Source organism: Streptomyces sp. NPDC024555 (assembly GCF_055559335.1).
In genome coordinates, this window is sequence record NZ_JBVHKV010000014.1 from 169,988 (window position 1) to 226,758 (window position 56,771).

A 56,771-nucleotide genomic window follows, 5' to 3' on the forward strand; every position below is an offset into this window, starting at 1 on the left:
TGTGGGCATCACCGGGCCTTTCGTTATCTTCTCCTTTCCGAACAGTTCTGATCTAGATGTGGTCGTTCTTGACCATCTGACGAGTAGCCTCTATCTGGAGCGGAAAGAAGACCTTGAGGCGTACAGCTCGGCCTTCCGCACCCTGCAGGCGCACGCGCTGTCGCCGGAGCACTCGTTGGACCTGATCGCCTCCATCGACCGCGACGGTCGGTGACCCCCACAGCCCGAGAGGGACGACATGTCTGATTGCCCTGCACAGCACGCGTTGCGGTGGCGCCGCAGCAGCCGCAGCACGGGAATGAACAACTGCGTGGAGACCGCCCCGTTCGGCCGGAGGCGCCTGGCCGTCCGCGACTCCAAGGACACCGGCGGGCCGCATCTGCGGTTCTCGGCGGAGGCCTGGACCACCTTCGTCACCGCGTTGAGCGTGGGGCCGCACACGACGGTCCGCTGACGCGGGAACGGTGCCGGCGGTCCGCTCAGCCGGCCGGAGCCGTCCGGCGCACCGTCTCCACCGCACGCGCGATCTGCTCCCCCGTCAGATCGGCACGCGCGGTGAGGCGCAGCCGGGAGATCCCGTCGGGCACGGACGGCGGCCGGAAGCAGCCGACCGCCACACCGGCGGCACGGCAGTCGGCCGCCCACCGGACGGCCGAGTCCGCCGAGGGCGCGCGCACCGACACCACCGCCGCGTCCGGGCGGACCGCCGTGAGCCCGGCCGCCGTCAGCCCGTCGTACAGGGCGGCGGCGACCGCGCCGGCCCGCGCGGCGCGTTCCGGTTCCCGGCGCAGCAGTCGCAGCGCGCCGAGCGCGGCTCCGGCGGCGGCGGGGGCGAGCCCGGTGTCGAAGATGAACGTCCGGGCGGTGTTGACCAGATGGCCGATGACCCGGGCCGGGCCGAGCACCGCACCGCCCTGGCTGCCCAGGGACTTGGACAGCGTGACGGTGGTGACGACGTCCTCCGCTCCGGCCAGACCCGCGGCGGCGGGGGCGCCGCGTCCGCCCGCGCCGAGGACTCCGAGGCCGTGGGCGTCGTCGACCATGAGGGCGGCGCCCTCCGCGCGGCAGACCCCGGCCAGTTCCGCCAGCGGCGCGGCGTCGCCGTCGACCGAGAACACCGAGTCCGTGACCACCAGCGCCCGTCCGCCGTGCGCCCGCAGCGTCTTGTGCACGGCCTCGGGGTCGGCGTGCGGGACCACGGCCGTCTCGGCCCGCGCGAGCCGGCAGCCGTCGACGATCGAGGCGTGGTTGCCCGCGTCCGACACGATGAGGGAGCCGCGCCCGGTCAGCGCGGTGAGCGCGGCGAGGTTGGCCGCGTAGCCCGAGGACAGCACCAGGGCGGCCTCGAAACCGCAGAAGGCGGCCAGTTCCTCCTCCAGCGCGGCGTGCAGCGTCGTGGAGCCGGTGACCAGCCGCGAGCCGGTGGCGCCGCCGCCCCAGCGCAGCGCCGCGTCGGCCGCCGCGCCCGTCACCTCGGGATGACGGGTCAGTCCCAGGTAGTCGTTGCTCGCCAGGTCCAGCAGGTCCGTCTCGGCGGGGCGGGGCCGCAGCGTACGGACGAGTCCGGCGTCCGCGCGGCGGCGCGCCTCCGCGTCGGTCCAGTCGAACGGGGTGGAGGACATGGGCGGGTCCCTTTTGTAGGCAGCTCACAGACCCTAACCGGGGACGTGCCCGGACATGGTGTGGCCATGCACACACCCGCATCGGGCTCTGTTGTCCGGTTCCTCCTTGGCTCCGGGCGGTGCCGTACGCCAGGATCAACGCCATGGACCTCCTGAACACGCTGGTGGACAAGGGGCTGCGGCGCGAGCTGCCGACCCGTGAAGAAGCGCTCGCCGTACTGGCGACCCCGGACGACGAACTGCTCGATGTGGTGGCCGCGGCCGGAAAGGTGCGCCGCCAGTGGTTCGGGCGGCGGGTGAAGCTCAACTACCTGGTCAATCTGAAGTCCGGGCTCTGTCCCGAGGACTGCTCGTACTGCTCCCAGCGGCTGGGGTCGACGGCCGGGATCCTCAAGTACACCTGGCTGAAGCCGGACGAGGCGTCGAAGGCGGCCGCGGCGGGCGTGGCCGGCGGCGCCAAGCGCGTCTGCCTGGTCGCCAGCGGCCGGGGCCCGACCGACCGTGACGTCGACCGGGTCTCGGAGACCATCGGGGCCATCAAGGAGCAGAACGAGGGCGTCGAGGTGTGCGCCTGCCTCGGGCTGCTCTCCGACGGCCAGGCCGAGCGGCTGCGGTCGGCGGGCGCCGACGCGTACAACCACAACCTCAACACGTCCGAGGGGACGTACGGGGAGATCACGACGACGCACACCTACCAGGACCGGGTGGACACCGTCCACCAGGCGCAGGCCGCCGGGCTCTCGGCCTGCTCGGGGCTGATCGCCGGCATGGGCGAGAGCGACGCCGATCTCGTGGACGTCGTCTTCTCGCTGCGCGCTCTCGACCCCGACTCGGTGCCGGTCAACTTCCTGATCCCGTTCGAGGGCACGCCGCTCGCCAAGGAGTGGAACCTGACGCCGCAGCGCTGTCTGCGGATCCTCGCGATGGTGCGGTTCGTCTGCCCCGACGTGGAGGTGCGGCTGGCCGGGGGCCGCGAGGTGCATCTGCGCTCGATGCAGCCGCTCGCCCTGCACCTGGTCAACTCGATCTTCCTGGGTGACTACCTGACCAGTGAGGGCCAGGCGGGCCAGGCCGACCTCGACATGATCGCGGACGCCGGCTTCGAGGTGGAGGGGGCGGGCACCACGACGCTTCCCGCGCACCGCGCCGACGCGGCGGCGGGGTGCGGCGGGCACTCCGGCGGCGGCTGCGCGCCGTGCGGGGACGCGGAGCCGGCCGGCGAGGAGACCGCTGCCCCGGACCGGTCCGAGGTGCCCGGGGCCCGCACCGATCTGGTGGCGGTCCGTCGCCGCGGCGCGGGGACGGACCTCGCTCCCAATGCCTGAGCCGCTCTCCCCCGCCGCGCTGCGGGAGCTGGACCGCTCCCATGTGTGGCATCCGTACGGTCCGATGCCCGGACGGCAGGAGCCGCTCGTCGTGGAGTCCGCGTCCGGGGTACGGCTCCGGCTCGCGGAGCCCGCGCACGGGCGGCACGAGCTGATCGACGGCATGTCGTCCTGGTGGTCGGCCGTGCACGGCTACAACCATCCCGCGCTCAACGAGGCCGCACGCGGTCAGCTGGACCGGATGAGTCATGTGATGTTCGGCGGGCTCACGCACGAGCCCGCCGTGCGGCTGGCCGCCCGGCTCGTCGAGATCACCCCGGAGCCGCTGCGCCACGTCTTCCTCGCCGACTCCGGTTCGGTCTCCGTCGAGGTGGCCGTCAAGATGTGCCTCCAGTACTGGCGCTCGGCCGGCCGGCCGGCCAAGAGGCGGCTGCTGACCTGGCGCGGCGGCTACCACGGGGACACCTGGCAGCCGATGTCGGTGTGCGATCCCGAGGGCGGGATGCACGAGTTGTGGTCCGGGGCGCTGCCCCGGCAGATCTTCGCTGACGAGCCCCCGGCGGGCTTCGACGCGGAACCGGATCCCTCGTACGAGGCGCATCTGCGGGAACTGATCGCGCGTCATGCCCATGAGGTGGCGGCGGTCGTCGTGGAGCCGGTGGTCCAGGGCGCGGGCGGGATGCGGTTCCACTCCCCCGCCTATCTGAGGGTGCTGCGCGAGGCGTGCGACGCCCACGGGGTCCTGCTGGTGTTCGACGAGATCGCGACGGGCTTCGGGCGGACGGGCACCCTGTTCGCCGCCGGGCACGCCGGGGTCTCCCCCGATGTGATGTGTGTCGGCAAGGCGCTGACCGGCGGCTATCTCACGATGGCGGCGACCCTGTGCACGAGCGAGGTGGCCGAGGGCATCTCGCGCGGAGAGGTGCCGGTCCTGGCCCACGGTCCGACGTTCATGGGGAACCCGCTCGCGGCGGCGGTCGCCTGCGCGTCCGTCGATCTGCTGCTCGGCCAGGACTGGGAGCGGGAGGTCAAGCGCATCGGTGCCGGTCTGCGCGACGGTCTGGCACCGGCGGCCGGGCTGCCCGGGGTGCGCGACGTCCGGGTGCTGGGCGCCATCGGTGTCGTCCAGCTCGACCACGAGGTGGACATGGAGGCCGCCACGCGGGCGGCGGTGCGCGAGGGCGTGTGGCTGCGGCCGTTCCGCGATCTCGTGTACACCATGCCGCCCTATGTGACGGGCGACGACGACCTGGCGACGATCGGCCGCGCCGTGTGCGCCGCGGCCCGGGAGGGCTGAGATGAACCTGCTCGTGGTGACGGGCACCGGCACCGAGATCGGCAAGACGATCGTGACGGCGGCCGTGGCGGCCGCCTCGGCGGGCCGCCGGGTGGCGGTGCTCAAACCGGCCCAGACGGGCCTGGCACCGGGTGAGCCCGGAGACGCGGCCGAGGTGGCGCGACTGGCCGGTGCCCATGTCACCCCCGTCGAACTGGCCCGCTTCCCTGAGCCGTTGGCCCCGGCCACGGCGGCCCGGCGCGCGGCGATGCGTCCGGTCCGCCCGTACGAGGTGGCCGAGGCGGCCGAGAAACTGGCGACCGATCACGATCTGGTGCTGATCGAGGGCGCGGGCGGGCTGCTGGTGCGGTTCGACGACGAGGGCGCCACGCTCGCGGACGCCGCCCGGCTGCTGAAGGCGCCCGTGCTGGTAGTGGCCCCGGCCGGCCTCGGCACCCTCAACTCCACGGCGCTGACGGCGGAGGCGCTGCGCGCGCGGGCGCTGGACTGCGCCGGTGTGGTCATCGGCAGCATGCCCGGGGCACCCGGTCTGGCGGAGCGCTGCAATGTGGCCGACCTCCCGGTGGCCGCGGGAGCGCCGCTGCTGGGCGCGGTGCCGGCCGGTGCGGGCGCGCTGGACCCGGCGGACTTCCGTGACCGGGCACCGAGTTGGCTGGACGCGCGGCTGGGCGGGAGCCGCGTCCCGGAGTAGGAGGGGAGCGGGGGGTGCGCGGCGCAGGACGCGGCCGTCCGGACGGGGCAGAATCGAGGTAGCCGAACCTTTCCGGCCGTACGGGGCGCGCGGCGCGCACCACGCCGCCCGGCCCGCCCGACCGGTGCCCGTCGAGGAGGTCCGTCATGCGACTGCGCAGCACGAAGATTCCGAAGGACGCGGTGCACCATCCCGTGTTCGCCCGCTGCTACGCCCGGCTGAGCGTGGCGGCGGAGTCCGCCGCGGGCCTGGCCGCCCTCCGCTCCGAGCTGCTGAGCGGGCTGTCCGGGCGGGTGATCGAGATCGGGGCGGGCAACGGTCTGAACTTCGCGCACTACCCTCCGGCCGTCGCGGAGGTGGTGGCCATCGAACCGGAGCGCACTCTGCGGCAGTTGGCGGTCAGGGCGGCGCTGCGCTCCGGTGTTCCGGTGGACGTGGTGCCGGGCACGGCGGAGGCGCTTCCGGTGAAGAGCGAGGCCTTCGACGGAGCGGTCGCGTCCCTGGTGCTGTGCACCGTACGGCAGGTGCGGCAGTCGCTCGCGGAGGTCCGGCGGGTGCTGCGGCCGGGTGGTGAACTGCGGTTCCTCGAGCACGTACGGGCCGAGGGCCGGGCCATGGCGGCGACGCAGCGGGCCCTGGACCGGACGGTCTGGCCGCTCCTGGCAGGGGGCTGCCACACCTCGCGGGACACGCTCGCCGCCATCGAGGAGGCGGGGTTCGAGATGGTGTCCTACAGGCGCGTCCGTCTCCCCGAGCACGGTGTGCGGCTTCCCACGTCCTCGTGCGTCCTGGGCGTGGCCCGGCGGTCGCCCGTGGTGGACCGGGGACGGACGGGTCTCGGCTGAACCGCGGTGCCGCGTACGGCCGGGTCCGCGCCGTTCCCGTTCACAGACTCCACTGGCGCAGTTCGTCGGCGATGGCCCGCACGTCGGCCTTGCCCTCCTTCACCAGCAGCGCCAGATCACGCACCTGCTCCGGGGAGGTGACGACCTTCAGTCCCGAGGCGACGAGATAGGCGTAGGCGACGGCGGAGGCGAACATCGCGTTCGAACGCTCCAGCGCGGGGACGTGCAGCAGCAGTTGCAGCAGGGAGGCGGCCCTGGAGTGCGGGTCGCTGTAGACCGGGCTGCCGAAGATCTCCGCCTCGTGGCGTGCGACCGCGGCGACCAGCGCGCCCCAGTCCGTCACCTGCGGATCGCCCGGCGTGTTGTGTTCGGCGACCATGAGCAGCCAGGAGAGGTGGATCCGCAGGTTCAACGGGTGCCTTTGCGCTCCGGGCCGAACTCCTCGGCGAACACCGATTCGTACTGCTTCATGAAGTCGGCCGCGGCCTCGACGAAGGTGTGGCCCACCTCGCCCGCGTCCCGCATGACCAATTCCTCTATGTAGCGGTTCACGCTCATCCCCCTCTGGAGCGCGCGTTGCCGCGCGGCCTCGGCGGTGGCCTCGTCCACTCGAACGTTCAGCTGTGTCTTGGGCACCTCCTCACGCTAGCGCGCGTGCGCTAGCACCGGCAAGGGGAACCGGGTGCGCGCGACGGATCCCGGACCCGGTCCACCCGGGCGCCGGAAACCTGGTCATAATTCCTGGCCTGGCAGCCGAGGTGGGCGCGTCAGGCGATGTTCGGCGGCAGCGGTCCGCCATCCGACCCGTTCCCGCGACGACTCATGGGGTGCACATTGAGTACGACGTTCCGTTCCCGCATCACCGCCCGGCTCGGGCGCACCTATCTGGCCAGGATTCAGCGGCACGGGCTCGGTTCCTCCACGGTCAGGCTGCTGCCCGAGGACCTGCTCATGCTGCTGCGCCGGGACGGGCTCGATCCGGTGCGCCGGGTGGCCGCCACCCGGGCGAAGGCGCCGGTGAGCCGGGTCGCGCTGCCCTTCGGCATGGACGCCTGGGTGGTCACCGGGTACGAGGAGTCGAAGGCCGTGCTCGGCTCCGCCGACGGGTTCAGCACCGATTTCGCGCATCTCGCGGGCAACGCCGGGATAGGCGCCGAACAGAGCCCCGGCGGCCTCGGGTTCAGCGACCCGCCGGTGCACACCCGGCTGCGCCGCATCCTCACCCCGGAGTTCACGATGCGCCGGCTGCGCCGGCTGACGCCCCGCATCGAGGCGATCGTCGAGGAGCGGCTGGACGCGATGGCGGCGGCCCCGGGCCCGGTCGACCTGGTGCACGCGTTCGCCCTGCCCGTGCCCTCGCTGACCATCTGCGAACTCCTCGGCGTGCCGTACGGGGACCGGGAGGACTTCCAGCGGCTGGCCATGGACCGCTTCGACCTGTTCGGCGGGACGAGCGCCCCGTTCGGCGCCATGTCGGCGTCGCTCGACTACTTCCGCGGGGTCGTACGGGCCCAGCGGCGCAGCCCCGGCGACGGCCTGCTCGGCATGATCGTGCGGGAGCACGGGGACAGCGTCGACGACGAGGAGCTCGCGGGGCTGGCCGACGGGGTGCTCACCGGCGGTTTCGAGACGACGGCCAGCACGATCGCCCTGGGCGCCCTGGTCCTGCTGCGGAACCCGGAGGTCGCGGAGCGGCTGCGCACGGACGACGCGGCCGCCGCGCCGTTCGTGGAGGAGGTGCTGCGCTACGTCTCGGCGGTCCAGACGGCCTTCCCCCGGTTCGCCCGGCGGGACATCGAGATAGCCGGGGTGACCATTCCGGCCGGTGACATGGTGCTCTGCTCGCTGAGCGGCGCCAACCGCGATCCCTCGTACGTCACGGACGACGGGGGATTCGATCCGGAACGCACGACACCGGCCGGCCATCTCGCCTTCGGCCACGGCATCCACCGCTGCATCGGCGCCGAACTGGCCCGGATGGAGCTGCGCGTGGCCTTCCCCGCGCTGGCCCGGCGCTTTCCCGGGATGCGGCTCGCGGTCCGGCCGCAGGACCTGGCCTTCCGGAAGCTGTCGATCGTGTACGGCGTCGAGTCGCTGCCCGTCCTGCCGGGAAGGGCGGCGGGCGGTGTCCCGCGCGCGACCGCATCCTGAAATCCTTCGCCCCGCGGGGAGGGCGTCTGCTTGGCTCACCGCATGAACACTCTCCGCATCCGCCCCGCCGCCCCCTCCGACATCGACGCCGTCCTGCGCTTCTGGCGCGAGGCGGCGGAGGGCACGAGCGTCAGCGACGACCACGACGGGGTGTCCCGGCTGATCGAACGCGACCCCGAGGCGCTGCTGCTGGCCGAGCGCGACGGCGTGCTCGTGGGCAGCGTCATCGCGGGCTTCGACGGGTGGCGCTGTTCGGTGTACCGCCTCGCCGTGCATCCGGGATTCCGACGGCAGGGGATCGCCACCACGCTGCTGGAGGCGGTGGAGAAGCGTTTCGCCGAGCTCGGCGGACGCCGGGTCGACGCCATGGTCCTGGAGGCCAACGAACGGGCGCACCACACCTGGGCGGCGAGCGGCTACGAGCGCCAGGACCAGTGGCGGCGCTGGGTGAAGTCGCTCTAGACACGGCGGCCGCCTCCCGGCCCGGCGCGGGCGTGGGGCGCACGCACTCAGCGTGTGCGCCCCACGCCCACCACGGGACTTTGCCGATCCTTTACTATGGATGCTCCACTGTCGATCCATTCGAAAGGTGTGAGCGTCCGCCGATGGGCGAGCCTCCGAGTAGCCGATATCGCCGACACCGCGCGATCCTCCTGCCCCTGCCCGATCATGGGACGGAGGTGAACCGATGACCGAAGTGCTTCTCCTGCTCGTAGCGGTCCTGCTCTCCCTGGCCTGCGGCGCCTTCGTCGCGGCCGAGTTCTCGCTGACCACGGTCGAACGCGGACAGCTGGAGCGGGCCGTGGAGCGGGGTGAACGGGGCGCGGCCGGCGCCATGAAGGCCGTACGCAGCCTGACGTTCCAGCTCTCCGGCGCCCAGCTGGGCATCACCGTCACCAATCTGGTCGTCGGCATGCTCTCCGAACCGTCGATCGCGAAGCTCATCCGGGGCCCCGTCGAGTCCGTCGGGTTCTCCCCGGGCGTGGCCTCCTCCCTGGCCCTGGTCATCGGGACGGCCCTGTCCACGGTCTTCCTCATGGTCGTCGGCGAGCTGGTCCCGAAGAACTGGGCGATCTCCTCGCCCCTCGCCGTCGCCAAGGCGGTGGCCACCCCCCAGCGGGCCTTCACCGCGGTGTTCCGGCCCTTCATCAGCCACCTCAACAACACGGCCAACCGGATCGTGCGCCGATTCGGGCTCGAACCGGCCGAGGAGCTGGCCTCGGCCCGCAGCCCGCAGGAGCTGGTGGCCCTGGCCCGCCACTCCGCCAAGGAGGGCGCGCTGGAGGCCGACACCGCGGAGCTGTTCGTCCGCACCCTCAATCTGGCCGAGCTGACCGCGGAGAACGTGATGACCCCCCGGGTCCAGGTCACCGCCCTGGACGTCCGGGCCACCGCCGAGGACGTCGCCAACGCGACCCGTGCGACGGGACTGTCCCGCTTCCCGGTGTACCGCGGCAGTCTGGACACCGTCGTCGGCGTCGCCCACATCAAGGACGTCCTGGCGATCCCCGCCGAGCGCCGTCCGCGCACCCGCGTCTCCGAGATGCTGCGCGAACCGCTGCTCGTCCCGGAGACCCTGACCGTCGACCGGCTGCTGGACCGGCTGTCCGGAAAGCTCGCGATGGCGGTCGTCATCGACGAGTACGGCGGCACGGCGGGCGTCGTGACCCTGGAGGACATCGTCGAGGAGGTCGTCGGCGAAGTGCGCGACGAGCACGATCCGCACGAGACGCCGGATCTCGCCCCGGCGGGCGAGGACGCGGACGGCAGGACGCTGTGGTCGGCGGACGGCGCCGCCCGCACCGACCAGCTGGAGGCGATCGGACTGCGGGTGCCGGACGGACCCTACGAGACCCTGGCCGGACTGATCGCCACGGCGGTGGGCCGCATCCCCGCCGTGGGCGACACCATCGAGCTGGCCGGCTGGCGCGTGGACGTGGTGGACGCCTCCGGGCGCCGCGCCGCACGCGCGCTGCTGCACGCCCCGCTGCCGGGCGACGACGAGGCCGCGGAGGAGGAGCGATGACCGCCGTACAGCTGTTCATCGGTCTGCTGACCCTCGTCGTGAACGCCTTCTTCGTGGGTGCGGAGTTCGCGCTCATCTCGGTCCGGCGCAGCCAGATCGAACCGCAGGCCGAGGAGGGGAACCGCCGGGCCCGGAGCGTGATCTGGGGTCTGGAGCACGTGTCGGCCCTGCTCGCCGCGGCCCAGCTCGGCATCACCCTCTGCACCCTGGTGCTCGGTATCGTCGCCGAGCCCGCCATCGCGCATCTGCTGGAGCCGGTCTTCGACGCCGTGGGCGTGCCCCACGGGCTGGTCCATCCGATCTCGTTCGTGATCGCCCTGACGGTGGCGACGTATCTGCACATGCTGCTGGGCGAGATGGTGCCGAAGAACATCGCACTGGCCGAGCCGGTGCGGACCGCGCTGATCCTCGGGCCTCCCCTGGTCACGCTGGCGCGGACCCTGCGGCCGGTGATCTTCGCGATCAACGCCTTCGCCAACACCCTGCTGAAGCTGTTGCGCGTGGAGACGAAGGACGAGGTCTCGGCCACGTTCTCCGACGACGAGCTTGCCCGTCTGGTCAAGGACGCGGGGGACGCGGGCCTCGTCGACGACCGCGCCGCCGAGCGGCTGCACCACGCGCTGGAGCTGGGCCGCAGGCCGGTGCGGGACGTGGTGCTGCCGGTGGACCGGGTCATGTACACCAGGGTGGGGACGACCCCCGAGGAGCTGGAGCGGCTGTCGTCGCAGACCGGCTTCTCCCGTTTCCCGGTGATGGACAGCGAGCAGCGCATCCTGGGTTACCTCCATGTGAAGGACGCCCTCGACGTCACCCCCCGGGACGAACCGTTCCCGGTGACGGCGATGCGGCCCATCGCCCGGGTCCGGGCGGCGACCCCGCTGGACGACGTGCTGACGGCCCTCCGGCGCAGCCGCACGCATCTGGCGGCGGTCCTGGACGAGGACGACCGGCTGGCCGGCATGGTGACCATGGAGGACGTCCTCAGGGAGCTGGTGGGGCGGCCGCAGACGCGCTGACCGGCTCCGGACCCGGTGGGGGCCTGTCCCCCGCCGGGTCCGTCGTTCCGGGCGCCGGTCGGCCCCGGCTCCCACCGGCCGCGGTCCACCGACCGCCCGGTACGGGGCCGCGGCGGAGCCGCGCGCCCCCGCGATACGATCGGCGGCGCCATGGAATTGAATGCCGAATACACCAGTCTTGTCGCGGTCGGCGACTCGTTCACCGAGGGCATGTCGGACCTGCTGCCCGACGGTTCGTACCGGGGCTGGGCCGATGTCCTGGCCACCCGCCTCGCGGCCCGCACCCCCGGCTTCCGCTACGCGAATCTCGCGGTCCGCGGCAAGCTCATCGGCCAGATCGTGGACGAGCAGGTCGACGCCGCGGCCGCGCTGCGCCCGGACGTGGTGACGCTGGTCGGCGGCCTCAACGACACCCTCCGCCCCAAGTGCGACATGGGCATGGTCCGGGGACGGCTGGAGGAGGCCGTGGAACGCCTGGCGCCCTCGTGCAAGAAGCTGGTGCTGATGCGCAGCCCGGGACGCAACGGTCCGGTGCTGGAGCGGTTCCGGCCGCGCATGGAGGACCTGTTCTCCCTGGTGGACGATCTGGCGGCCCGGCACGGCGCGGAGGTCGTCGACCTCTACGGCGCTCCGGCGCTGGCCGACCCCAGGATGTGGGACGTCGACCGGCTCCACCTCACCGCCGAGGGCCACCGCCGGGTCGCCGAGGCCGTCTGGCAGCAGCTCGGGCTCCCGGAGGAGAGCGACTGGCGCACCCCCCTGCCCCCGTCGGCCCCGCCCCGCTGGACCGCCCGACGCGTGGAGGACGTGCGATTCGCCCGCCGCCACCTCTTCCCGTGGATCGGACGCCGTCTGACCGGCCGCTCCTCGGGCGACGGCCGCGCGGGCGCCCAGTTCAGCACCGACCTGGGACGCGCCTTCTGGGTGACACCGGCCGACGCGGGAAACCCGGGGCCGGTGGCCGGGTGGCGCCGGGCGGACGGGGACGGCGACGTCTAGGTGCAGTGCCTTGCGGATCAGGCCGCGAGCCGATCCGGCCTGATCCGAAAGACACGGCCCGGGGCCGCGTTCCGGGCCGTCGATCTGCCGGCACGCGGGCGAGGGCACCGGCGTCCACCGTCCAGCAGATGAGACGCTTGCACGCGCCGCTCTGACCTGGGCCTTACGGCCCCCGTCCGCGCCACGGAGCACCCGGACCGCCAGGTAAGCTCTGGACACGTGACTGCTGTGTCTGCGAAGCCTCGCATCCCCAATGTTCTTGCCGGCCGCTACGCCTCCACGGAGCTGGCCGTCCTCTGGTCCCCCGAGCACAAGGTGAAGCTGGAACGCCGGCTCTGGCTGGCGGTGCTGCGCGCCCAGAAGGACCTCGGGATCGAGGTGCCGGACGCCGCCCTCGCCGACTACGAGCGCGTGCTCGACCAGGTCGACCTGGCCTCGATCGCCGAGCGCGAGAAGGTGACCCGGCACGACGTCAAGGCCCGCATCGAGGAGTTCAACGCCCTCGCCGGCCATGAGCAGGTCCACAAGGGCATGACGTCCCGCGACCTGACGGAGAACGTGGAGCAGCTCCAGATCCGGCTGTCCCTGGAGCTCATGCGCGACCGCACCGTCGCCGTCCTGGCACGGCTGGGCCGGCTCGCGGCCGAGTACGGCGAGCTGGTCATGGCCGGCCGCTCCCACAACGTCGCCGCGCAGGCCACCACGCTGGGCAAGCGTTTCGCCACGGCGGCCGACGAGCTGCTGGTCGCCCACGGGCGGCTGGAGGACCTGCTGGACCGCTACCCGCTCCGCGGGATCAAGGGCCCGGTCGGCACGGCCCAGGACATGCTCGACCTGCTCGGCGGCGACGCCGCGAAGCTCGCGGAGCTGGAACAGCGCATCGCGCGGCACCTGGGCTTCGCCCACGCTTTCACCTCCGTCGGCCAGGTCTACCCGCGCTCCCTCGACTACGACGTGGTGACGGCCCTGGTGCAGCTGGCCGCCGCACCGTCCTCGGTCGCCAAGACCATCCGTCTGATGGCCGGCCACGAGCTGGTCACCGAGGGCTTCAAGCCGGGCCAGGTCGGCTCGTCCGCGATGCCGCACAAGATGAACACCCGCTCCTGCGAGCGCGTGAACGGCCTGATGGTCATCCTGCGGGGCTACGCCTCGATGACCGGCGAGCTCGCGGGCGACCAGTGGAACGAGGGCGACGTGTCCTGCTCCGTGGTCCGCCGCGTCGCACTGCCCGACGCGTTCTTCGCCTTCGACGGCCTGCTGGAGACCTTCCTGACCGTCCTCGACGAGTTCGGCGCCTTCCCGGCCGTCGTCGCCCGCGAGCTGGACCGCTACCTGCCGTTCCTCGCCACCACCAAGGTGCTCATGGGCGCCGTCCGTGCCGGCGTCGGCCGCGAGGTCGCCCACGAGGCCATCAAGGAGAACGCCGTCGCCTCCGCGCTGGCCATGCGCGAGCAGGGCACGGAGCGCAACGAGCTGCTCGACAAGCTGGCCGCCGACGAGCGCATCCCGCTCGACCGCGCCCAGCTCGACGCGCTGATGGCGGACAAGCTCTCGTTCACCGGCGCGGCCGGCGACCAGGTCACCACCCTCGTCGCCCGGATCGAGGAGATCACCAAGCAGCACCCCGAGGCCGCCGGCTACACGCCGGGGTCGATCCTCTGATCCGCCGCGCCTCCGGCCGATGACACCCGAGGAACTCCGGGCCGCCCGTGACCGCATCGTCCCCGATGTGGTCACGGGCGGTCTGCGCGTCCTGTTCTGCGGCATCAACCCGAGCCTCACCACAGCGGTCACGGGTCACCACTTCGCCTTCCCCGGCAACCGGTTCTGGCCCGTCCTCCACCGGTCGGGCTTCACCCCGAGGCAGCTGAAGCCCAGCGAGCAGTCGGAGCTGCTGCACTACGGTCTCGGCATCACCAACGTCGTCGCGCGCGCCACCGCCCGAGCCGACGAACTCTCCGCCGAGGAGTTCCGCACCGGTGGCCGCATCCTCACGGCCAAGGTGGAGAAGCTCCGCCCCCGTCTGCTGGCCGTCGTCGGCATCACGGCCTACCGAACGGCCTTCGGCGAACGAAAGGCGCGCATCGGACCGCAGGATCGCACCATCGGCGACGCCCGGGTCTGGGTCCTGCCCAATCCCAGCGGCCTGAACGCCCACTGGACCGTCGACTCCATGGCCGAGGAGTACGCCCGCCTGCGCGCGGCCCTCGCGGGCCCCGGTACGGATGACACCACCACGGGCCACACCGCCGACGCGCCATCGGGCCACCCGGAAACCACGCCACGCCCGTCCCCGTAACACAGCTGAGCCGCCGCACCGACTCGGTCGACACAACCACACGCAACCCCACACGGCGCGACGCCCGCTCGGCCTCCCAGAACTTGGCCCGCCGACACTTCGACCTGCCGACACTTCGACCTGCCGACACTTCGACCTGCCGACGCTGCGACCTGCTGACGCTTTGACCCGCCGACGCTTCGACCTGGCAACCCCTGAGCCCGACAACTTCGTGCCCGTCCGATCCGGCTACGACGTCGCCAGCCCACCGAACCGTTCCCCGAACCGTCAGCCACTCCCCGCCGGGCTGCCACAGATCCTGCCCCACACCTGCCCGGCTCGCTCCGCGCCCCTCAGGGCGGGTCGATCTCGGTCACCACGACGCCCAGCTCGCAACCGAGTCCGTCCTCCTCCAGGTACAGCGCGAGGGCGATCCAGCGGCTCTCCTGACGCCAGAGCCGCAGATACTCGCACCCCGCCACGGTCTCCGCCCATGGGTCGGGGATCTCCTCACCAGCCATCATCCGCTCCTGCGCACTCCAGAGACTGACCGTCTGCGGGTCGCCCCAGCGCGCCTCCAGCAACGTGATCAGTGCTCCGTGCTCGGCCAGGCACTGTGCACGATGGTCGAGCCGCGCGGCTTGGTCGTCGTCCCAGTGATCGACATCGGCGTGCAGGAACGCCGTGTGGTAGCCGGGCCCGCTGACGCCCGAATCCGATCGAACACGCTCCGCGGGGAACTCTCGGGTGCGCATCCCGTCGATGAGGCGGAGGTGATGTGCGGTCGTCATGCCGTCAGTAAACCGTCCTGCACTGACAACGGAGCACCCGCCCTACCCTTTTGGTGCTCTATGCACCTGTCTGCCCCCATCCTGGCACCACTCCTGAGCCCTTGGCAGGTTGCACGCCGGCGGACTGCCTGGGCACGCGACCGCAGGCGCACGGCAGGTTCGGCCGATGATCCGGCAGTTGACGCCTGAGCCCGGACAACACGGGCCGGGTTCCCCGATCGGGCGGCGGGCCCAGGACACCGGGTCTCGGTGCTCCGAAATTACGGTGCCTGCCCACCGTGCACGCCACTACATTGCTCCCGAACTCGTCGTCCAGCCAAAGGCGTGCCGTTGTACACCCTGTGAGACCTCCCAAGCGCTGACTCGTCGCGCGTCGCATCCGTGCGCCGTGCCCCTTTCTGCTGCGGATTTCTCACTGGAAACCGGTGTACTTCCATGCTCAACACCTGGGTCGTCACGCCCACCTGCCTCCCGCTCGTCGCCCGCCGCTGCCACACCTGCGGCTCCGACCGCTTCCGGCCCGACGGCAAGTTCCGCGTCAACGCGAACCACAAGCTCCTCGACGTCTGGATCCTCGTCCTCTGCACGCGATGCGGGGAGACCGCCAAGCTCACCGTCCTGGAGCGCACCCACATACGTTCCATACAGCCCGAGTTCCTGGACCGCCTCCACCACAACGACACCGCCCTGACCGGTGAACTCCTCCAGGTCCCCCTCATCCAGCACCGCAATCGCCTCACACTCGACTGGGGCACCAACTGGCGGCTCGACACCGGCGCATCGGAGCATCTGAATCGCACCGTCATCGAAGTCGCCGTTCGCTTCACCGCACGGATCCCCGTCCGTCCGACCCGTCTCATCGCCCAGGGCTGTGCCCTTCCACGCGCAGAGGTCGAGCGCCTGATCGCCCGAGGACGCGTCGACTCGACCATCCGGCTGAACAGCAGAGTCACCGACGACTTCACGTTCACCCTCAAGCGCTGAGCAGTCCCAGCGGGGCCGGCCGACCCGAGATTTCCCCTCGCCTCTCCGGATCCGGCCCCGCTGCTTTCTCCCCCACCCACCCACTCCGCCCCTGCGTGACAGCGCTGGTGCCACGCACTTCGCCATCCGATGGAGCCGATCTCTGCGGTGGGGCTACCCCCACCGCAGCCCGGAGGGCAGCAGGGCGCTACAGCAGGGGGACACCCTGCTGGGCCCAGGCCCTCCATCACTGATGCCATGGACTCCATCGCCGAGCAGGCCCGCACATGGGCCCTGCCCCCGCCACACACCTCCACAGGGAAAACGAGTCCACCATGCCCCGGTTAGCACATGCCCGCCGAAGTGTCCTCTCCCTCACCGTCATGGCCTCCGCGCTCCTCACGGTCTCTGCGGCTCTGCCGGTAGCCGCATCACCCCGCCCGACCGACCCGCTCCAGAGCGAGGTGGACGCCGTCCACCGCACGGGGACCGTAGGCGTGTCCGCCGAGGTGACCTCCCGCGACGGGCGGGACGTCGCACGAGCCGGCACCTCGGCGAAAGGAGGCAACTCCCCCATGCCTCGGAACGGCCGGTTCCGGGTCGGCAGCGTCACCAAGACCTTCACCGCCACGGTGATCCTGCAACTCGTCGGCGAAGGACGCATCGCCCTGGACGACACCGTCGAGCACTGGCTACCCGGCACCGTTCACGGGAACGGGAACGACGGCCGACTCATCACCGTGCGGCAACTCCTCCAGCACACCAGCGGCATCCCCGACGCCCTGCCCGACATCCCCGCTCTCACCGATCCGGCCGGCTACCGCGCACAACGCTTCCGTACATACACGCCTCCGGAGTTGGTGGCCCTGGCCATGCAACGCCCCCCTACGTTCCCGCCGGGCGAGGGCTGGGCGTACTCCAACATCAACTACGTCCTCGCGGCAATGATCATCGAGAGGGTCACCGGCCAGCCCTGGGACCATGAAGTAGCCGACCGGATCATTCACCCCTTGGGCCTGCACGGCACCAGCATCCCCGGAACGTCCGCCTCCGTCCCCGGCCCTCGTGCCCGCAGCTACTCGACTTTCGGCGACGCCACGGGGCCCACCATCGACGTGACAGCGCTCAACACGACGATGGCCACCGGCTCGGGCTCGATCATCAGCACCACCCGTGATCTCTCGCGCTTCTACTCCGCTCTTCTCAACGGCCGCTTGATGGCGTCGGCCCAGTTCGACGCCATGACGACCACCGTGCCTGCGCCCGCGCTCGGAGTGCGCTACGGACTCGGAATCGGTTCGATCCCCCTCTCGTGCGGCGGCGCCTATTTCGGCCACCCCGGCGAACTCTTCGGATACCGCACCTGGATCGGCATCACCTCCGACGGTTCCCGAACCGCCGTCGTGTACGCCACCAGCGAGGGCAGCAAGGACACCCAGGCCGCGATGAGCGCCCTCGTGGACCAGGAGTTGTGCCGCGCCAAGGACCTGTAGGGCGTCTCTGACGAAGAACCGGCCGGCCGGGTACGGACCACGGCAGTTGTCATGCTCCGTACCCACCTCTCCTCCGTGGATGAAGCGGCGCGGGCTCCGCGCCGAGCAACGCTGTTCCTGGGGCCCCCGGCGCCAGGACGGCCAAGCCTCCGTCCACCGAACAGGACAGCACAGGACGTCGTCGAGGAGCGACCGGTCGAGCGGATGGGGAACACTCGCCCCATGATCGTGATGCAGCCAGTCGTGGAGGCCTACAGCCCCGAAGGCTTCGACCTGTGGCCCACAGCCGCCCCCGATCCCTCCGGCTTTCTGCCGCTCCACGGTGGACTCTCGTCCGCCGAGGTCGGTTCCGTGGTGATGTGCATCGCCAAGTGCAACGACATCGACCCCGATGGCGACCGCCCACCTCGCCCGGCCGGTCCGCTCGGCTCCTTCCTCCACGGGCTCCTCACCTTCGACGGCCCCTTCGCGTCCGGCGGCTTGGGAGTCACCGATCCGGCCTCGGGCCATGCCTTCCTGCCCGGCTGCTGCGACGGGCTGGAGGACTGGCGTGATTGGTATCGCCTCATCGACGACGGCCACACGCTCACGTTCGGCCATGAACCCGTGTCACCGGTCGCCGAGCGTGTCGGCGCCGCCATCCGACTCACCACGAACGCCGAGCAGCCCAACAGTCCCGTCATCGAACTGCCCGCCACCGATCTCCGTGTTCTGCTCGCCGGCGTCGAGCAGAACCTTCTCGACTTCCTCGACCGTGCGGCCGCCTGGGCTCTCCTCCACCTGCCCGACCACCACGTCCCCGTCACGGCCGCCCTGGCCCGCGCCCTGGACGTTCCCTGGCCACCAGCACCACCAAATATCCAGGCGGGAGCTCTCATCTAGGCGGGAACCTTCATCTGTTCGGCGCCATCGAAGCTAGACGTCGCGCCGTCGTATCGCCCACCACCCGCTGAGGAGAGCAGCGGCAGCCCATCCAGCCGTGACAGCCAAGCCCGTCCAAGGCCCCAGGCTGCCGCTCTCCGCCTGCTGGTGGAGCACCAACTGGCCCGCGCGGTCCGGCAGATAGTCGGCCGCCCCGCCCGCGACATCGCCCACGACGAACGAGACGATCAGGATGAAGGGGATCAGCAGGCCGAGCACGGCGACGGCGCTCCGGAGAAGAAAGGTCAGGCCGGCGGCGAAGAGCGCCATCAGTGCCAGGTATATGCCGCTGCCGAAGGCCGCCCGCAGTGCGCCGGGCTCTCCGAGCCCGATGGCATGATCCCCCATGAACAGTTGACCGACCAGGAAGCTGCTGAAGCCGGTCAGCAGCCCCACGGCGAGTGCCGCACTCCCGATGAGGGACATCTTGATGGCGAAAAGCCGGGTGCGGCGCGGGACAGCAGCCAGCGAGATCCGGAGACCGTCGTTGACGTATTCCGTGGAGACCGCCATCGCGCCGAAGCTGATGGCCGCAATCTGGGCAAAGTTCAACGCGTAGAAGGCACCGAACACGAGATCGGCACCGTCCTTCTCCGCCTCGGCCTGCCCGATGGTGGCGGTAACCAGGATGGTTATGGCCAGGGTGGCGAGGAGGATCGCGGCCAGGGACCCGGTGACGGATCGAACCGATCTCATCTTGATCCACTCGGAACGCAGGATCGCGGTGGTGGTCATGGTCAGACCTCCTGACGGCAAGAAACGGCGGATGGAGCCGAGGCGAACTCCGTGGTGTCCGAGGTGAGATCGAGATAGGCCTGTTCGAGCGTGGTCTGCTCGTCGACGAGCTGGAGCAAGGGGATTCCTTCCGATGCCGCAAGGGTCCCAATCTCCTCCGCCCTCGCCCCGTCGACGGTCCAGAGCCCGCCTTCACCCTGCCGGGCGCGGAATCCTCGACGCGCCAGGGTTTCGCCGAACCGCACCGGTTCGGTCGTACTCACCCGCACCCGTGGCCGGCTGCGGGAGTCCAGGAATTCCTGCATCGGAAGGTCCACGAGAAGTCGCCCTCTGCCCAGAACGATCAGGTGGTCGGCGAACGAGGAGGTCTCGTTCATCAGATGGCTGGAGACGAGAACGGTCCGCCCCTGCCGGGCAAGTCGCCTCATCAACTCCCGGATCCAGATGATGCCCTCCGGGTCCAGACCGTTCGACGGCTCGTCGAGCATCACGACATCGGGGTCGCCGAGAAGAGCCGCGGCTATGCCCAGGCGCTGGCGCATGCCGAGTGAGTACGTCTTGATCCGTCGGCCCCCGACGTGGCCGAGGCCTGCCTCCTCCAGCACGGTCTCGACACGCGACTCCCCTATCCCGTTGCTCGTCGCCAGCGCCAGGAGGTGGCTGCGCGCGGTCCGGGAGCCGTGAGCGGCCTGAGCGTCGAGAAGTGCTCCGACGCGACACAGCGGGTGGCTGAGGTCGGCGTACGGCTGCCCGCCGATCGTGGCGGTTCCGGCGGTGGGGCGGACCAGGCCGAGCACCATGCGCATGGTGGTCGATTTCCCTGCCCCGTTCGGTCCCAGAAAACCGGTGACGCGTCCCGGCCGCACGCTGAACGTGAGTCCGTCCACGGCGCGGGTCCCGCCGTAGTCCTTGGTGAGTTCGTGGACTCCGATGCTGGTCATGTCCTCAGCCTCGCCGCCGCGCCCCGGGCCGGTCCTCCCCCATCGGGGTAGATCATCTCCCTCGCTCGGGGGAGTCGCCGGGCCGACCGCGCTGGCACGATGGCGGCATGTTCAGCTTCTTCCGCCGATTGGCATCGCCCGTCACCTATACCCGGTGGCTGCACCTGCTCCTGCCCGGGGCCGTCGTGAGCGTGTGGCTGTACATCTCGACGGACATGCCGTGGGTGCCCGTCGCACTGGCCGCGGGCGTCGGCCTGATACCGGGCATGCGGCTCGCGGAGGGCGTCCAGGCACAGTTGCTGCTGACGCCTCGCGAGCGTGGTGATCCCGAGGCGTCCATCTCCGTAGCCTCGTCGTCCTCCTGGTCCGAGCGCTGGCGCACCGCGCTCTGGCTGGAGGTGCGCCTGGTCTGTGCCGGGCTGGCCGGGATGAGCACCGTGTGGCTGCTGGCCACGACGGTCGACCTCATCAGGTCCTCTGCCGGGTTCGAGACCAGTGACGCCTGGCTCGTTCCCGGGCTCGGCGCGCAGTGGTGGTCGGCGATCCTGGCGCCCGTTCCGCTCGTGGTACTGCTCTCCGTGGTCGTGATCTGCGGTGACCTGATCACGGCGGCCGCCCGGTGGCTGCTCGGGCCTACCCCCGTGCAACGGCTGACCGCGTTGGAGGCGCGCACGGAACAGCTTCTCGAGCGCAATCGGATCGCGCGCGAGCTGCACGACTCGATCGGGCACGCCCTGACGGTCGCGGTGGTCCAGGCCGGAGCGGCGCGTGCCGCCGGCGACCCGGTCTTCACCGAGCGGGCGCTGGCGGCGATCGAGGAAACGGGGCGCAACGCACTGGACGACCTGGAGCGAGTACTGAGGGTATTGCGCGAAACGGACGCACCGCCGGGTCAGCGGCCGTCGCTGAGCGAGGCCGATCGCCTGTTGGACTCGGCACGCGGCTCCGGCGCCGATGTGGACGCCCATGTGTCCGGTCCGCTGGACCAGGTACCCGCGCCGGTGTCCCGTGAGGGCTATCGGATTCTTCAGGAGGCGCTCACCAATGTGCTGCGGCACTCCGGATCGGTTCCGGTGCGGGTCCGCATCGCCGTGACAGAAGACAAACTCGACCTGCAGGTGACCAATCCTCTGATATCCGGCGCCGTCGTCGTACCCGAGGGCGGGAGCGGCCTGCGCGGGATCAGAGAGCGGGCGTCTCTTCTGGGAGGCAGCGCCAGAACGGGGCCGCACAAGGGGGAATGGATGGTGCACGCGAGCCTTCCGCTCGACCGCATAGGGTGAGCCGATGCCGGTAACCGTACTTCTGGTCGACGACGAGCCATTGGTCCGCGCGGGGCTCCGTGCGGTGCTGGACGCCCAGCCGGACATCGAGGTCGTGGGCGAGGCGGGTGACGGCGCGGCGGTGGTGCCCCTCGTACGTCAGTTGCGCCCCGCCGTGGTGGCCATGGATGTCCGGATGCCGCTCATGGACGGCATAGAGGCGACGCGCGTCGTACTGCGGTCGGTGCCGGATCCGCCGAAGATCCTGGTGGTGACGACGTTCGAGAACGACGAGTACGTCTACGAGGCGCTGCGTGCGGGGGCGGACGGCTTTCTTCTCAAGCGGGCCCGGCCGGCCGAGATCGTGCATGCCGTGCGGCTGGTGGCGGAGGGGGAGTCACTGTTGTTCCCCGCGGCCGTGCGGCAGCTGGCTGCGGAGTACGGCACGAACAGGGCCAGGAAGGTCATGGAGCGGGCTTCGCTGACCGATCGGGAGGCGGCTGTGTTGAGGCTCATGTCCCGGGGTCTGTCCAACGCGGAGATCGCCGCACATCTGGTGGTGAGTGTGGAAACGGTGAAGACCCATGTCAGCGCGGTTCTCGCCAAGTTGGGGGCCAGGGATCGCACCCAGGCGGTGATCGCGGCCTTCGAGTCCGGATTCGTCTCGCCGAGCTGATACCGGGCGTTCCGGGGCGGCATCGGCGCCCGCGGTCGCCACGCCCCTGAGCAGCGAGTACCATCCGCCTGACATGCGCACGAGCTGGGAGGACACACCGTGGGCCGGCTGACCGGTGGGGACCCGTCGTTGCTGCGTCGGATCAATTCCGCGGTGGTGCTGCATGCCCTCCGAGGTGCGGGTTCTCCGACGCTCACGGATCTGACGAGAATCACGGGCCTGTCCCGGCCGACGGTCGAAGGTGTCATGGAGGGTCTCTTCGAGGCGGGGCTCGTCGTCGAGTCGGCGCCCGACGGGGCGGAGGCGCGTCGGCAGGGACGGCCGGCCCGCCGGTTCCGATTCCGGGCCGAGGCGGGGCATCTGCTGGGCATCGAGATCGGTCCTCACCGGGTGTCGGCGCTCCTGTCGGGCCTGGACGGCCGGATCACCGGGGCGGGTTCGCGCGAGGTGTCGGAGACGGCGAGTGCGGACGACCGGCTCGACAAGGTGCGGGCCGTCGTCGCGGACGTCCTGCGGCGGACGGGCGTGGCGCGCAGCAGTCTGCGAGCCGTCGGTGTGGGCAGTCCCGGGATCGTGGAGGCCGATGGCACGGTGCGGCTCGGCACGGCGCTGCCGGGCTGGACGGGGCTGGCGCTCGGTGAACGTCTCGGTCGCTCGTTCCGCTGTCCCGTGCTCGTCGAGAACGATGCGAACGCGGCGGCCGTGGCGGAGCACTGGAAGGGTGCGGGCAGGGAGTCCGATGACATCGTGTTCGTGCTGGCGGGCCTGAGCCCCGGAGCCGGTTCGCTGATCGGGGGGCGGCTGCATCGCGGGTTCGGTGGTGCGGCCGGTGAGATCGGTGCGTTGCATCTGCTGGGCCGCGAGGTGACGCCGGAGCGGTTGCTGTCGACGACGGACACCCCTCTGGACCCGCTGGACGAGCAGGCGGTCGCGGCGGTGTTCGCGAAGGCACGGCACGGTGACGAGCGGGCGCAGGCGGCTGTCGAGCGGTTCATCCAGCGGCTGGTCCACGATGTGGCGGCACTGGCTCTGGCTCTCGATCCCGAGCTGGTGGTCGTGGGGGGCTGGGCAGCGGGCCTGGACGGCGTTCTGGACCCGCTGCGCAACGAGCTGGCGCGCTACTGCCTGCGCCCGCCGCGGGTGGCCCTGTCGCTCCTCGGGGAGGCTGCGGTGGCCACGGGCGCGCTGAGGCTGGCGCTCGACCACGTCGAGGAGGAGTTGTTCGCGGTGGAGGGAACGGTGACGGCCCGCCGCTGATGCGACGGGCCGTGGGATGCCCGCCCCGGTGGGGGCGGGCGGCGGGTCAGGACGCCTGGCGCGCGTCCTCGTGGTGGCTGATCTCCAGGGCACCGGAGTCGCCGAAGGTGAGGCGGCAGGTGTCGGCCCGGTAGGTGGCGACGGAGACGGCTGCTGTGCCGCCGGCCGCGAGGTAGCGGGTGGTGACGACGAGGACGGGGGCGCCGGGGAGCCGGTCGAGTTCCTTGGCGTCGTCGACACGTGCGGAGCCGAGTTCCACGGAGCGGTCCTGGCCGTCGAGGCCCAGACGGTGCAGTTCGCGGACGACGTTGCGGGCACGGGCGGGACCGGAGGGCGTCTCTATGGCCGAGAGCTCCGGAACGGAGGCGGACGGCACGTACAGCAGCTCCGCCGCCACCGCCTGCCCCTGGGTGACACGGATGCGGCGCACGATGTGCACGGGCTCGTCGACAGTGATGTCGAGCATGCCGGCCACGGCAGCCGGTGCCGCGGCGCTCTCGCAGTCGACGGCCTGCCAGGCCTCGCCGGCTCCGCCGCCGGTCCAGTCGTGCCGGGCCGTGGAGACCGCGACGCCCACGCGCGGCGGGGCGACGGTGGTGCCCACACCGCGGCGGCGCTGCAGTCTGCCCTCCAGTTCGAGCTGTTCCAGGGCCTGCCGGAGCGTGGCTCTGGCGACGCCGAACCGAGCGGCGAGCTCACGCTCGTTCGGGAGGATCTCCCCCACCGCAAAGTCCGAGTCGAGTGCCTCACTGAGCACGGTCTTGAGGTGCCAGTACTTCGGCTCCTGCACCGTTTCCAGCTGCGTGGTCCCCACCCTGTCCTCCGCAATCGCCCAGCGGCTTTTCCGCGACGTTATTTATTAAAGGTTCCTGTCTTAACGTTGAGACCATAGGACGACGCACCCCCTTGGTCAAGACCAATCCTCGGGCCGCGAAGCTGTGAATCGAAGGCCGGCCGCGCAGCGTTCACAGGACGTTCGCGGACCCGAGGGCCGTGCGCAGCACAAAGGCCCACGTCCGGGGCGGGTCGTGGGGTTTCTGGGCACGCCTGGGGGCGGGAGCGTGACAGGACTTCCCGAGGCCGCGTTCCTCGGCGGGAATCCGGTGGAGGGCGGGAAGGGGCCGGGCGGCCGGTGGCGGACGGCGCCCCGCAGGTGCGTGGGCTAGTCGACGGCGAGCGTGGTGAGCTTGTCGGGGTTGCGGACGATATAGACGCACTGGACGACGCCGTCGCGCATCTCCACCTGGCACACGGAGTCCGGTCTTCCGCCGGAGAGGACCAGGGCGCCCGGCGCGCCGTTGAGTTCCACCAGGCGGATCTCCATGTCCGGGACCTGCCCGTGGGCGACCGCGAAGAGGAACCTGCCCACCTTGTCCGCGCTCTCCAGGACCCGGAGCGGCGCCTTGGACTTGCCGCCGCTGTCGCCGACGAGCCGCACGTCGGGTGCCAGCAGGGCCAGCAGTTCCTCGATGTCGCCTCCGGCGGCCGCGGCGAGGAAGCGTTCGGTGAGGTCGCGCCGCTGGGCGGGGTCGACGTCGTACCGGGGCTTGCGTTCCTCCACGTGGCGTCGGGCGCGCCCCGCGAGCTGGCGCACGGCGGCCTCGCCCCGGTCGAGCGTGGCCGCGATCTCCGCGTACGGGAATCCGAAGGCCTCGCGCAGCACGAAGACGGCGCGTTCCAGCGGAGAGAGCGATTCGAGTACGACGAGCACGGCGACGGAGACGGACTCGGCGAGTACGGCCTGCTCCGCCGTGTCGGGAACGGTGGGCCCGAAGTCGGTGACCAGGGGCTCCGGGAGCCACGGCCCCACGTACGCCTCGCGGCGTGTGCCGATCTGGCGCAGCCGGTCGATGGCGAGACGGGTGACGATCCGGACGAGGAAGGCACGCGGTTCACGCACTTCCTCGCGGGAAGCGGCCGACCACCGGAGCCATGCCTCCTGGACCACGTCCTCGGCGTCGGCGATGCGGCCGAGCATGCGATAGGCGACCCCGATCAGGACGGGCCGGTGCTCTTCGAAGACGTCGGTCACGGTTTCGGTCGTCACCGGGCCATCCCAGCCGACGCGTCGCGCGGTGTCCAGTTCCCATGGCGCAGGCCCCTTGAACTACAAGCTACCTGGCGGTAATTGTTGTTGACAGTCCGTCTACCTCACTGATCGGCTCGTCGACGACGCGCCGCGTTCCCCAGGGAGTGTCCCCATGGCCACGGCCTCGTTCACCGTCGAGTCGCCCCGAGGACCGCGCACCGTGTCCGTGGCCTACGAGCGTGCGGGCTCCGGCGCACCTCTGCTGCTGCTCCACGGCATCGGCCACCACCTCCAGGCGTGGGACCCGGTCATACCGGTCCTCGCCGTCGAGCGGGATGTCATAGCCGTCGACCTGCCCGGATTCGGGGCCTCACCCGGTCTGCCCGACGACCTTCCGTACGATCTCGGCACCGTGGTCCCCGTGCTCGGGGCCTTCTGCGAGGCCATCGGGGTGGACCGGCCGCATGTGGCGGGGAACTCGCTCGGCGGGCTGCTCGCCCTGGAACTGGGACGGGTCGGGCTCGCGCGTTCCGTGACGGCCCTGTCGCCCGCCGGTTTCTGGAACGAGAGCGAACGCCGGTACGCGTTCACCACACTGCGCGCCATGCGGCGGGCCGCCCTGTCCATGCCGTTGCCCCTGATCGAGCGGCTGTCGCGCACCGCCGCCGGGCGGACCGTCCTCACCAGCACCATCTACGCCCGGCCCGGTCGCCGCTCCCCCGAGGCGGCGACGTCCGAGACCCTGGCCCTGCGCGGGGCGACCGGCTTCCACCGGACGCTCGCCGCCGGACGGAACACCCTGTTCCGCGACGACATACCGGGCCTACCGGTGACCATCGCCTGGGGCGGCCGAGACCGGCTGCTTCTGCGCCGCCAGGGCATCCGGGCCAAGCACACGCTGCCCGAGGCCCGCCTCGTCAGGCTTCCCGGCTGCGGCCACGTCCCGATGAACGACGACCCCGCCCTCGTCTCCCGGGTGATTCTCGACACGAGTCGCTGAATCCCCGGCCGCCCCGCCCCCACGCCGCCGCAGCAGACCCGAGCCGATCGCCACTCCGAAACCGACCAGGCAGCTCCCGGCCGCCTGAGCCGGCCCGTACGTACCCGCTCCGACCAGGGGAGCCGTGACGGCGGCGGAGACGGGGATCAGCCCGGAGAACAGCGTGGCCCGCTCGGCGCCGATGCGCTGGATCCCCCGGTACCAGCAGACGAAGCCGATGACCGTGACCACGGCCGCCTGCCACAGCAACGCCACGGTCTCCTCCCCCGTCGGCACCCGTACGAACCCCGCCCCGTCGAGCACCACGCCGATGACGGCGGACTCCGCAGCGGCCAGTGCGCACGCGGTGGCCGACAGGAGCCGGGGTCCCAGCGGGCGCAGCACGGGCACGGCGATCAGGGCGAATCCCACTTCACCGGCCAGCGCCCCGACGGACAGCAGAATGCCCGCGGTGTCCGTGCGCCCCCATCCCTGCACGGTGAAGGCACCGGCGGCGACCAGCGTGGCCGCGAGAAGGACGGTTCGCGTCGGCCGGCGCCCGTCGCCGAGCGGCACGAGAACGGCCACAACAATCGGGGCGCAGCCGACGAACACGCCCGGAACTGCCGGCTCCGCCGAGCGTTCCGCGGTCAGGACGGCCAGATTGAACCCGACCATTCCCACAGCGGCGAGCACGGCGAGCCGCGCCCACTGGCGGCCGGTGAGCGCGCGCAGCACCTCCATCGGCCCAGGCCCCTCGGGCGGCCTGAGCAGCGGGATGAGCAGCAGGGCGGCGAGGCCGTAGCGCAGGGTCTGCCCCCCGGCGTAGGGGTATGCGCCGAGCACGCTGTTGGCGGTGAAGGAGGCACCGACGAGGACGCAGGCGAAGGCGGCGAAGGCGGCGCCGCGCAGTGAGGTCGTATTCATGTGAATGACGCTAGGCATCCGGGCGGTCCGGATTAAGGTCCACATTCATGATGTCTTCGAGGACCAATTCAGAGCATGCCGGTGCCGCTGACGTGCACGAGTCCGTGTCGGCGGCCTGGGAGCTGCTGCTGCCGGCCGCGGCGGCACCGGCGCGCGGCCGGGGGCGTGCCCTGCAGTCCGCGCTGCGCGAGGCCGTACGTTCAGGCCGTCTGGTGCCGGGGACCCGGTTGCCGTCGAGCCGCGCGCTCGCCGCCGATCTGGGTGTGTCGCGCGGCCTGATCACGGAGGCGTACGAGCAGCTGACCGCGGAGAGCTATCTGCGCAGTGGCCGCGGGGCGGGCACCTGGGTGAGCGGGTCGGTGCGCGCGGCGGCGGACGGGGCCCGTGATCTCGCACCTCGCGGACCGGGCACCCTCGTCGACTTCCGGCCGGGCACTCCGGATCTTTCGCTGTTTCCCCGCAGCGCGTGGGCCGCCACACACCGTTCGGTCATCAACCGGCTGCCGCACAGCGCCCTGGGGTACCCGGACCCCCGCGGTCTGCCCGAGCTGCGCGTCGCGCTCGCCGCGCTGCTGACCAGGCGCCGCGGAGTGGTGGCCGATCCGGAACGGCTGCTGGTGTGCTCGGGCGTCGCCCAGGCAACCACCCTTCTGGGGCTCGTCCTGCACGGCCGGGGGCAGCGCACCGTCGGCGTCGAGGACCCCGGGAGCCCCGAGCACGCCGCGCTCTTCGCCTCCGCCGGACTGGACACGCAACGGCTTCCCCTGGACGACGAAGGGCTGGAGATCGCACCGCTCGACGCTTCGGGGGTGCGTGCCGTGGTGACGACACAGGCCCATCAGTTCCCCACCGGAATCGCCTACTCCGCCGCCCGGCGCAGCCGGCTGCTCGACTGGGCCCGGGAGAACGACGCCGTGATCATGGAGGACGACTACGACGGGGACTTCCGCTACGACCGCGCCCCGGTCGGCGCCCTGCAGGGGCTCGATCCCGAGCATGTCGCGTACACGGGATCGGTGAGCAAGTCGCTCGCACCCGGACTGCGGCTGGGCTGGCTGCTGGCTCCGGCCTCCATGACGGACGAACTGGTGGACCGGAAGCGGACGATGGACCTCGGCAATCCGAGCCTGGACCAGGCGGTGCTCGCCGACTTCGTCGTCCGGGGCGACTACGACCGTCAGCTGCGGCGCTGCCAACGCGCCTACCGGGAACGTCGCGACGCCATGACGACGGCTCTGTCCACGTACTTCCCGGGCACCGCCGTCAGCGGAATCGCCGCCGGACTGCACATCATCGCGCGTCTGCCCGAGCGCTACGGACCCGACGCGGAGTTCCTCGCCCGCGCGGAGGAGGCCGGAATCGCCCTGCGTCCGCTGAGCGACTGCGGGACGGTGTCCCCGGCGGACCGCTCGATCGCTCTGGTGCTCGGGTACGCGCATCTGGCGCCCGCCGAGATCGAACGGGGGCTACGGCTGCTGGCCAAGGCCCAGGACGGCTTCTGAAATCGCTCCGGCGGCGCCGGGCCCGGGTGTTCACCTCGCGTTGGTGTGAAGGTCTCCGGCGGGCGCGAGGGTGGGCCGGTCGGTCAGCAGATCCGTTCCGTCGCCCCGGAGGCCACTCGATGCCGTTCCGTCCGCGCGTTCCTTCCCCCGGCCGCCGCACCGTGCTGCGCGGCTCGCTGGCGGTGCCGGCCGCCCTCGCCGTCCCCGTCCTCGGTTCCGCGGCGCCCGCCTTCGCCCGGTCGGGCCGCCCGGACGCGGCGTGGGGCGTCCAGGTCGGCGATGTCACCTCGTCGACCGCCCTCGTGTGGGTGCGTTCCGACCGCCCGGCTCGGATGCTGGTGGAGACCTCTGCGACGGAGTCCTTCCGCCGTGCGCGGATCTGGCACGGTCCGCTGCTGGGCCCTGGCACGGACTTCACCGGGACGACCCCGCTGCACGGGCTGCCCGCGGGTGAGCAGGTGCACTACCGGGTGACCCTCGCCGATCCGGAGGACCCCCGCCGGACGGGCCGGCCGGTGTACGGCACGTTCCGGACGGCTCCGGCCCGGCGGCGGGACGGGGTGCGCTTCGTGTGGTCCGGTGACATCGCGGGCCAGGGCTGGGGCATCAACCCGGACATCGGGGGGTACCGGGTGTACGACGAGATGCGCCGTCTGGACCCGGACTTCTTCCTGTGCAGCGGTGACAACATCTACGCGGACGGGGTGATCGAGCCGAGCGTGACGCTTCCCGACGGGCGGGTCTGGCGGAACGTGACCACCGTGGAGAAGTCGAAGGTCGCCGAGACGCTGGCGGAGTACCGGGGGAACTTCCGGTACAACCTGCTCGACGACAACCTGCGGGCGTTCAACGCCCAGGTGCCGTCGGTGATCCAGTGGGACGACCACGAGGTGCGGAACAACTGGTATCCGGGCCAGATCCTCGATGACGTCCGGTACGCCGAGAAGAACGTGGACGTCCTGGCGGCGCGTTCGATGCGGGCCTTCGGCGAGTACTTCCCCGTGTCGACCCTGCGCCGTTCGAACGGTGAGGGCCGTGTGCACCGCGTGGTTCCGCACGGTCCGCTGCTGGACCTGTTCGTGCTGGACATGCGTACCTTCCGCAACGCCAACTCGCCCGGACGGCAGGCCGACGACACCACCGGAATCCTCGGTGCCGAGCAGCTGAAGTGGCTCAAGCGCGCGCTGTCGAAGTCCCGTGCCGTCTGGAAGGTGATCGCCGCCGACATGCCGCTCGGGCTGGTCGTCGCCGACGGAGCGACGGACTTCGAGGCGGTGGCGCAGGGCGATCCCGGCGCTCCGCTCGGCCGTGAACTCCAGATCGCCGAACTGCTCCGCCACATCAAGCACGAGCGGATCACCGGAACGGTGTGGCTCACAGCCGATGTGCACTACACCTCCGCCCAGCACTACCGGCCGGAGCAGGCCGCCTTCCAGGACTTCGCCCCCTTCTGGGAGTTCGTCACGGGCCCACTCGCCGCGGGCCAGTTCCCGGCCAACGCGCTCGACCGGACCTTCGGCCCGGACCAGGTCTTCGTCAAATCACCTGATCGAGCGAACGTCTCCCCGATGGAAACACCGTCGCTGTTCGGCGAGGTCGACATCGACGGCGTCAGCGGAGAGTTGACGGTCCGCCTGCGTGAGCAGGGCGGATCCGTTCTGTTCACGAAGGTCCTCCAGCCCGGCCGGGTGGGTCAGTGACCCCGACGGGAACCTGACGGACGGGAAGGGCGAGGTGTGCCGGTGCGCGTATCGGCGCTCCTCGCCCGGCCCGATTGTCAGTGGCGGGTCCTACGGTTTTTTTCATGACCCGATCCGTACAGGCGCTGGCCTACTCCCGTCCCTCCGCACTGCTGTCCTCGCAGGCGGGGCAGTCGCTCGGCCTGGAGACCGCGGGCGGCCTCACACCGCGCGGCGCCGAACCGCACCCCCGCTTCTTCGAGGGCTTTCTCGCCTCGCCGCACATCGCCGCGCGCGGTCTGCTGGCCGTGGCCGACGTGGCGTCCGCCCGGTACTACCAACGGAGTCTGCACGCGTCGCTGGACCCCGTGGTCACGGGCAACGGTGACCGGCTGCGCTTCGAGTCCTTCTCCGGCTGCTGCGGTGTCTACGCACGCCTCGACATACTCAGCGAGGGCCTGGAGGGCGTCGAGACGGGGCACGGCACCACGAACGTGGATGTGAACAACCCGCTGCGGGAGGCTCTGTCCCGGACGGCCGGTGACGATCCGTTGCATCTGCGGGTGGGTCCGGAGGAACTGGCGGTCACGACGGCCCGCGAGCGCGTGGTGGAGAAGAAGATCCCGCTCCCGGACCGGTGGCTGCGGGGATTCGCGGAGGCCCAGGTGGCGTCCGCGGCGTTCGATCTGCGGGCCGAGCTCCCGGCGGCCGAAGCCGTCCGGTTCCTGCGCTCGCTCTCCCGCGCGTCCGGCGCCGCGTCGCGCGCTGTGCAGTGGGTTGTTCCGGCGGGCCGCGCGCTGCGGCCCACGTCGCGCCCGGCGGCCGGGGCCGTCTGCCTCCCGGGACCGCAGCGCCTGGCAGCCCTGCAGCGCGTCCTTCGGTACGCGACGGCCCTGCGGGTGTACGGGCCTCCGGCCGACGGGGTCCCCGCATCCAGCGCCTGGGAGGTGGTCCTGCCGGGCATGCGGCTGACGCTGACCCTGTCGCCCGAGGTCTCGCGCGGATTCTCCGGGGAGGGCGGTGTCCTGGAAGCTCTCGCCACCGACGATGCCGCCGCCGACGCCGAACTCGTCTCGGTGCTGCTGGCTTGGGAGCCGCGCATCGAGCCGGCGGAGCTGGCGGAGCGGTCGGGCCTTCCGGTGGGGCGCGTACGGGCCGCGCTGACGCGGCTCGGAACCGCCGGCCGGGTCGGCTACGACCTCGCGGACGGGGCGTACTTCCACCGCGAGCTGCCCTACGACGCCGAGCGCGCCGAGCGCCACAACCCGAGGCTGGTCGCCGCCCGCGAGCTGGCCCGGTCCGGCGCGGTCACGCTCGACGGCGATCTGGCCGCCGTGGCCTCCGCCGACCGCCGCTACCAGGTCCGTGAGCACAACGGCGCGCTGAGCTGCACCTGCCCGTGGTGGGCGGACTACCGGGGCCGACGAGGTCCCTGCAAACACGCCCTGGCCGTCCGCATGGTCCGCCGTGGCGCCGTTCCCGCGGGAGGCACACGATGAGCGAGCTGCTCACCGCGGTCCACGAGGGCCGCCTGGACGACATCCCCGCCCTCCTCACTCCCCTGGGCAAGGCGGAACGCCGCGCGGCCCTGGCCGAGTTGAAGGAGCTGCGCAAGCAGTCGCGCACCTGGCCGTGGGGCGAGCGCACGAGGACCCGGAAGGCGATCCTGATCGCCGGCGCCGGTTGTCACGGCGGGGCCGCGGGATGCGCCACATGGATCGGCGCACGGGAGATGCGCGACTGGGTGCACTCCCCCTACCCGAGGCTGCTCGGCGTGCTGGCCGACCGCGATTCCGCATGGCTCGCCGATCTCGCCCGCCGTCTGAGTGCCCGCAGCATCGAGTCCGACGCGGAGTTCCGCCTGGTCGCCGAGCTGGTGCGGATGGCCGGCTGCCCCCTGCCCGTGTCGGACGGGCTCGTGCGGGGCTGGTCGGAGCGCGTCAACCAGACACGGTGGGGCCACCGCCGGTCGCGGCCCCTGGTGGACGTCCTGCGCGACGAGCCGCACCTGGCCGAGCTGGTGCCGCACCTCCTGGAGATGCCGGAGGTGCCCACCCAGGTGACGTGGACCAACACTCAGGACCCGACGGACGACTGGCCGGCCTCACTGGCGGTGCTCACCAAGGAGGGCCTGCTCGACCGCGACCCGCTCGTGGACCGCTGCGTCACCCGCCTGCTCCGGGGCGGGAAGCCCTCGGACCTGCGGTTCTGTCTGCGTCTGTTGCAGGGGCTCGAACCCACGGCCGAGGAGGAGCGTGCCCGGATCACGGACTGGCTGGCGATGGCGTCGGACGGCACGTCCGCCGTGGCGGGCCACGCCCAGTCCGTGCTCACCCGGCTGGACGCCGAGGGCGCGGTCTCGGTGCGCCAGTGGGCCGAGGTCTCGGGTCCGGTCCTCTTCCGCTCCGAGAAGAAGCTGGTGCGGGCGCAGCTGGTCCTGCTGGGCAAGGTGCTGCGCCGCGCCCCGGAGGCGGCCGACGTACTGCTGCCGCTCGTCGCGGAGGTGTTCGGCCATCCGGACATCGCGGTCCAGGAGCAGGCCCTGAAGCTCGTGGCCCGCCATCTCTCCTCGACGGCACCAGCGGTGCGCGAGGAAGTCGCGGATCTGGCCGCGCAGTTGGGTCCGGTGCATCAGCCGGCGGCCCGCGCCGTATTCGGTGGGACGCGGACCGGCGGTGCGCCGGTCGACGCCTATGAGGAGACCCTTCCGTCCGCACCGGTGGCGCGGCGCCTGGGACCCGCCGTGTCCGGCGCGGCGGAACTGGTGGAGGAGTACGTGTCCCTGGTCCGCACCCGTGCGGGGGAGGTGACCGCGTTCGAGCGGGTGCTGGACGGGCTGATCCGCTGTGCTCATGACGACCGGAAGGGTCTGGCCGACGCGCTGCCGACCGCCCTCGCGGGACAGTGGTGGGCGGATCCGGCGATCCAGCTGTCCCAGGAGGAGATCGACCGCCGGTTCTCCCGGAACCACGACGGATTGCAGGTCGTCGTGGCCTCGTTCCTCGGGCGGGTCTCCGCCGCCGCGATCGACGAGGGCCGCAGCCGGTGGACGGCCACGGGCAGTTGCTGCCACGCGGCCCTCGAAGGCGTGCTCTACGCCCGGCTGTGGGAGGCGGCCGCCGCCATACGGAAGAACGATCTGCCCTTCCTCCTCGCCACGCCCACGTGGCACACCGGCTCCCTCGATCCGGCGGAGCTGGTCGAGCGCCTGACCGTCTACCGCGACCGAGGACTCGCACCGGGCCCGGCCGACTTCGGACAGGCACTGCTGAGGGTGCGCCGCACCGGCGAGGGCCGCGCGGCGGACGCGGCAGCCGCGCTCGGCACGCGGGAGGGCGACCGGCTGGCCGCCTGGATCCGAGCGGACGAGCCGGTGGCACCCGTCCTGAGACGTCCTGTCGAAGTGGAACCGCGGTCGGAGCGCGGCTGGCTCCAGCGGTCGGTGGTGAGCACGCGCCGCCTCCTCCTGGCCACGAGGGAGCGCCTGGTCATCCAGCAGGAGTTCCCGCGTACCTTCCACTGGCTCGGACGCCCGCACTCCCCGAGACAGCAGCGGTGCTACCACTGGGGCGACAGGTCACCGCAGTGGATCGCGACATTGCCCGAGGACGCCGACACGCTGGCGGCCTGGCTGCTCCCCTCGCTGACCGATGTCGAGGAACAGCGGGGCATGGCCTGGCCCCTGCCCGATCTCGCCGAGTCCGAGGGACCGTCCGGGCACGCCGTCCATCTCGCGCTGGCCTACGGACTCGGGGCGCGATTCGCCGAGGACCGGCTGTCGGCGGTCGACGCGCTGCTGGTCCTGGCCGCCCGGGGCAGATTGGACGCGGAACTGCTCTCCGGCCAGTTGGGTGACCTCATCGAGCGGGATCTGGTGAAACCGGCGCGGCTGGCGGACTCCGCCCGTACGGCGGCGTCGACGGGCGCCTGCCGGACGGTGCTCTCGGTGCTGGTCCCGGTGCTCCCGACGCTGCTCGGGCGGGAGAAGGCGCCGCGGGGGCTGAGCGATCTGCTCGCGGTGGCCGCCGAATGCGTGGAACGCAGCGGGCCGCCGAAGACCGGGCCGATACCCGGCCTCGCCGCTACGGCGGCGCGGGGCGGCTCGACCCAGCTGGTGCGGCAGGCGGCGCGGCTGGAAGCGGCATGCGGGGAAGGGGAGGACGCCACTCCGTAGAGAGGGTTCCCACGCGGGGCAACGGAGCGGGGTGTCCCGGCAGCGAACCATCCGGCCGGGACACCGGGGACGAGAGCCTTCACTCGTCCGGAACGCCAGGAGAAAACCACATGACAACCAACGGGAAACAGACGATAGGCCACCAGACCCACACTTAACCGATCGGTCACAGAGCGTTCGTGATCAGGCAACACCGTTCCCGCACAGTGAGGTCATGACTGATATGACATCCGCGCAGCACGCCCGCCGCCCCCATCACTGGCGGCGGGACCTGATCGAGCTGGCCGCTCTGTTCACCGCCGTCGCCGTCGCCGACGCGATCGCGAACCTGATCGGGCACCAGCCGGACGGCCCGTATCTGCTGATCGCCTCGGCGGTGGCCCTGACGGCCACGGCCGCGTTCCACACCTGGTGGGCCCGGCGCCACAGTCACGCCCCTCCGCCGGACACCGGCGGCGCGGCCGGCGGAAGCACGCCCGCCGGCGCGGTTCCGACCGGAGCGGTGCCGGGCCAGGGGGTGCGTGGCGCGGCGGAGGACACGGACCGTGAAGCGGGCGGGACCGTGCTGTGGCGGATGCGGACCACGGTCCGGGACGCGCCGGGCAGTCTGGCGGCGCTGTGCATGGAGCTGGCGCGTCACCATGTCGACATCCTGACCCTTCAGACGCATCCGCTGGCCGAGGGCACGGTCGACGAGTTCCTGCTTCGGGCCCCCGCCGCCCTTCCCGCCGCACGCCTGACCCGGGCCGTCTCCGAGGCCGGGGGCGCTTCGACCTGGATCGAACGGGCCGATGCCCATGATCTGGTGGACGCCCCGACCCGGGTGCTCGGCCTGGCCACCCGGACGGCACTGGACGCCGCGGAACTCCCCCTCGCGCTGAGGCAGTTGCTGGGCAGGTGCACCATCCACTCACTGCCGGCGGTATCGGTCGGCGGACGGGCCACCGGGGAGACGGCACCCGTCGAAGGCGTCCTGGAGGAGACGGTGATGCGGCTGCGCGATCCCTCGGGCGGCGTCATCACCGTGGAGCGTCCCTATCTCCCGTTCACTCCGACGGAGTTCGCGAGGGCGCGCGCCCTGGTCGAACTCGACGCCCGGCTCGGCCCGCGGGTCCCGCGCGGGAAGCACGTGCTCACCCTGCCCGAGGGCAACGCGATCACCGTCCGCCGCGCGGACCGGAGCGATCTCGAAGCGGCTCGGGCCATGCACGACCGCTGCTCCGAGCAGACGCTGCGCCTGAGGTACCACGGACCCGTCGGCGACGCCGACCGCTACCTCGACCACCTGCTGAGCCCGCGCTTCGGCCGTACGCTCGCCGCGCAGACCGCGTCGGGCCGGACCGTGGCCCTCGGTCACCTTCTCTGGGACGGGGACGAGACCGAGGTCGCGCTGCTCGTCGAGGACGACTGGCAGCGGCGGGGCATCGGCTCCGAGCTGCTGGCCCGGCTGGTGGGACTCGCCGCCGAAGCGGGCTGCGAGAGCGTCTACGCGGTCACACAGGCGTCGAACACGGGCATGGTCGCCGCGATGCGCGCGCTCTCGCTGCCCCTGGACTACCAGATAGAGGAGGGCACCCTGGTGATCACCGCCCGGCTCGGTGCGACGCCGGCGCACGCGTTGCCCCCGTACGAGCAGGCCGAGCGCTGACAGCGGCGGCGACATCGGCGGCGGCATCGGCATCGGGTTCCAGGCCCGGCGCCGATGCCGTCGCCCGCCGGGGGTGATCTCGGCCGGTGGTCCGGTGGGCCCGTGGTCCGGCGGCCCGGCGCTACCGCCCGGTCGCGCCGGCCGTTCCCGCCGGGACCGGAGCGGCGTCCTCGCTGCGGCGGTTGGGCGGCACTTCGCCGCCGAGGGCCTGGCAGAGGTCGCTCCACAGGTCCTCGACGTCTTCGAGGCCGACCGAGAGGCGAAGGAGCCGGTCACCGACGCCGGCGGCGTGCCGGTCGCTCTCGTCCACGATGCGGTGGCTGATGGAGGCGGGGTGCTGGATGAGGGTGTCCACGCTGCCGAGGCTGACGGCGGGGGTGACGAGCCGCACCGCGGCGGTCACGTGGTGCGGGTCGCCGTACACCTCGAAGGAGACCATGGCGCCGCCGATCTCCGGATAGTGGACGCGGGCGACGCGCGGGTCGGCGGAGAGGCGGCGGGCGAGTTCGGCGGCGCTCGCGGAGGCGGCGCGGACCCGTACCGGGAGGGTGGAGAGACCGCGGAGCAGCAAGTATCCGGCCATGGGGTGGAGGACGCCTCCGGTGGCGAAGCGCACCTGCCGGAGGCGGGCGGCGAACTCCTCGTCGCAGGCGACGACTCCGCCCATCACGTCGCCGTGGCCGCCGAGGTACTTCGTCGCGCTGTGCAGCACGATGCGCGCCCCGTGTTCGACGGGTCGCTGGAGGACGGGGGTCGCGAAGGTGTTGTCGACGAGCAGCGGGACCGAACCGCAGGAGTGGGCGACGGCGCGGATGTCGACCTCGGCGAGGGTCGGGTTGGCCGGCGTCTCGACGATGACCAGGCCGGTGTCGGGGCGCAGGGCGTCGGTGATCCCGGCCGGGTCGGTCCAGGTGACCTCGGTGCCGAGCAGACCGGCGCCCAGCAGGTGGTCGCTGCAGCCGTACAGGGGTCGTACGGCCACGACATGGCGGAGTCCCTCGGCGGCACGGGCGAGGAGGACGGCGGTGAGCGCGGCCATTCCGCTGGCGAAGGCGACGGCGCTCTCGGTCCCTTCGAGGCGGGCGAGCGCCGTCTCGAAGCGGGCGTTCGTCGGATTGTCGAGGCGGGAGTAGACGGGCGGGCCGTCGGGGCGGGCGCCGGTGGCGGCGAAGGCGTCGATGCGTTCGGCCTCGCCCCGGGAGTCGTGGGAGGGGTAGGTGGTGGACAGATCGATGGGCGGGGCATGCAGGCCGAGGGCCGCGAGGTCGTCGCGGCCGGCGTGCACGGCTTCGGTGGCCTGCGCCCTGAGCGGGGGTGTCGTCGAGGGCGCGAACGAGGCTTCGGTGTCCATGGCCCGAGCGTGAACACCGCACGGGATGTTCGGGAGAAACTCCGTGCTACGTTCGGCCGATGACCGATTCCGTCGCCCTGGACACGGTGGATCTGCATATTCTGCGGCTGCTGCAGAACGATGCCCGGACCACTTACCGCGAACTCGCGGCCGAGGTCGGGGTCGCTCCGTCGACATGTCTGGACCGGGTGGCACGGCTGCGCCGCTCGGGCGTCATCCTCGGCCATCAGCTGCGGCTCGACCCGTCCCGGCTCGGGCGCGGTCTGGAGGCACTGCTGTCCGTCCAGGTGCGACCGCACCGGCGGGAGCTGATCGGGCCGTTCGTCGAACGGATCAGGGCACTGCCCGAGTCGCGGGCGCTGTTCCATCTGACCGGCCCCGACGACTACCTGGTCCATGTCGCGGTGACCGGGACGGCCGATCTCCAGCGTCTGGTGCTGGACGAGTTCACCTCGCGGCGCGAGGTGGCCCGGGTCGAGACGCGGTTGATCTTCCAGCAGTGGGACTGCGGACCGCTGCTGCCGCCTGCGGCCGGAACGGCCGAGTCCCGGGCGGGTTCGGGCTGAGTCGGGGCCGAGTCAGGCCCGTGGGGCCGATTGATAGTGACTCGGGGGCCGTCCGTGTACGAGGATGTCCACATGTCAGACTCCCCCAGCAGCGCGCTGCCCCGCCAGGTCGCCGACGCCTACGTCGACGCGTTCATCGAACTCGACCCGATCTCCGGCACCTATCTGGGTGTCGCGGAGAGCTCGCGCCGCCTTCCCGACTTCTCCCCGGCCGGCCAGGAAGCCCTGGCCGAGCTGGCCCGTACCACGCTCGCACGGCTCGACCGGGCGGAGGAGCTGCCGGGCGCCGCCGATGACGCCGAGCGCCGCTGCGCCCGTCTGCTGCGTGAGCGGCTGACGGCGGAACTTGCCGTGCACGAGGCCGACGAGGCGCTGCGCGCCGTGTCGAACCTGCACTCCCCCGCGCATTCGGTGCGTGATGTCTTCACGGTGACGCCCACCGAGTCGGACGAGGACTGGGCGGCCGTGGAGGAGCGGCTGCGCGCCGTTCCGGACGCGCTGGCGGGGTACCGCGCGTGCCTCGCGCTGGGTCTGGAGCGCAAGCTGCTCGGCGGTCCGCGCGCGACGGCCACGTTCATCGGTCAGCTCGACGAGTGGATCGGGGAGGGCGGGAACGGCTTCTTCGAGGAGTTCGCGGCCCCGGGCCCGGAGGCGCTGCGCGCCGGTCTGGACGAGGGGGCCGCGCTGGCCACCGCCTCGCTGGTGGAGCTGCGCGACTGGATGCGCGAGGTGTACGCGCCGGCCGTCGAGGGCGAGCCGGACACGGTGGGACGCGAGCGGTACGCGCGCTGGTCGCGGTATTTCAACGGTACGGATCTGGATCTGGACGAGGCGTACGCGTACGGCTGGTCGGAGTACCACCGGCTGCTGGCGGAGATGCGTGCCGAGGCGGAGAAGGTGCTGCCGGGTTCCGGTCCGTGGGAGGCGCTGGCCCATCTCGATGTGCACGGCAAGCACATCGAGGGGGTCGACGAGGTCCAGGTCTGGCTGCAGAATCTGATGGACGAGGCGATCGAGGCCCTGGACGGCACCCACTTCGAACTCGCCGAGCGGGTGCGCCGGGTGGAGTCCCGTATCGCGCCTCCCGGGGGCGCCGCGGCCCCGTACTACACGGGTCCGTCCGAGGACTTCTCGCGGCCGGGGCGCACCTGGCTGCCGACCATGGGCGAGACCCGGTTCCCGGTGTACGACCTGGTCTCCACCTGGTACCACGAGGGGGTTCCGGGTCACCATCTCCAGCTCGCGCAGTGGGTCCATGTCGCGGACAGCCTGTCGCGCTACCAGGCCTCGATCGGCATCGTCAGCGCCAACGCCGAGGGCTGGGCCCTGTACGCGGAGCGGCTGATGGACGAGCTGGGCTTCCTGCCGGACGCCGAGCGGCGTCTCGGCTATCTGGACGCGCAGATGATGCGCGCCTGCCGGGTGATCGTCGACATCGGCATGCACGCCGAGCTGGAGATCCCGGCCGACTCGCCGTTCCACCCGGGCGAGCGCTGGACGCCGGCGCTGGCGCAGGAGTTCTTCGGCAACCACAGCGGCCGTCCGGCGGACTTCGTGGAGAGCGAGCTGACCCGCTACCTCTCGATGCCGGGTCAGGCCATCGGCTACAAGCTGGGTGAGCGGGCCTGGCTGCTGGGCCGGGAGAACGCCCGCGCCGCGCACGGGGACTCCTTCGACCTGAAGGCCTGGCACATGGCCGCGCTGTCCCAGGGTCCGCTGGGTCTGGACGATCTGGTCGACGAGCTGTCGAAGCTCTGACGACCGGCCGAGGCGGGTTACGGGACGGCGTTCCGGGCCCGCCTCGGCGTGTACGGGGCGCGCCCGCCCGGGGCAGGGCGTGTCCGCCCGGAGCGGGGCGCCGCGCCCGCCTCGTCCGGCGCCGCATGGGCGGCGGGGCACCCCGGAGACCGTCTCAGCAGCCGCAGTCGGCGTCGGTGGCCGGGGCGGTCAGCGGGTCGGGGGTGCGCCGTTCGGTCCCCTGCCAGGTTTCGTAGGCGAAGCCTTCGCGTGCCCAGTACTCGAAGCCGCCGAGCATCTCCTTGACCTGGTAGCCGAGTTCGGCGAGTGCGAGTGCGGCGCGGGTGGCACCGTTGCATCCCGGGCCCCAGCAGTAGGTGACCACCGGCACGGCGGGGTCGAGCAGTCCGGGGGCCTGTTCGGCGATGAGCGCGGTCGGCAGGTGCAGGGCGCCGGGGACGTGGCCCTGGTCCCAGGCCGCGGTCGAGCGGGAGTCCAGGAGGACGAAACCGGGGTCGCCGTCGGTCTCCAGCGCGGCGGCGACGTCGGAGACATCGGCGTGGAAGGCGAGCGAGGCACCGAAGTAGGCGGCGGCCGCGGCGGGGGACGCGGGCGGGACACGGAGAACGGGGTTGCCGCCGAGGGCGGTGAGCTGCGAGGTCATGCCAGAAATCTACGAGCGGAGCCCCGGTGCCGGGAAGCGGTGATCCACGGTGGTGGGCTTGATCGGCCGGGGATTTCCCTGTTTGCTCGCACCATGACCGACTATTCCCCGGACGCGACCGACTGGCGCATTCTGGACGTCCTGCAACGGGACGGGCGCGCCTCGTTCGCGGAGCTGGCGCGGGCGGTGGCGATGTCGTCCAGCGCCGTGACCGAGCGGGTGCGCAGGCTGGAGGAGGCGGGGATCATCAGCGGCTACGCGGCCGTGGTCGACCCCGAACGGCTCGGGCTCCCGATCCTCGCCCTCGTACGCCTGCGCTACCCCCACGGCAATTACAAGCCGTTCCACGACCTCATCGACACGACGCCGGAGATCGTGGAGGCCCATCACGTCACCGGCGACGACTGCTTCGTCCTCAAGGTGACGGCCCGCTCCATGAGCCATCTGGAGACGGTCTCCGGAAGGATCGCGTCGCTCGGTTCCGTCACGACGAGCGTCGTGTACTCCTCGCCGCTTCCGCGCCGGGCGATCAGTCGCTGACCGCGTCCACGGCCCGGTGCCGTACGGAGGAGCCGTGCCGTTCCTTCACGACTTCGAGCTGGGCGGGGATGCGGCGGCGCAGATCCGCGACATGGCTGACGATGCCGACGCTGCGGTCGCGTTCGCGCAGGGAGTCCAGCACGTCGAGCACCTCGTCGAGCGTCTGCTCGTCGAGACTGCCGAACCCCTCGTCGATGAAGAGGGTGTCGAGCCGTACGCCACCGGCCTCGTCGGTGACCACATCGGCGAGGCCGAGCGCCAGGGCCAGTGACGCGAAGAACGTCTCGCCGCCGGAGAGCGTCGCCGTGTCGCGTTCACGTCCCGTCCAGGCGTCGATGACGTGCAGCCCGAGACCGGCCCTGCGGCCACCGGTGCGGGCGTCGGAGTGGACGAGCTGGTAGCGGCCGGACGACATCCGCCGGAGCCGCGCGGTGGCGGCCTCGGCGACCTGTTCGAGCCGGGCGGCCAGGACGTACGACTCCAGACGCATCTTGCGTTCGTTGTCCGCCGAGGTGCCCGCGGTGAGTCCGGCGAGCCGTGCGACGCGTTCGTACTCCTCGCGCACCGGGCCCAGGCCGCGCACCTCGTGCTCCGTCAGGGCGGACAGCCTGTCGAGTTCTGCGCAGCGTTCGCGGGCCGAGGCGAGGGCCGTCGAGGCCTCCCGCAGCAGACGTTCGGCCGTGTCGTGGGCGCGCTGCGCGGTGTCGGGGTCGGCCGGTTCCCGTGCGGCGGCGGCCCGGGTCAGGGGCTCGGCGAGCCGGTCGGCGACGGCGGCGGCCTCGGCCTGCCAGGCGTCGATGCGGTGCTGCAGTTCGCGTTGCGCGGCATCGTCGAGAAGGGTCTCGGCGGCGGCCTGCGGCGTGTCGAAGCCCGCGCGGAACGCGGCGTCGGCGAGCCGGTCGTCGGCCTCCTTCAGCCGTGCGGCGGCGCCCTCCTCCTCGCGCACGGCCCCCGCCGCGTCGGCGAGCAGCGCGACGCGCCGCTGCAAGAGAGCGGCGTGCTCGGCGACGGTGCCCGACGCGCCCCGCGCCTCGGCCAGCACCTCGGCCAGGGAGGCCTGTTCCCGGTCGAGCCCTTCGCGCCGTGAGGTCCGGGCGGCGGCCCGGCGCTCCGCCTGCTGCCGCTCCTCGGCCCGCCGGGCCTGCTCGCGCTCGGCGGCCGCCAGCGCCTCCCGGGCGGCGTGGGTGCCGGCGGCGGTCCGGTGCGCCCGCGCGTGCTCGCGGGTGAGGGTGTCGACGAGCGCGGAGAGTTCGTCGACGGTGGGCTCCGGCGGAACGGCCGGAGTCGTCACGTCATGCCGCCCGGAGCCCGCCGGGGCCCCGGAGTCGCGGCCGTCCGTCGCGCCGTCGGCCGCCCTCTCCCCGTCGTCGGCGGGCCGCGCCGCGACGCCGGGAACGGGTCCGTCCGCTCCCGCGTGGTCGGCCTCGGCGCCCTCCAGGGCCTTGGCGCGTGCCGCCGCGTAGCGTTCGCGTACGGCGGAGAGGGCGTGTTCCGCGTCGGTGCGCTGTTGTTCGGCGCGGCGGTGGGCGGCCTCGGCGGCGTCCTCCGCCGCCTGGTCGACATGTCCGTCCCCGGCACGGGCGGGCCGCGGATGGTCGGCGGAACCGCACACCGTGCAGGCCTCGCCCTCGACGAGATGCCGGGCGAGTTCCGCCGCGATGTCGCGCAGCCGTCGCTCGCGGAGGCCCAGCCACTCCTCACGGGCCCCCAGCGCGTGCTCGCGGGCGGCACCGAGCCGCTGCTCGGCCCCGGCGGTCTCGGTGGCGAGCGCGTCCCGGTGGCGGGCAGCGTCGAGGCGGCGGCGGGCCGGATCGAGACGGCCGGCCAGGAGTTCGGCGCGGGTGGCGGCCTCCTGGGCCTCCTCGATCCGGGCGTGGAGCGCGGTGCGGGTGGTCTCCCAGTCGGCGAGCCAGGTCCCGCTCTCGCGCAGCAGGTCGTCGTCCGCGCGGGCCTGGCGGTCCAGGGCGGCGCGTTCGTCGTCGATCTCGGCGCTCCGGCGTTCCGCGCGGCGTGCCGCGTCGAGCCCGCCCAGCTCCTCACGGAGCCGGCGTTCGAGCCCGGCCAGGTGGTCGGCGCCGGCTTCGGCCAGGCCCGCGGGCAGCATCCCGCGTGCGCGGTCGCGTGCGGCGCTCGCGCGCCGGTACGCGCGGTCGGCCTCGTCCCGGAGTTCCAGGGCCGGTGCGACGAGGTCCGCCTTGCGGGCGCGGTCGAGCCGGGCACGGGCCTCGTCGTGCCGGGGCCGGCCGGCCTCCGAGGCGGCGGCGCGGCGGCTGGTCTCGGCGTGGCGGTCCTGGAGCGCGGCCAGTTCGCGTCCCTCGTCCAGCACGGCACGGGCGGCGGCCTGCCGGTGCTCGGTGGCCGTCAGGTGGGCGCGGGCCAGGTCGAGCCGTTCCCGGGCGGCGCTGCGGGCGGTCGCGGCCCAGCCGAGGACCGCGTCCGCGAGGCCGGGTTCGCCCGGCTGGACCTCGGGCACGGGGCACTCGCGTCCGGCCGGTCCGGCGGCCTGGGCGAGGCGCTGGGCGAGGGCAAGGATCTGTTCGTCCCCGGTCCTGACCCGGTGCTCGGCGGTCCGGCGGAGTTCGGCGAGCCGGTCCTCGACGGCCGCGAAGCGGCGGGTGTCGAAGAGCCGGCCGAGCAGTCTGCCGCGCGCCTCCGCGTCGGCCCGCAGGAAGCGGGCGAAGTCGCCCTGCGGCAGGAGCACCACCTGGCAGAACTGGTCCCTGCTCATCCCGATGAGCTGGGTGATCTCCTCGCCGATCTCCTGGTGGGACCGGCTGAGCGCCTGCCAGCCCCGCTCCGGGTCGTGGGCGCGCAGCCAGCTCTGGGCCTTCTCCGTGGTGTGGCCGCCGCCGCGCTTCTTGGGCCGGGGCTGGGCGGGCCTGCGGGTGATCTCCAGCCGCCGCCCGGCGACGGTGAGTTCGAGGCGGACCTCGGTGGGGAGACCGTCCGGGGCGTGGTCGCTGCGGAGCGTGGTGCCGGGGTTCTGGCGGGTCCCGGGCACGGCCCCGTACAGGGCGTAGCAGACGGCGTCGAGGACGGAGGTCTTCCCTGCGCCGGTGGGCCCGTGGAGCAGGAAGAGCCCGGCGGAGGAGAGGGCGTCGAAGTCGATCTCCTGGGTGGCGCCGAAGGGGCCGAAGGCCGTGACGGTGAGCCGGTGGAGCCTCATCGGTTCACCTCGTTCACGGCGTCGTCGACGCGGACGTGGTCGAAGGCGCGGCGCAGGACGGTCCGCTCGTGCTCGTCGGTGCCGGATCCGCCCCGGACATGGGCCACGAAGTCCTCCGCGATGCTCTGGTCGTCGCGTCCCCGGAGGCGCTGGGCGTAGGAGGTGTGCGGGTCCTCCGGGGCACGGTCCGGTTCCAGCACGAGGCTGAGGACGTGCGGGAACCGCTCGGTGAGGCGGGCCATCGGCTCGGCGGGGCGCACGGGGTCGGTGAGGGTGGCCTCGACCCAGGACTGCTCGTGGCGGTCGAGGGCGGGATCGTCGAGCAGGTCGTCGAGCCGGCCCCGGATCCGGGCGAGGCGGCGCGGGACGGGGCAGTCGACGCGCTCGGCGCCGATGCCGCCCGTGGCGTCGAGGTCGATCAGCCACATGGTCTTGCGGTGGTCGGCCTCGGAGAAGGAGTACGCGAGCGGCGAGCCGGAGTAGCGGACGCGCTCGGAGACGGTCTGGCTGCCGTGCAGATGGCCGAGGGCCGCGTAGTCGACCCCGGCGAAGACCCCGGCGGGGACGGCGGCCACGCCGCCGACGGTGATGTCGCGTTCGCTGTCGCTCGGCTCGCCGCCGGCGACGAAGGCATGGGCGAGGACGACGGACCGGGTGGTCGCGGGCCGCCCGGCCAGGTCGGCGCGCACACGGTCCATGGCCGCCGTCAGGACGGCTTCGTGCCCGCCCCGGTCCGTCCTGAAGACGTCCCTGACGAGGGCCGGCTCCAGATACGGCAGCCCGTAGAACGCCACGTCCCCGTGGGCGTCGGGGATGACGACCGGGGTGCCGCAGTGCTCGGGGTCGGTGCGCAGGTGGATGCCTGCACGGCCGAGGAGTCCGGCGCCGACACCGAGCCGGCGGGCCGAGTCGTGGTTGCCGGAGATCATGACGGTGGGCACACCGGCGTCGGCCAGCCGGTGCAGGGCGTCGTCGAACAGTTCCACGGCGGACAGTGGCGGCACGGCCCTGTCGTACACATCACCCGCCACGAGCACCACGTCGACCCGGTGCTCCCGGACCGTGTCCACCAGGTGGTCGAGGTAGGCGGCCTGCGCCTCGTGGAGCGGGACGCGGTGGAACGACCGGCCCAGGTGCCAGTCGGACGTGTGCAAGATCCTCAAGAGCCGGCTCCGACCTGCGTGTTCCGCTTCCCCGTGCGCCGCGTGCGCGGCTGCGAGGGGCGCGCGGGCAGGGCGGTGGCGACGGTGTCCGTGCGGCCCGGGGCGTTGTCCGCCCCGGGTGCGTGCTTCTGCCCCTGCTCCCTCACGCACCCCAGTGTCCCATCACCGGAGACGCGTACGACGCGAAGCACGGAAGCCGACGAGACCCCGGAACACACATAAAGGGTCAAACACGAAAAAGCGCATGGAAGCGGAGAATGCTCCGCGAACTCCCGGACCGGTCGTACGGGTTCAGAACCCGGCGCCGAAGTCCTGGGTCCACCACGGGCCGCCGCTGCCCCGGTGGATGCCCACGCCGAGTTCCTTGAAGGAGCAGTTGAGGATGTTGGCGCGGTGGCCCGGACTGTTCATCCAGGAGTTCATCACGGCCTCGGGGGTCTGCTGTCCGGCGGCGATGTTCTCGCCGTACGTGGACCAGCGGTAGCCGGCCGCGGTGATGCGCTCGCCCGGGTCGGCGCCGTCGGGGTTGGTGTGCTCGAAGAAGCCGCGGGCCGCCATGTCGTCGGAGTGGCGCTGGGCGGCGGTCGTGAGCTGGGCGTTCTCGGTGACGGGGCCGCATCCGGCGGCCGCGCGCTCCTTGTTGACGAGGGCCACGACCTGGGCCGCGGCGCCCGCCGGGGTGGGGCGCGGGGCGGGGGCGCTCGGTGCGGGCGGGGCGGACGTGCGGGTCGGGGTGGCCGTCGGGCTCGGCTTCTTCGCCCTGGGGCTCGGCGGCGGCGATGTGCTCTTCTTCGCGGACGGCGACGACGAGGGGGAGGGCGAGGTGGTCGCCGAGGGGGACGCGGCGGCGGGGGTGCCGGAGGCCGCGAGGTCGGTGAGCGGGGCCGACGGCGTACCGGACGCGCTCTCCACCTCGGTCGCGCCGTCGGTGCCGGGCACGAGGGAGGCGTACCAGAGGCCCCCGCCGGCTATGCAGACCACGGCCACCGCGCCGCCGGCGGCGCGCCGCCTGAGCCTGCGGCGCCGGCGTATGTCGGCGCGGGAGGCCGTGCGCCCTCCCGGGCCGTGTGCGCCCCCGGAACGGTGTCGTCCGGGGGCGGCGGGTATCCCGGGCTCGCCGGCCCGCGCCCCGGGCACGGTCGCGTCGAAGGACTGCGCCACGGTGGCGGCCGCGGCGTCCGGGGCCGGCCACAGCGCGAGGAGGGCGGCGGGCACGGGGACCAGGGCCAGCCCGGCCAGCAGGCCCTCGGCCGGCATCAGCCCGCTCCACAGCCCCGAGCACCGCAGGCACTCGCGGGCGTGCCGGGCTATGCGCTTGCGCCACAGGGCAGAGGGCCGGCGGTCCCACGAGGCGAGGACGACGCGCAGTTCCTCGCAGCAGGGCCGGGCGTCGAGCGCCCTGACGACGACCCGGGCGGCCTCCAGCTGCGCCTTCATCCGCTGCACCCGCACGGCCGTGTGCTGCGGGGACAGCCGCATGGCCCCGGCGACCTCGGAGCGGTCGAGCTGGCCCGCGCACTCCAGCCACCACAGGGAGAGCAGCCCCTGGTCGTCCGGCTCCAGCCAGCGGGTCGCCCGCGCGGTCTCCTGGCGCTGCCACGACAACTGCAGACGCATCATCGTGAGATCGACGAAGTCGGCGCCGGGATCCGCGAACTCCCCGGCCTCCTCCAGCGCGCCCGGCGCGGACCGGCGGTCCTGCCAGTGCGAGCGGACCTGGTTCATCGCGATCGCCACCAGCCAGGAACGGAAGCTCTCCGGCGCCCTCAGCGTGTGCAGCCCGTCCAGCGCGCGCAGCATCGTCTCCTGCACCACGTCGTCCACGTCCGCCGAACCGTTCAGCGCCCGGCCCACCACGTTGTAGACCAGCGGAAGGTACGCCCCCGCGAGCGCGTCCTTCGCCCCCGCCTCCCCCCTGAGGGCGGCGGTCACCAGTGCCACCGGATCCACCGTGTGCTGCTGGGTCATATGAGAGGTTCCCTGTCGTGTACGCCGCTGATGATGCCCGATGACTGGGAGACCGGGGCGGGCGGCTGCGATAACAGTTCTTCCGTGACGGGTTTCCCAGAGGTGGGCGGGACGCTACCAAAAGGTCGCCCGGTTCGGTCGTGACCGATCAGTCACGACCGCCAGTGGTCGCACAGTGGCCGCACTCGCTCACCCCTCCCCCGGCCCGGGAGGAGGTGCGGCACTTCCGGCCGGACGCGCCTACGCGTCCCCGTACGCCTCCGCTCCCAGTTCCAGTTCCGCTTCGCCCGCCGTGACGTCCGCCAGCCAGCGGCGGAAGTCGTCGACGTCTCCGTCCGGGAGTCCGATCTCGATGGTCACGGCCTCGGCGTACCGGACGTCGCGGACGCTGCGGCCGGTCGCGCGCAGTTCGTTCTCCAGGCGGCCGGCGCGCTGGTGGCCGACGGTGACGGTCGCGATCCGGAACCGCCGGCGGGTGAGGGTGCCGATGGCGTCCAGGGCCTCGCCGACCACTCCGCCGTACGCCCGGATCAGACCGCCGGCACCGAGCTTCACGCCGCCGTAGTAGCGGGTCACCACGGCGACGACGTACCGCATCTCGCGCCGGGTGAGCATCTGGAGCATGGGCACCCCCGCGGTGCCCCCCGGTTCGCCGTCGTCGCTCGCCTTCTGTACGGAGGCGTCGGCGCCGATCACGTACGCGAAGCAGTTGTGGGTGGCGGTCGGGTGCTCCTTGCGGACGGCGGCGACGAAGTCCTGCGCCTCCTGCTCGGTGGCGGCGGGGGCGACGGCGCAGAGGAAACGGGACCGGTTGATCTCGGTCTCGTGCACGCCCGCGCGGGCGACGGTGCGGTACTGGTCCTGCATCCGGCCAGCCTATGCGCAGGCGCGGGAATGGTCCGGAGCGGCCGCCCGTTGTCCGGATCATGTACGCAGACAACGAGACGATCCGCAGGATTCTCAAGGAGACGGGCGACACCTGGGCCGTGGTGGGGCTGTCCGGCAACCGCTCGCGGGCGGCCTACGGCGTGGCCGAGGTGCTCCAGCGCTTCGGCAAGCGCGTCGTCCCCGTCCACCCGAAGGCCGAGCGGGTGCACGGCGAGGACGGCTACGCCTCCCTGGCCGACATCCCCTTCCCGGTCGACGTCGTGGACGTCTTCGTCAACAGCGAGCTGGCCGGCGCGGTGGCGGACGAGGCCGTGGCGATCGGGGCCTCGGCCGTCTGGTTCCAGCTCGGCGTGATCGACGAGCAGGCGTACGAGCGGACCCGGGCGGCCGGACTCGACATGGTCATGGACCGGTGCCCCGCCATCGAAATCCCCGCCCTGACCGGCTGACCGCCGCCCGGCGCGCACATGTGCGGACTGTCACACCGCCCTCGCGGCTGGGATGATGGCCCGCTGTGAGCACCCCCCGTACCGCGAACCCGCCGGCCGCGCCCCACCGCGCCGCCCCGCTGACCGCGCAGCTGACCGCGCTCGGTGTCGAGCGGGGCGGTGTGCTGATGGTGCACGCCTCGCTGCGCGCGGTGGGGCCGGTGGAGGGCGGGGCGGACACGGTCGTCCGTGCGGTGCGGGAGGCGCTGGGGCCGGAGGGCACGCTGGTCGTCCCGTCCTTCACCCCGGAGAACTCCGACACCTCGCCGCACTTCCGCGCCCGCGTCCACGGCCTGGACGCCGACGCGCGCGAGGCGGTGCGGGCGGCGATGCCCGCGTTCGACCCCGCGACGACACCGGCCCCGTCGATGGGCCGGCTCTCCGAGACGGTCCGCACCTCCCCCGGCGCCGCCCGCAGCGCCCACCCGCAGACCTCCTTCGCGGCCGTCGGCCCGCTGGCCCCCGCCGTACTCGACGGCCACCGCCCGGACTGCCACCTGGGCGAGGACTCCCCGCTCGCCCGCCTCGACGCGCTCCACGCCCAGGTCCTCCTCCTCGGCACCGGCTACGCCACCTGCACCGCCTTCCACCTCGCCGAGTACCGCACCCCCTCCCCGCCCCGCCGCACCTACCGGTGCGTCGTCCGCGACGGCGGCCGGGCCCACTGGTGGACGTACGAGGACGTGGCCCTGGACGACAGCGACTTCGCCGCCCTCGGCGCGGACTTCGAACGCTCCGGCGCCGGCATCCGCACGGCCCCCGTCGGCTCCGCGACGGCCCGTCTGTTCCGTCTGCCGACGGCGGTGGCGTTCGCGAAGGGGTGGCTACCGGCGCACAGAGGGGCGCATTCCTGAGGACGGCGCGCGCCCGTCCGGCAACAGCCTGGACGGTGCACCTATGTCCAACTTCCCTTGTGGCACTCATACTTACCGCGTATCGGCCCCGAGGGGAAGGCACCGGATGGAGCAGAGTATCCGCACCGAGGACGGCCGGAATCTGGCCGTCAAGCAATTCGGAGATCCGCAGGGCAGGCCGGTGTTCCTGCTCCACGGCACCCCGGGCAGCAGGCTCGGACCGGCACCACGCGGATCCGTGCTCTACCGGCTGGGCATCCGTCTGATCGCCTACGACCGCCCCGGATACGGAGCGTCCGACCCGCTGCCCGGCCGGTCGGTGGCCCATGTCGCGTCGGACGTCGAGAGGATCGCCGACGCCCTGGGCATCGAGGCGTTCGCCGTGGTCGGGCGCTCGGGCGGTGCGCCGCACGCGCTCGCCTGCGCCGCGCTGCTGAAGGGGCGTGTGCTGCGCACGGCGGGCCTGGTGGGGCTCGCCCCCCGCGACGCCCAGGGACTCGACTGGTTCGAGGGCATGATCCAGTCCAACGTCCGCGAGTACAACAACGCCTCGGCCGGCCGCAGCAGGCTGACCGCGGCTCTCGAACGCAGATCGGCGTCGATCCGTGCCGATCCGATGGGCTCGGTGGTCGACATGCACCGGGGGCTCTCGGCCGACGACCGCGGCATCGTCTCCGACACCGGGATCCGCGCCATGCTGGTGAGCAACTTCGCCGAGGGACTGCGCAGTTCCGCGGACGGCTGGATCGACGACGTGATGTCGTTCAACAGCTCCTGGGGGTTCAGCCCCCAGGAGATCGCCTCGCCCGTGTTCCTGTGGCACGGCGAGAACGACGTGTTCGCGCCCGCCCAGCACACCCGCTGGCTCGGGGCGCAGATCCCCGGGGCCGAGACCGTGGTCGAGCGCGGCGCCGCGCACTTCGGCGCGCTGCGCGTCCTCACCCGGGTGCTGGGCTGGGCCACCAGCTGAGCCGCCCGCGGCGGCCGGTCCCCGGTGTCCGAACCGGTCCGCCGCAGAGGCGGCCTCACACGGGCTGCGGCTCCAGGTCCCTGTTGACGCGCCGGCCGGTCCGGGCCGCCACCGCGATCGGGTGGTCCATGCCCAGATGCTCGACCGCCAGGGGCACCACCTCGGCCCGATGCCTCTCGGCCTCGGCCTCCCGGTCCATGGCCCTCAGGGTGACCGCCAGGTTGGAGCGGCAGACCAGCACATCGGGGTGCGCGGGACCGTAGCGCTCCAGGAGACCTTCCAGCGCCACCCGTTCCCAGTGCTCGGCCAGTTCCGGCCGGTTCAGGTCCCCGTAGGCGTTGGCCAGGTTGATCGCGGCGCACAGGGTGAACGGGTGCCGCGCCCCCAGGCTGTCCTCCAGCGCGGTCCTCACCGCTTCACCGGCCTCCGCCGCCGACTGCGCCGCGCCCATGCCCCGTAAGTAGATCGCGACGTTGTTCCGGCAGGCCAGCGTGAAGGGGTGGTCCTCGCCGAGCGTGGCCCGGTAGCCGTCGAGGGACTGCTCGGCCAGATCGAGGGCCGCCTGCCGGTCGCCCACCGCGGAGAAGTCCGCCGCCAGGTTGAGCCCGCAGGCCAGCGCGTCGGGCACCCTGGTCCCGTACCGCTCGCGGTACCGGTTGTACGTCTCCTCCGTCAGCGGCTTCGCCTCGTGCGGACGGCCCGCCTTGCGCAGCGAGACGGCGAGGCTCTTGGCCGTGCGCAGCGCCTCCGGCACATCGGCGTTGAGCACCCGCTCGAAGGCCGCCTTCACCTCGCGCAGGATCTCGACCGAGGACTCGTACTCCCCGGTCTCCCTCAGGTCGCGTCCCAGATGCCCCTTGGTCGTCAGGGTGTACGGATGGCTCTCGCCCAGCAGCGTGCTGCGCCGCTGCACGGTGAGGTCGTCGAGCCTGCGGGCCGCCTCGCTGTCGCCCGTGAGCCGGTAGTCGATGGCGAGGTTGTGCGCGGCCACGAGCGTGCGCGGGTGGTTGTCGCCGAACGTCTCCCGCATCACGTGGTGGATCTTCCGATCCCGTGCCAGCGCCTCGTCGAAGCGGCCGAGGGCCCGCAGATCGGCGGCGAGGCTTCCGGTGGTGATGAGGAGGCTCGGGTGGTCCTTGCGCAGCAGGCGCGTCTGGCGGGCGAGGGTGTCCTCGTCCATCCGGCGGGCCTCGACGTACCGCCCCTGGGAACGCAGGGCGTTGGCCAGTTCGAAACGCAGGTTGAGGGTCTGCAGATCGTCCTCCCCCAGCTCCCGGGTCCAGGTCTCGTTGAGCTGGGTTCCCAGGACACGGGCGCTCTCCAGTTCGCCGCGCTTGAGGAGGTAGCGGACGCGGTCGACCATGAGCTGTCTGGCCTCCGCCTCGTCGCAGTCGGCGATCCCGGACGGTCCCAGGTGCGGCCAGATCAGCTCGAAGGCCGGCCAGCTCTTGGGGTCGTTCACGGGATTGTCCTGGTCCGCGCCCTGAGCGGGCCTCGCTTCGGCGAGGATGCGGTGCACCTCGTGGACGGCGGTGTCCCGCTCCTCGGCCGTCATACCCGCCCGGACCGCCGCCTGGACGAGCCGGTGGATCTGGATGCTGCTGTCCGCCGGGTCCACCTTGGCCAGGGCGAAACGGTTGAGTGCCTGGATGACCCGTCCCAGCATGTACCGCTCGCGCAGGTCGGAGTCGTACGGCAGCAGCGACCGGAACATCGAGTCGCTGCCGATCAGGGTCATCGAGATCGGTTCGGCGGAGAAGAAGGAACACAGTTCCAGCAGGCGGACGGCCGCCTTGGACTCCTCGCGCAGCCGGGCGACGGAGATGTTCCAGGTGGCGCCGATCTGCAGGGCGTAGTCCTCGGGGGTGCCGAGGGAGAGCACCTTGGTGCTCTGCTCCCTGAGCTGACCGACGTACTCGTCGACGGGTGTCGCGGTCTCGGCCAGCCAGGCCGCCGCGACCTCCACGGCCAGCGGCAGGTCGCCGACGGCCTCCGCGACCCGGTCCGCGTCCCGGGCGGGAAGCTTCCGCACCCGTCGGCACAGGTGCTCCACGCTCTCCGCCCGGGTGAACACCTCGACCTCGACGGGCTCCACCCGGCCGGAGATCGGCTTGTTGCGGCAGGTGACGAGGATGTGTCCGTACAGGCCCGCGGCGAGGGGGCCGGTCTCGTCGGGGAACAGCTCCAGCGTCTTGTCCAGGTCCTCGACATTGTCGAAGATGAGCAGCCAGCGGGAGTACGGGACTCCGCTGCGCAGTGCCTCCAGCGCGGCCCGCGCCGCCTCGGCGACCACTTCCCCGGCACGCAGGTCCATGTGCTCGGCGAGTTCCGCGAGCGACGACATCACCCGGTCGGGCTGTTCGGCCTCGACCCACCACACCAGGTCGTAGTCGGCGCGGAAGCGGTGCGCGTACTCACGGGCCACCTGTGTCTTGCCCACGCCGCCGAGGCCGTAGAGGACCTGCGGCAGATGCTGGGCGGAGCGGGCGGTGTCGCGCAGCTGGTCGCGCAGCCGGACCAGTACGGAGCTGCGTCCGGTGAACTCGGCGTGCCGGGGTCGCACGTTCCACACCCTGGGCACCGCCCCGGGGAAGCGCGGGCCGTCCGGCGCGGCCTCCACGGCCTCGACGGCCTCGGGCCGGTCCAGGGCGGTCAGCACGGCGGTGACGGCCTCGCGTTCGTCGAGCCGCGCCACATCGACCACGCCCCGGCTGTTCAGCGGCAGGGTCAGCCGTACGTCCCCGATCCGCACCGGAACGAGCTGGCGCCGGCTGCCCGAGGGGTCGAGCCCCAGGGCCGCCTCCCACAGGCTCCGGGCGCGCCGCGACCCCTGGTAGGCGGGCGAGACCACGGGCACGACCCGGTAGGCCCCGGCCGTCGCCCACTCGGCGTCGTTCCACGCGGTGTGCGAACTGCGCACATCCACGGGCATGACGTGGAATCCGGCCCGGGTGAGGACGGACTCCAGCCAGTCCGCCCACATCTGGTCCTCGGCCACATGGGTGAGGACGATGTTGGACGGCGGCACCGGCCTGCGGCGGGTGTAGGCGGCCACGTAGGCGAGCCGTTCCGCCTCGTCCATCGCGGGCAGGGCGGCCACCCGGCCCTCGGTGAGCACCGAGGTCAGGCGCTCGCACGCGGTCAGCATGGAGCTGGAGATGTTCGGGGCGTCACCGAACGTGGCGAGGATCTCCTCGTAGGCATAGAACGGCCGGTACGGGATCTCCACCGTGCCCCAGTAGTCGGAGAGTTCCTCGTTGCTCATCCCGCTGGGGAAGCCGGGGAAGCTCTCGCGCGCCAGGGCCCGTCCGGCGTCGGCCTTCTCCTTCTCGCCGTCGTCGATCCGCATGGGGACGGGCAGGATGCGGATGTGCTTGTCGTGGAACCGCTCCTCGATGTCGCGGGCCACGGCGGAGGCGCCTTCGATGCTCTGGTCGCTGAGGGTGAAGCAGACCACCAGCACCTGCGGCATCTGCACGGTGCAGATGTCCGCGATGTCGCTGAGACCGGTACGGCTGTCGATCAGGGTGAAGTCATAGTGTTTCCGCATGTCGTCACGCATGGCGTCGAAGAACTGGCCGCCGCCGTAACGTTCGTAGAAGTCGTCCCAGTCCATCCGGCCCACGGTCGAGGAATAGTCGCGGTTCCGACGCCCGGCGGAGAGAAAGTCCAGACTTCCGCCGCTCGGGAACGCCCAGTTCAGGGATGTGGCGTGGGGCCTCACACGGGCGTAGTCGCGATGCCATTCGGGATCACGTGCCGCGGGCCTGCGGGCCTCTTCCTGGTATTCGGTGATGAGATTGATCAGTCCCGGCGTCGCGGCCAGATCGGAAAGATCGAGAAAGGGGTGGAAGAATCGGTGCAGGCCGGGGGCTTCGAGATCCCAGTCGACGGCGAGCACGCGATAGCCGTTGGCCGCGAGGATCCAGGCGGTATTGGCCAATGCCATCGTGCGGCCGGTGCCGCCTTTGTACGAGTAAAAGGTGACGACGGTTCCGTCACGGTTCTCGGTCATCTGGTGGGTCCTCCCCCCTCGGGGGCGTCACCGTCTCCGGGATCGCCCGTGTCCGGCCGCGTATCGCGGCCCGGTGGAGCGGAATTACTTGTTCCGTAGCCGACTCCGTCGAGGAGCAATCTGGGCATCGCGCCGGACGGGCCCTCGGGAGGGAACGTCTCGGCATGCGCCGCGTAATGCCGCTCGGCCGCTTTCACCGCTCCGGGGAGTTCCTGGCTGAAAGCCTCCAGTGTGGGGACCCCGCCGCTGTGCGACCGATGACCGGACTCGTTCTCCGGTCCGGTGCCGAGCAGTTCCTCGGCGACGGTCCGCAGTTCGGCCTCCCTGCTCCCGGAGTCGGGATCGTCCCGGTTCCACGGGACCATGACGCTGATCCACGGGCGTCCGTTCTCGCTCAGCCGCCTCAGCAGCTCCTGGCGTCGGGGCGAGTCCAGCGCCCACCGGTCGAGGAGGAGCAGTCCGGGCGACTGGGGGCGTTCGGTGCCCAGCAGCCGTTCGGCCTCCGCTTCGAACTCCCCCACCCGCACCTGGTAGTCGAGGTTGCGCACCAGATCGACGGCGTGGTCGGCGAGCGGCCGGGCGGAGTTCGGGTGGTACGGATTCCAGTCGCGCTGGGCGGGTCCATAGCAGTCGGGAGCCCGCCCCGCGGGCAGTTCGGAGCGCGAACAGGCGAGGACCGAGATCTCCATCTGCCGGGCCCTGCCGGGCGGCCCGAAGGCGCTCGGCACCGCCGCGTAGTCCTGCTGCGGATCGCCCTCGGGCATCCGGCTCTGCTCGGCGACCCGCACGATGCGCTTGGCCAGCAGGTACACGGCCCTCTCGTACTGGTCGCGCAGGTACCGCAGCTTGATCAGCCCGTAGAACCCCTCGTCGGCGTACTCCTCGCCGAAGGCGGCATGGTTGAACTGGAGCCGCTCGGCCGGCTGCGGAAGCTGCCGCAGCGGTACGGGCACCCAGAGCGCCGGCACGATGCCGGACATCTGGCCGCCGTCGCTGCGAGCCGCCTGATAATGGACGGCACGGCTGGAGAAGGCGTACCACTCCCGCCCGCACTGCTCGCTCAGGAAATACCGGGGCGAGTACAGCGGAACGAAGACCTTGCAGTACGCCAACGCCTCGGAGAGGCGCTCCTGCCAGCCGTCCCCGGGTTGCATCTGCTGATCCAGAAAGCCTGCCGGAACCCCGGCGGGCAACGATGTCAGCTGAAGAACATGGGCACAGAGATCCCGATAAAATCTCTCGACCCAGAGATTCGGATCCTTGTCCTTCGGATCATTCCTGGGCGTATGCGCATAGCTGAGGAAGAAGTAGGGCCTTGGCTCGTCTCCCTGTGCTCCGGCAGCTTCAAGATCCAACGTCTCCCCCGGTCCACGTGTGGGAGCTCAGTCTAGGAAGCGAGGAATCTTCAACGGAACGGCAGGAACGCGCCTATTTACAGATCCGGCCGATCAATTGACGGCGCACCCGCCCTTTCGCGGGGGATCATGGCGCGAGCTGCACGGCATGGGACGGGTGACGGGCGGTCCACGCGGCACGATGGCGGTCGGCCGCGGACCGCGCCTCCGCGAGAGCGGCGGCGGAGACCTCCTCCGCCTCCCACGTCTCGGCGGTGCGCCGCATTCCGGCCACGAAGCGCTCGCCCAGTGGTGTCAGCAGCCCCGACCCGGCCAGTACCCGCACCGCCTGCGTCGTCTGCTCACGCCACTGCGCGAACCGGGCCTCGGCGGCCGGTGCGGCGGCACCCTGCGCCGTCCGCCGGCGCACGCGCCAGAAGTCGGTGACGGCGAGGTGGGCGTACGCGCCCTGGAGCAGACCGTCCAGCGGGCGTGGGTCGGGGCGCCAGGGGGCGTAGAACAGCCGCGTTCCGTCCAGGGGCCGGTGCAGATCGAAGCTGTCCAGCACCGCGCCCAGTTTGACGTGCTGGAACTCGTGGACGATCAACAGGGCCAGGAGGTCCGGGGTTTCCGGCCGGGCCGCGCCGATCGCCCCGAAGGCGTCGCGGGAGGCCGCGCTGACATCGCTGCCACCGGGCGCGTGGAGGGGGGTGACCGTGCGGAGACCGGCTGCCACCCCGGGTGCGTAGTCCGGGAGTTCGTCCTGGATCAGCGTCCACGCCTCGGCCAGGTCCTGCGCCCAGAGTTTGGCCTCGTCGGCCGGGAGCCGGTCCGCGACGG

General features: G+C 72.1%; 48 protein-coding genes (2 of these 48 running past the window's edge). 31 read left to right on the plus strand and 17 right to left on the minus strand.

Going from position 1 to position 56,771, the window contains the following annotated elements:
* Both ACZ4FH_RS24935 and ACZ4FH_RS24940 read left to right on the plus strand, forming a co-directional pair.
* Positions 1–214 carry the end of a helix-turn-helix domain-containing protein gene (locus ACZ4FH_RS24935; protein ID WP_467307480.1) on the plus strand. Its footprint begins 647 nt before the window's first position, so the window shows 214 of its 861 coding nt (coding positions 648–861); its start codon lies beyond the left edge, outside the window; its stop codon occupies positions 212–214.
* A gap of 24 nt (positions 215–238) precedes the next feature.
* A complete protein-coding gene (locus ACZ4FH_RS24940; protein ID WP_467307482.1) occupies positions 239–454 on the plus strand; it encodes a DUF397 domain-containing protein in 216 nt (71 codons plus the stop codon).
* A gap of 25 nt (positions 455–479) precedes the next feature.
* Here the strand turns inward: ACZ4FH_RS24940 and ACZ4FH_RS24945 are convergent, their stop codons facing one another.
* Positions 480–1,622: an 8-amino-7-oxononanoate synthase gene (locus ACZ4FH_RS24945; protein WP_467307484.1), complete on the minus strand. Its 1,143-nt coding sequence runs from the start codon at positions 1,620–1,622 to the stop codon at positions 480–482.
* A gap of 143 nt (positions 1,623–1,765) precedes the next feature.
* On the opposite strand from ACZ4FH_RS24945, the gene bioB reads away from it, so the two are divergent.
* From bioB to ACZ4FH_RS24965, 4 genes are all read left to right on the plus strand, one after another.
* The gene (gene bioB, locus ACZ4FH_RS24950) at positions 1,766–2,947 is read left to right on the plus strand and encodes a biotin synthase BioB (protein WP_467307486.1); all 1,182 of its coding nucleotides are present in this window, start codon (positions 1,766–1,768) and stop codon (positions 2,945–2,947) included.
* Positions 2,940–4,244 carry an adenosylmethionine--8-amino-7-oxononanoate transaminase gene (locus ACZ4FH_RS24955; RefSeq protein WP_467307488.1) on the plus strand — a complete coding sequence of 435 codons (1,305 nt, stop codon included), beginning with the start codon at positions 2,940–2,942 and terminating at the stop codon, positions 4,242–4,244. Before bioB ends, ACZ4FH_RS24955 begins: the two co-directional genes overlap by 8 nt.
* A gap of 1 nt (position 4,245) precedes the next feature.
* Positions 4,246–4,935 (plus strand): dethiobiotin synthase, encoded by a 690-nt coding sequence (gene bioD, locus ACZ4FH_RS24960; protein ID WP_467307489.1) that lies wholly within the window; start codon positions 4,246–4,248, stop codon positions 4,933–4,935.
* Positions 4,936–5,081: 146 nt separating this feature from the next.
* Positions 5,082–5,780, plus strand: coding sequence for a class I SAM-dependent methyltransferase (locus ACZ4FH_RS24965; protein ID WP_467307491.1), 699 nt, complete (start codon positions 5,082–5,084; stop codon positions 5,778–5,780).
* A 40-nt stretch (positions 5,781–5,820) separates the two neighbouring features.
* Here ACZ4FH_RS24965 and ACZ4FH_RS24970 read toward each other — a convergent pair whose 3' ends face one another.
* Entirely contained in the window at positions 5,821–6,192 is a 372-nt protein-coding gene (locus tag ACZ4FH_RS24970) for a fic family toxin-antitoxin system, toxin component (protein ID WP_383637407.1), read from the minus strand.
* On the minus strand, positions 6,189–6,416 hold the full coding sequence (locus ACZ4FH_RS24975; protein ID WP_383637410.1) for an antitoxin: 228 nt from the start codon (positions 6,414–6,416) through the stop codon (positions 6,189–6,191). The genes ACZ4FH_RS24970 and ACZ4FH_RS24975 overlap by 4 nt, the downstream gene beginning before the upstream one ends.
* Positions 6,417–6,602: 186 nt before the next feature.
* Between ACZ4FH_RS24975 and ACZ4FH_RS24980 the strand changes: the two genes are divergently transcribed.
* The 7 genes from ACZ4FH_RS24980 to mug all read left to right on the plus strand — a co-directional run bounded on the left by ACZ4FH_RS24980 (position 6,603) and on the right by mug (position 14,271).
* Positions 6,603–7,931 (plus strand): cytochrome P450, encoded by a 1,329-nt coding sequence (locus ACZ4FH_RS24980; RefSeq protein ID WP_467307493.1) that lies wholly within the window; start codon positions 6,603–6,605, stop codon positions 7,929–7,931.
* A gap of 42 nt (positions 7,932–7,973) precedes the next feature.
* Positions 7,974–8,393 (plus strand): GNAT family N-acetyltransferase, encoded by a 420-nt coding sequence (locus tag ACZ4FH_RS24985; RefSeq protein WP_467307495.1) that lies wholly within the window; start codon positions 7,974–7,976, stop codon positions 8,391–8,393.
* A gap of 226 nt (positions 8,394–8,619) precedes the next feature.
* On the plus strand, positions 8,620–9,957 hold the full coding sequence (locus tag ACZ4FH_RS24990; RefSeq protein WP_467307497.1) for a hemolysin family protein: 1,338 nt from the start codon (positions 8,620–8,622) through the stop codon (positions 9,955–9,957).
* Positions 9,954–10,973, plus strand: coding sequence for a hemolysin family protein (locus ACZ4FH_RS24995; protein ID WP_467307498.1), 1,020 nt, complete (start codon positions 9,954–9,956; stop codon positions 10,971–10,973). The genes ACZ4FH_RS24990 and ACZ4FH_RS24995 overlap by 4 nt, the downstream gene beginning before the upstream one ends.
* A gap of 150 nt (positions 10,974–11,123) precedes the next feature.
* Complete coding sequence (locus ACZ4FH_RS25000) at positions 11,124–11,972, plus strand: SGNH/GDSL hydrolase family protein (protein WP_467307500.1); 849 nt, start codon at positions 11,124–11,126, stop codon at positions 11,970–11,972.
* Positions 11,973–12,191: 219 nt separating this feature from the next.
* The gene (gene purB, locus ACZ4FH_RS25005) at positions 12,192–13,634 is read left to right on the plus strand and encodes an adenylosuccinate lyase (protein WP_467307501.1); all 1,443 of its coding nucleotides are present in this window, start codon (positions 12,192–12,194) and stop codon (positions 13,632–13,634) included.
* A 19-nt stretch (positions 13,635–13,653) separates the two neighbouring features.
* Positions 13,654–14,271 carry a G/U mismatch-specific DNA glycosylase gene (mug, locus tag ACZ4FH_RS25010; protein WP_467307503.1) on the plus strand — a complete coding sequence of 206 codons (618 nt, stop codon included), beginning with the start codon at positions 13,654–13,656 and terminating at the stop codon, positions 14,269–14,271.
* Between the two features lie 332 nt (positions 14,272–14,603).
* Here the strand turns inward: mug and ACZ4FH_RS25015 are convergent, their stop codons facing one another.
* Positions 14,604–15,041: a hypothetical protein gene (locus ACZ4FH_RS25015; protein WP_467307505.1), complete on the minus strand. Its 438-nt coding sequence runs from the start codon at positions 15,039–15,041 to the stop codon at positions 14,604–14,606.
* A 435-nt stretch (positions 15,042–15,476) separates the two neighbouring features.
* Here ACZ4FH_RS25015 and ACZ4FH_RS25020 point away from each other — a divergent pair, with 435 nt between their 5' ends.
* The 3 genes from ACZ4FH_RS25020 (at position 15,477) to ACZ4FH_RS25030 (ending at position 18,379) form a co-directional block, all read left to right on the plus strand.
* A complete protein-coding gene (locus tag ACZ4FH_RS25020) occupies positions 15,477–16,025 on the plus strand; it encodes a DUF1062 domain-containing protein (protein WP_467307506.1) in 549 nt (182 codons plus the stop codon).
* Between the two features lie 362 nt (positions 16,026–16,387).
* Positions 16,388–17,497 carry a serine hydrolase domain-containing protein gene (locus ACZ4FH_RS25025; RefSeq protein ID WP_467307582.1) on the plus strand — a complete coding sequence of 370 codons (1,110 nt, stop codon included), beginning with the start codon at positions 16,388–16,390 and terminating at the stop codon, positions 17,495–17,497.
* A gap of 222 nt (positions 17,498–17,719) precedes the next feature.
* A complete protein-coding gene (locus ACZ4FH_RS25030) occupies positions 17,720–18,379 on the plus strand; it encodes a hypothetical protein (protein ID WP_467307508.1) in 660 nt (219 codons plus the stop codon).
* 33 nt (positions 18,380–18,412) lie between these two features.
* On the opposite strand, the gene ACZ4FH_RS25035 is transcribed toward ACZ4FH_RS25030, so the two are convergent.
* Both ACZ4FH_RS25035 and ACZ4FH_RS25040 read right to left on the minus strand, forming a co-directional pair.
* The gene (locus ACZ4FH_RS25035; protein ID WP_467307510.1) at positions 18,413–19,153 is read right to left on the minus strand and encodes an ABC transporter permease; all 741 of its coding nucleotides are present in this window, start codon (positions 19,151–19,153) and stop codon (positions 18,413–18,415) included.
* A gap of 2 nt (positions 19,154–19,155) precedes the next feature.
* Complete coding sequence (locus tag ACZ4FH_RS25040) at positions 19,156–20,094, minus strand: ATP-binding cassette domain-containing protein (RefSeq protein WP_467307512.1); 939 nt, start codon at positions 20,092–20,094, stop codon at positions 19,156–19,158.
* Positions 20,095–20,201: 107 nt separating this feature from the next.
* Here ACZ4FH_RS25040 and ACZ4FH_RS25045 point away from each other — a divergent pair, with 107 nt between their 5' ends.
* The 3 genes from ACZ4FH_RS25045 to ACZ4FH_RS25055 all read left to right on the plus strand — a co-directional run bounded on the left by ACZ4FH_RS25045 (position 20,202) and on the right by ACZ4FH_RS25055 (position 23,289).
* Positions 20,202–21,377, plus strand: a complete 1,176-nt coding sequence (locus ACZ4FH_RS25045) for a sensor histidine kinase (protein ID WP_467307514.1) — start codon at positions 20,202–20,204, stop codon at positions 21,375–21,377.
* 4 nt (positions 21,378–21,381) lie between these two features.
* Positions 21,382–22,032: a response regulator transcription factor gene (locus ACZ4FH_RS25050; RefSeq protein ID WP_467307516.1), complete on the plus strand. Its 651-nt coding sequence runs from the start codon at positions 21,382–21,384 to the stop codon at positions 22,030–22,032.
* Positions 22,033–22,131: 99 nt separating this feature from the next.
* Positions 22,132–23,289: an ROK family protein gene (locus ACZ4FH_RS25055; protein ID WP_467307518.1), complete on the plus strand. Its 1,158-nt coding sequence runs from the start codon at positions 22,132–22,134 to the stop codon at positions 23,287–23,289.
* A 46-nt stretch (positions 23,290–23,335) separates the two neighbouring features.
* On the opposite strand, the gene ACZ4FH_RS25060 is transcribed toward ACZ4FH_RS25055, so the two are convergent.
* Both ACZ4FH_RS25060 and sigJ read right to left on the minus strand, forming a co-directional pair.
* Complete coding sequence (locus tag ACZ4FH_RS25060) at positions 23,336–24,103, minus strand: GntR family transcriptional regulator (protein WP_467307520.1); 768 nt, start codon at positions 24,101–24,103, stop codon at positions 23,336–23,338.
* Positions 24,104–24,451: 348 nt separating this feature from the next.
* Positions 24,452–25,336, minus strand: coding sequence for an RNA polymerase sigma factor SigJ (gene sigJ, locus ACZ4FH_RS25065; RefSeq protein WP_467307521.1), 885 nt, complete (start codon positions 25,334–25,336; stop codon positions 24,452–24,454).
* A gap of 154 nt (positions 25,337–25,490) precedes the next feature.
* Here sigJ and ACZ4FH_RS25070 point away from each other — a divergent pair, with 154 nt between their 5' ends.
* The 6 genes from ACZ4FH_RS25070 (at position 25,491) to ACZ4FH_RS25095 (ending at position 36,227) form a co-directional block, all read left to right on the plus strand.
* Positions 25,491–26,318, plus strand: coding sequence for an alpha/beta fold hydrolase (locus ACZ4FH_RS25070; RefSeq protein ID WP_467307523.1), 828 nt, complete (start codon positions 25,491–25,493; stop codon positions 26,316–26,318).
* A 953-nt stretch (positions 26,319–27,271) separates the two neighbouring features.
* Entirely contained in the window at positions 27,272–28,726 is a 1,455-nt protein-coding gene (gene pdxR / locus ACZ4FH_RS25075) for a MocR-like pyridoxine biosynthesis transcription factor PdxR (RefSeq protein ID WP_467307525.1), read from the plus strand.
* 119 nt (positions 28,727–28,845) lie between these two features.
* A complete protein-coding gene (locus ACZ4FH_RS25080; RefSeq protein ID WP_467307527.1) occupies positions 28,846–30,426 on the plus strand; it encodes an alkaline phosphatase D family protein in 1,581 nt (526 codons plus the stop codon).
* 104 nt (positions 30,427–30,530) lie between these two features.
* Positions 30,531–31,904, plus strand: coding sequence for an SWIM zinc finger family protein (locus ACZ4FH_RS25085; protein WP_467307528.1), 1,374 nt, complete (start codon positions 30,531–30,533; stop codon positions 31,902–31,904).
* Positions 31,901–34,579 (plus strand): DUF7824 domain-containing protein, encoded by a 2,679-nt coding sequence (locus ACZ4FH_RS25090; protein WP_467307530.1) that lies wholly within the window; start codon positions 31,901–31,903, stop codon positions 34,577–34,579. Before ACZ4FH_RS25085 ends, ACZ4FH_RS25090 begins: the two co-directional genes overlap by 4 nt.
* 223 nt (positions 34,580–34,802) lie before the next feature.
* On the plus strand, positions 34,803–36,227 hold the full coding sequence (locus tag ACZ4FH_RS25095) for a GNAT family N-acetyltransferase (protein WP_467307584.1): 1,425 nt from the start codon (positions 34,803–34,805) through the stop codon (positions 36,225–36,227).
* Between the two features lie 121 nt (positions 36,228–36,348).
* Here the strand turns inward: ACZ4FH_RS25095 and ACZ4FH_RS25100 are convergent, their stop codons facing one another.
* Positions 36,349–37,578 carry a trans-sulfuration enzyme family protein gene (locus ACZ4FH_RS25100; RefSeq protein ID WP_467307531.1) on the minus strand — a complete coding sequence of 410 codons (1,230 nt, stop codon included), beginning with the start codon at positions 37,576–37,578 and terminating at the stop codon, positions 36,349–36,351.
* Between the two features lie 59 nt (positions 37,579–37,637).
* Here ACZ4FH_RS25100 and ACZ4FH_RS25105 point away from each other — a divergent pair, with 59 nt between their 5' ends.
* Positions 37,638–38,144 carry an Lrp/AsnC family transcriptional regulator gene (locus ACZ4FH_RS25105; protein ID WP_467307533.1) on the plus strand — a complete coding sequence of 169 codons (507 nt, stop codon included), beginning with the start codon at positions 37,638–37,640 and terminating at the stop codon, positions 38,142–38,144.
* Positions 38,145–38,216: 72 nt separating this feature from the next.
* The gene (locus ACZ4FH_RS25110; protein ID WP_467307534.1) at positions 38,217–39,902 is read left to right on the plus strand and encodes a DUF885 domain-containing protein; all 1,686 of its coding nucleotides are present in this window, start codon (positions 38,217–38,219) and stop codon (positions 39,900–39,902) included.
* A gap of 154 nt (positions 39,903–40,056) precedes the next feature.
* On the opposite strand, the gene ACZ4FH_RS25115 is transcribed toward ACZ4FH_RS25110, so the two are convergent.
* Positions 40,057–40,545, minus strand: a complete 489-nt coding sequence (locus ACZ4FH_RS25115; protein ID WP_467307536.1) for a rhodanese-like domain-containing protein — start codon at positions 40,543–40,545, stop codon at positions 40,057–40,059.
* A 93-nt stretch (positions 40,546–40,638) separates the two neighbouring features.
* Here ACZ4FH_RS25115 and ACZ4FH_RS25120 point away from each other — a divergent pair, with 93 nt between their 5' ends.
* Entirely contained in the window at positions 40,639–41,085 is a 447-nt protein-coding gene (locus ACZ4FH_RS25120) for an Lrp/AsnC family transcriptional regulator (RefSeq protein ID WP_383637491.1), read from the plus strand.
* Here the strand turns inward: ACZ4FH_RS25120 and ACZ4FH_RS25125 are convergent.
* The 4 genes from ACZ4FH_RS25125 to ACZ4FH_RS25140 all read right to left on the minus strand — a co-directional run bounded on the left by ACZ4FH_RS25125 (position 41,075) and on the right by ACZ4FH_RS25140 (position 48,249).
* The gene (locus ACZ4FH_RS25125) at positions 41,075–44,251 is read right to left on the minus strand and encodes an AAA family ATPase (protein WP_467307537.1); all 3,177 of its coding nucleotides are present in this window, start codon (positions 44,249–44,251) and stop codon (positions 41,075–41,077) included. The genes ACZ4FH_RS25120 and ACZ4FH_RS25125 overlap by 11 nt on opposite strands.
* The gene (locus ACZ4FH_RS25130) at positions 44,248–45,414 is read right to left on the minus strand and encodes an exonuclease SbcCD subunit D (protein WP_467307538.1); all 1,167 of its coding nucleotides are present in this window, start codon (positions 45,412–45,414) and stop codon (positions 44,248–44,250) included. Before ACZ4FH_RS25130 ends, ACZ4FH_RS25125 begins: the two co-directional genes overlap by 4 nt.
* Before the next feature lie 291 nt (positions 45,415–45,705).
* The gene (locus ACZ4FH_RS25135) at positions 45,706–47,382 is read right to left on the minus strand and encodes a sigma-70 family RNA polymerase sigma factor (protein ID WP_467307540.1); all 1,677 of its coding nucleotides are present in this window, start codon (positions 47,380–47,382) and stop codon (positions 45,706–45,708) included.
* A 240-nt stretch (positions 47,383–47,622) separates the two neighbouring features.
* Positions 47,623–48,249 carry a YigZ family protein gene (locus tag ACZ4FH_RS25140; protein ID WP_467307542.1) on the minus strand — a complete coding sequence of 209 codons (627 nt, stop codon included), beginning with the start codon at positions 48,247–48,249 and terminating at the stop codon, positions 47,623–47,625.
* A 59-nt stretch (positions 48,250–48,308) separates the two neighbouring features.
* On the opposite strand from ACZ4FH_RS25140, the gene ACZ4FH_RS25145 reads away from it, so the two are divergent.
* The 3 genes from ACZ4FH_RS25145 (at position 48,309) to ACZ4FH_RS25155 (ending at position 50,582) form a co-directional block, all read left to right on the plus strand.
* The gene (locus ACZ4FH_RS25145) at positions 48,309–48,719 is read left to right on the plus strand and encodes a CoA-binding protein (RefSeq protein WP_467307543.1); all 411 of its coding nucleotides are present in this window, start codon (positions 48,309–48,311) and stop codon (positions 48,717–48,719) included.
* A 65-nt stretch (positions 48,720–48,784) separates the two neighbouring features.
* Entirely contained in the window at positions 48,785–49,612 is an 828-nt protein-coding gene (locus tag ACZ4FH_RS25150) for an AAC(3) family N-acetyltransferase (RefSeq protein ID WP_467307544.1), read from the plus strand.
* 106 nt (positions 49,613–49,718) lie between these two features.
* Complete coding sequence (locus tag ACZ4FH_RS25155; protein ID WP_467307545.1) at positions 49,719–50,582, plus strand: alpha/beta fold hydrolase; 864 nt, start codon at positions 49,719–49,721, stop codon at positions 50,580–50,582.
* Positions 50,583–50,637: 55 nt separating this feature from the next.
* Here the strand turns inward: ACZ4FH_RS25155 and fxsT are convergent, their stop codons facing one another.
* From fxsT to ACZ4FH_RS25170, 3 genes are all read right to left on the minus strand, one after another.
* Positions 50,638–54,597, minus strand: coding sequence for an FxSxx-COOH system tetratricopeptide repeat protein (gene fxsT, locus ACZ4FH_RS25160; protein ID WP_467307547.1), 3,960 nt, complete (start codon positions 54,595–54,597; stop codon positions 50,638–50,640).
* Positions 54,594–55,952, minus strand: a complete 1,359-nt coding sequence (locus ACZ4FH_RS25165) for a TIR-like protein FxsC (RefSeq protein WP_467307549.1) — start codon at positions 55,950–55,952, stop codon at positions 54,594–54,596. Before ACZ4FH_RS25165 ends, fxsT begins: the two co-directional genes overlap by 4 nt.
* A 127-nt stretch (positions 55,953–56,079) precedes the next feature.
* Positions 56,080–56,771, minus strand: partial view of an FxsB family cyclophane-forming radical SAM/SPASM peptide maturase gene (locus ACZ4FH_RS25170; protein WP_467307550.1) — the end only. Its footprint extends 1,741 nt past the window's final position; 692 of the gene's 2,433 nt are visible here — the last part of the coding sequence; its start codon lies off the right edge, out of view; the stop codon is at positions 56,080–56,082.

Bases quoted from the DNA above. Each gene is read 5' to 3' on its own strand.
- bioB (WP_467307486.1), top strand. From the start codon at position 1,766: ATGGACCTCCTGAACACGCTGGTGGACAAGGGGCTGCGGCGCGAGCTG.
- ACZ4FH_RS25105 (WP_467307533.1), top strand. From the start codon at position 37,638: ATGACCGATTCCGTCGCCCTGGACACGGTGGATCTGCATATTCTGCGG.
- ACZ4FH_RS25040 (WP_467307512.1), bottom strand. From the start codon at position 20,094: ATGACCAGCATCGGAGTCCACGAACTCACCAAGGACTACGGCGGGACC.
- ACZ4FH_RS25090 (WP_467307530.1), top strand. From the start codon at position 31,901: ATGAGCGAGCTGCTCACCGCGGTCCACGAGGGCCGCCTGGACGACATC.
- ACZ4FH_RS25140 (WP_467307542.1), bottom strand. From the start codon at position 48,249: ATGCAGGACCAGTACCGCACCGTCGCCCGCGCGGGCGTGCACGAGACC.
- ACZ4FH_RS25100 (WP_467307531.1), bottom strand. From the start codon at position 37,578: ATGGACACCGAAGCCTCGTTCGCGCCCTCGACGACACCCCCGCTCAGG.
- pdxR (WP_467307525.1), top strand. From the start codon at position 27,272: ATGATGTCTTCGAGGACCAATTCAGAGCATGCCGGTGCCGCTGACGTG.
- ACZ4FH_RS25035 (WP_467307510.1), bottom strand. From the start codon at position 19,153: ATGACCACCACCGCGATCCTGCGTTCCGAGTGGATCAAGATGAGATCG.
- mug (WP_467307503.1), top strand. From the start codon at position 13,654: ATGACACCCGAGGAACTCCGGGCCGCCCGTGACCGCATCGTCCCCGAT.
- ACZ4FH_RS25045 (WP_467307514.1), top strand. From the start codon at position 20,202: ATGTTCAGCTTCTTCCGCCGATTGGCATCGCCCGTCACCTATACCCGG.
- ACZ4FH_RS25110 (WP_467307534.1), top strand. From the start codon at position 38,217: ATGTCAGACTCCCCCAGCAGCGCGCTGCCCCGCCAGGTCGCCGACGCC.
- ACZ4FH_RS25020 (WP_467307506.1), top strand. From the start codon at position 15,477: ATGCTCAACACCTGGGTCGTCACGCCCACCTGCCTCCCGCTCGTCGCC.
- ACZ4FH_RS24985 (WP_467307495.1), top strand. From the start codon at position 7,974: ATGAACACTCTCCGCATCCGCCCCGCCGCCCCCTCCGACATCGACGCC.
- ACZ4FH_RS25085 (WP_467307528.1), top strand. From the start codon at position 30,531: ATGACCCGATCCGTACAGGCGCTGGCCTACTCCCGTCCCTCCGCACTG.
- ACZ4FH_RS24980 (WP_467307493.1), top strand. From the start codon at position 6,603: ATGGGGTGCACATTGAGTACGACGTTCCGTTCCCGCATCACCGCCCGG.
- ACZ4FH_RS25000 (WP_467307500.1), top strand. From the start codon at position 11,124: ATGGAATTGAATGCCGAATACACCAGTCTTGTCGCGGTCGGCGACTCG.
- ACZ4FH_RS24995 (WP_467307498.1), top strand. From the start codon at position 9,954: ATGACCGCCGTACAGCTGTTCATCGGTCTGCTGACCCTCGTCGTGAAC.
- ACZ4FH_RS25015 (WP_467307505.1), bottom strand. From the start codon at position 15,041: ATGACGACCGCACATCACCTCCGCCTCATCGACGGGATGCGCACCCGA.
- ACZ4FH_RS24945 (WP_467307484.1), bottom strand. From the start codon at position 1,622: ATGTCCTCCACCCCGTTCGACTGGACCGACGCGGAGGCGCGCCGCCGC.
- fxsT (WP_467307547.1), bottom strand. From the start codon at position 54,597: ATGACCGAGAACCGTGACGGAACCGTCGTCACCTTTTACTCGTACAAA.
- ACZ4FH_RS25070 (WP_467307523.1), top strand. From the start codon at position 25,491: ATGGCCACGGCCTCGTTCACCGTCGAGTCGCCCCGAGGACCGCGCACC.
- bioD (WP_467307489.1), top strand. From the start codon at position 4,246: ATGAACCTGCTCGTGGTGACGGGCACCGGCACCGAGATCGGCAAGACG.
- ACZ4FH_RS25115 (WP_467307536.1), bottom strand. From the start codon at position 40,545: ATGACCTCGCAGCTCACCGCCCTCGGCGGCAACCCCGTTCTCCGTGTC.
- ACZ4FH_RS24940 (WP_467307482.1), top strand. From the start codon at position 239: ATGTCTGATTGCCCTGCACAGCACGCGTTGCGGTGGCGCCGCAGCAGC.
- ACZ4FH_RS24990 (WP_467307497.1), top strand. From the start codon at position 8,620: ATGACCGAAGTGCTTCTCCTGCTCGTAGCGGTCCTGCTCTCCCTGGCC.
- ACZ4FH_RS24965 (WP_467307491.1), top strand. From the start codon at position 5,082: ATGCGACTGCGCAGCACGAAGATTCCGAAGGACGCGGTGCACCATCCC.
- ACZ4FH_RS25145 (WP_467307543.1), top strand. From the start codon at position 48,309: ATGTACGCAGACAACGAGACGATCCGCAGGATTCTCAAGGAGACGGGC.
- ACZ4FH_RS25155 (WP_467307545.1), top strand. From the start codon at position 49,719: ATGGAGCAGAGTATCCGCACCGAGGACGGCCGGAATCTGGCCGTCAAG.
- ACZ4FH_RS25125 (WP_467307537.1), bottom strand. From the start codon at position 44,251: ATGAGGCTCCACCGGCTCACCGTCACGGCCTTCGGCCCCTTCGGCGCC.
- ACZ4FH_RS25030 (WP_467307508.1), top strand. From the start codon at position 17,720: ATGATCGTGATGCAGCCAGTCGTGGAGGCCTACAGCCCCGAAGGCTTC.
- ACZ4FH_RS25080 (WP_467307527.1), top strand. From the start codon at position 28,846: ATGCCGTTCCGTCCGCGCGTTCCTTCCCCCGGCCGCCGCACCGTGCTG.
- ACZ4FH_RS25025 (WP_467307582.1), top strand. From the start codon at position 16,388: ATGGCCTCCGCGCTCCTCACGGTCTCTGCGGCTCTGCCGGTAGCCGCA.
- ACZ4FH_RS25095 (WP_467307584.1), top strand. From the start codon at position 34,803: ATGACATCCGCGCAGCACGCCCGCCGCCCCCATCACTGGCGGCGGGAC.
- ACZ4FH_RS25135 (WP_467307540.1), bottom strand. From the start codon at position 47,382: ATGACCCAGCAGCACACGGTGGATCCGGTGGCACTGGTGACCGCCGCC.
- ACZ4FH_RS24955 (WP_467307488.1), top strand. From the start codon at position 2,940: ATGCCTGAGCCGCTCTCCCCCGCCGCGCTGCGGGAGCTGGACCGCTCC.
- ACZ4FH_RS25050 (WP_467307516.1), top strand. From the start codon at position 21,382: ATGCCGGTAACCGTACTTCTGGTCGACGACGAGCCATTGGTCCGCGCG.
- ACZ4FH_RS25120 (WP_383637491.1), top strand. From the start codon at position 40,639: ATGACCGACTATTCCCCGGACGCGACCGACTGGCGCATTCTGGACGTC.